Raw genomic sequence first — 57337 nt, forward strand, 5'->3', positions numbered from 1 at the left:
TTTCGGGTGTTCGGAGGGTCAGCCTGCGCTGCAGGAGACCGTCGGCCAGGTCCAGTTGCCGTTGTGCTGGATCGTCACACCCCAGTTGTTGCCGTTGCCGTTGGGCCCGGCGGTCAGCACCTGGGCGCTGGGGTAGCTGGCGCTGATGTTCCACGTGGCGATGATCTTCGCTGGGGACGGCACGTTCATCGTCACGGTCCAGTTGCTCGAGCCGCTGACCGAGACGTTGAGGTTGTACCGGTCACTCCACTGCTCACCTGCGGACAGTGACGCGGTGCAGCTACCACCGCCGCCGCCGCCACCGCCACCGCCGCCGCCACCACCGCCGGAGCCGCCGACCGTGATATTCGAAGACCCGCTGCTTTGGTATCCCTCTGTTGCGAGGATCATGTAATCGTGACTGCCCAGATTCATTCCATACCGGGCCCAGGCGTCAAAGTGGTTGCCGGAGGTTATGGTTCCGCCGGTTTTCTTGGACTGTCGGACACTCCAGTACTGATTGAAAGTTCTGGTGCCTTCAATGGAGGGGGCGTTGTATCGCGTCGTCTGGTAGACGTCGTACGTACCGCCATCGCTGGTGACCGTGCCCTTGTACGTCCCCGTGGGCCGATAAGTGCCCCAGTTGTCAACGATGTAATACTCCACCAGTGGGTTTCTCGTCCACCCATAAAGAGTCAAGTATGCATTGCCGGACGGATTGAAGCTGCCTGAGTAGTTCACGGCCCTGCGTCCGCCGGTGCTCCAGCCCTTACCGGCAACGAAATTCCCGGTGTTGCGCCATGAGGTGCTGTAGTTGCCACCAGATCCAAGTTCCATGGAAACCGACCCGGTACTATCGGTCCAGAACGAATAGAAGTAGCCGTTATTGGTGCCGGTTTGATTGGTGGTGATGGCCGCGTTGGCGGTGCCGGGCAGCATCGTTGTTGCCGCGACCAGCACTACGGCGCAGGCACGGCCGATGAGCAGCCGGGTGCGGCCGCGTCTGCGGCTCTTCGGGAGGGCGGGGGCGTCGTTCATGTGCGTGCTTCCTCCTCGTGAAGGCTGGCGGGGCCGGCGATGGCGACAGTGTTCGTTCGACTCTGTCGAGATGTCAACGACTCTCGTAAGCCGGCGAAAACCTTCTTGGTCAACGACTTCTTGAGAAGGTATTCGGCCTGGTCACTGGCCTGCCCGGCCGATCGGGTCCGGGGTCGGCCGATGAAAGTTCCACGCACCTGGTACGCATCTCATCGCCAAGAGATACGTGACGTGCGCCGCACGGTGCATCGCCGGTCAGTCGGCGTAGACCGCCGGGTCGAGTCGCTGGAGGCGGTCGGGGTCGGCGAGCACGTCGATGGCGACGACCTTTCCGTCGCTGACGGTGAAGCCCATGACCGAGACCGGCCGTCCACGCGGCGCCACGACGACTCCCGCGGCTCCGTTGACGAGCGCCGGGCGTACGAATGGGGAGAGCCGCGCGAAGGTGAGCGCCTGTTCCGCCACAGTACGCGCGCCGTGAATGATCGCCGTGGCGTTCGACCGCGCGAGCCCGCCGTCCGACCGCAGTACGACGTCCGGGTCGAGCACTGCGACGAGCGCGGCGAAGTCGCCGTCGCGGGAGGCGGCGAAGAACGCGTCGACCACTTCTCGCTGGCGGGCGAGATCGGCGTCCGGCGTCGGAGCCGTCTGCTGCACCCGGCGGCGTGCGCGGCTGGCGAGCTGCCGTGTCGCGGACGGAGAACGTTCCACGATGAGGGCGATGTCGTCGAAGGGCACCGCGAACATGTCGTGCAGCACGAAGGCCAGCCGCTCGGCGGGAGCCAAGGAGTCGAGCACCACGAGCAACGCGAGCCCGACCGAGTCGGCCAGCAATGCCTCGTGCTCAGGATCGACCCCGTCCACACGGCTCACGACCGGGTCGGGCACGTACACGCCCAACGGCTGCTCGCGGCGCGAGGTGCGTGAGCGAAGGGTGTTCAGGCACACCCTTGCGACGACGGTCGTCAGCCATCCGCCCAGATTCTCCACGTCGCCCACCTCGACCCGGCTGAGACGCAGCCAGGTCTCCTGGACGGCGTCGTCGGCCTCACTGAGCGAACCGAGCATCCGGTAGGCCACCGCCCGCAGATGAGCCCGGTGCGCCTCGAAGCGCTCGGCCAGCATCTCGATTTCGTCCATCGGTCACACTCTCTCGGCGCGGTGGGTCATAGCAGCAGTAAACCGACGGAACCCGCCTGATGTGACACGGGGGTCGACTGACCCGTGCAAGCCGTGCGGTTCCGTACAGACACCAAACCCCACTGGAGGAAAGCGATCATGCACGGGCGGACGAAAGATGAGGGCGAGCTGTGACAGCACCTGTTCTGGTCACGGGCGGCACAGGCACGCTCGGACGGCTCGTGGTACCGCGACTGCGGGACGCCGGCTGCGACGTGCGGGTTCTCAGCCGCCGCGACCACGAAGCCGCCGACGGCATCGAGTTCGTCACCGGCGACCTGGCCACCGGTGAGAGGATCGAAGCGGCGGTGGACGGGGCACGCACCATCGTGCACTGCGCCGGCAGTTCCAAGGGCGACGAGGACAAGGCCCGGAACCTGGTACGGGCGGCATCACGGGCGGGGGCGGCGCACCTGGTGTACATCTCCGTCGTCGGCGCGGACCGCATTCCCACCGGCAGCCGAGTCGACCGTGCCATGTTCGGCTACTTCGGGTCGAAGCTGGCCGCTGAACGGATCGTCGCCGACTCGGGTCTGCCGTTCACGACGCTGCGCGCCACCCAGTTCCACGACCTGCTGCTGACGGTGGCCCAGCAGATGGCGAAGCTGCCGGTGATACCGGCTCCGGCCGGCTTCCGGGTCCAGCCGATCGACACCGCCGAGGTCGCGGCCAGGCTCGTCGAACTCACCCTCGGCAAGCCGGCCGGCCTGGTGCCGGACATGGGCGGGCCGCGGGCGTACGGCATTGCCGACCTGCTCCGCGGATACCTGCGAGCCGTACACCGGCGCCGGCCCATCGCGCCGCTCCGGCTGCCGGGCAAGGGCGCCAGAGCGTTCCGGGACGGCGCCAACCTGGCACCCGAGCAGGCCGTAGGTCACCGGACCTGGGAGGACTTCCTGGCCGAACGACTCGGTACATGACTTCGCGACCCGTCCAGAAGGCCGGAGGGCCGGAGGGATGACCGTGCGGTCGTCTTCAGACGGACGCCATGAACGGCGAGCTAAGGGACGAACGGAACTCCTAGGGCAGGGCGCGCGGCTGGACGCGATCGAGACGTGCCACCCGTTGAGCCGCACTCGGGCTGATCACTCGAAAGGCGTTGAACCTCTTGAGCGGATTTCTGCGCTCGAACTCGACGGCCACATCGACGACCGGTCGGCCGAAGGCCTCCACCACCGCGCGGTCGACGGCGAAGCAGAACCAACGCATCAACAGGACCAGAACGTACAGAAATCCGACGATGACCAGGAAGAAGATCAAGGCCCCGATCTCCCGGCCGAGGAGGCCGCTTGTCGGCGAGTTGCTCTTGCGTTCCGCAACGCAGAAGGGCATGGGCGTAGGCGACGTCGTCACCTGCGGTGACGTCCAGAGACTCGATCTCGAACAAGGCGCCCTGTCGCTGCCACTCGAAGAACGACGGCCACGCCTCCCGGTAGGCATCGATGCCGCGTACGCCCTCGTACGGTGGCGGCACGTCGAACATCACGATGTCCTTGGCGTGGTCCGCGAGCACGCCGCTCATGTCGCCGCGGTGCACCGCCTCGGTCCAGTGCTCGATCAGCGTCCGGATCTCTTCCTCGTCAGCAGGCATTCTTCAGCCCTGTCCTTTCTGGGGTGATGTTCCCGTCAGGACTAGAACCCGCGGCGGCACGGGAAATCATCGGGTGCCGCCGAACGGGTCTCAGGCGGCCAGCTCCGCCGGCAGGCCGAACGTCGGAAACTCGGCCTCCAGGAACGAGACCACCTCGGCGACCCGCGTACCACGCAGGACGAGCAGGTCCAGGCCCGATGCGACGTAGACGCCCTTGTCCTCCCGCCACAGGTAGGTGCCGAAGGCGAGCTGCCCGTTCGCCCGCGCCGGCAGGAAGCGCCAGCGCCAGGCCCGCGCTGCCTCGTCCAGGAAGGCCCGGATGCCGTCGTGGCCCTCGTACCAGGCGGTCAACGGCGGCATCGAGTACTTCGCGTCGTCGGTCAGCATCGCCACGATGGCATCGACGTCGCCGGCCTCCCATGCGGCCACGCGCCACCTCGCGCCGTGTCGCCTCGCCCATCGCATGCAGGGTCGCCTGCTGGGTGGTCGGCGGGAGCAGGCCGTCGAGGACCTTCCGGGCCCTCTGCAGCGCGCTGTTGACCGCCGCGACCGTGGTCTCCAGCAGGTCGGCGACCTCACGCGTCGCGAACCCGAGGACGTCGCGCAGCAGCAGGACGGCCCGCTGCAGAGCCGACAGGTGCTGTAGCGAGGCGACGAAGGCGAGCTCCACGCTCTCGAGCGCCACGACGCGAGCCTCGGGGCTCAGTTCCGCCGTCCAGTGCAGCCGGTCGCCGGGGTACGGCTCGAGCCACACCGTCTCGGTCAGCGGTGCGACCTCAGGGCTCAGATCAGTGGGGAGCTCGCGACGGCCTCTGCGCTCGATCAGTGTCAGGCATCTGTTGGTCGCGATCTTGTACAGCCATGGGCCGATCGAACCGCGGTACTCGAACCGGTCCAGACCGCGCCAGGCCCGAACCAGCGTCTCTTGTACGGCGTCGTCGGCATCATGGACGGACCCCAGCATCCGGTAGCAGTGCGCGTGCAACTCGCCCCGCAATGGCCCGACCAGACGTCCGAACGCATCGTCGTCACCCGCCCTGGCGGCCACCAGCAGTTCCGCCGAAGCGGATTCGTCCGTCCGGTCCGAATCGATCCGCACCTGCAGTTCCCATCCCGGCCGTTGCCGGTTCGGCTCACCCGGGTCAGCGTACGTCAGGTCATCCGAACCCCCGGGAGGCCAGGTAGAGGCCGTCGCTCCATCGCCCGCGGCCGAACACGAAATGGGAGATCGGTCGCCCGAAGTCGGCGAAGGCGACTGCCGCCCAGAGCCGCTCAGCCGTCGCCTCTTTACCACCGTTGACTGCTGTCGCATCGTATGGCCACACTGACTGGATGGCGGTCAATGAGCAGTCGTTGCTCGCGGACGTACAAGATCTTCAATGTTCGTTCTGCGGTGTCGCCCGGCCTGCAGTGAAATGGATGATCAGATGCCCTGACCACCTGTTCATCTGCAACGTCTGCGTCGGCCTCGCCCAGGTCGCGATCGAGCAGGGGGAGGCTTCCAACGAGTTCGTCAGGCTGTATCGGGACAACTCTCGCATCAAGAAGATGGAAGAGCTGGAGCGGGTACAGAATGAGCTGAGTCGCATTCTGGACGAGCTCAACACCTTGGGTGAGAGTGAGGATTGCAAATTCTGCGGCGCCAAGTCCACACTCGTACGCCGAGCCGGATCGGACGTCAATATCTGCGACGAATGTCTTCAGGCCTGCCGTGAGCTCGCTCTCGAACAGGACATCGGCGGCCCCGGATAGGCGCCGCCCCCGGCCTGCCTTCCGCACGCTCAAGAGTCGCAGGCGATCCGCAGCTTCTCCCAGGACCTGCTCAGCGAGTGCCGCCTGGGGGCGACGCTGAGGCCCGCCGCGAGTCGTCGCAAGCTGTCGGCCATCTCGTTCAGGGCATCCGAGATCTCGTCGGCCGCCGCTCCGATGTCGCCGCCCGCCTTCTGACCCTTGACCGCGATCGACGCTGAGGCCTTCTCGTAGATCTCGACCGCCGCGGCCGTGCCGCGCGGGTTGGCCTCGCGCCTGTCGGAGATGGCCTCCAGCTCTGAATTGATGTCGTCGCACGCCTTGGTGTCAGCGTCGCGGAAGCCGGAGATGCAGGCGCTCGTCGAGGCCATCACCGCGCCCAGGGCAAGGATGCCGAGAACGCGGGCAGGTCTTCCACGCATTGAAGTCTTCTCCCTTTTTCGATGTCACGGTACCCCTGGGCGTCTTGGTGACCATGCGGTTTTCCTCGATCGAGGACCTATGCCTCTGCTCCAAGATGGCAGGGGTCCGCGCCTGCGATGCGCTGATAATGCGGATATCGATAAATGCCCGAATACTGCGATTACGGCAGACCACCCGCAGGTGGGCATCGAACCGCCACAACCCGTGTGGAAGCGCTCACATCGCCTGTTCTTGGTATTCCTGGCCGCAGATCGACACGTGGACGAGGTCGGCCCACGAAAGGGTGCCTGGCCGCCCCTTCCCGGGTCCGGCTTCGGGCGTCGCGGGAGTGACCGGCCCGGGTACGTCGGAGCACGACCCGACGGCGTCCCCCCGGCGCAGGAGCGACCCCGCCATCCCGGACGCCAGGTACGCCCGCGGGTCGAGGTTGTACCAGCGGACACCGGTGGCCCGTACGCTGCCGGACGGGCGAGGCGCGTCCATGTCGGCGGCCGGTGCGCCCGTGCCGACCGTGCCGACCGCCGTGCCGACCGTGCGGAGCAGGTCCGCCTCGGCGAAGTCGGCGAGATCGGCGATCTGGGAGAGTACGACCTGTTCCCAGTCGGCATGCACGGCGGGCGCGTCAGCGAGGGCGTACGAGGTCGTCCGCCATGCCGGACGCAACGCCGCGGTGACCATGGCGGCGACCGTGTCCGCGTCGAGACGTACGCGGGCCGCCATCGGCCGGCTCACCAGCCACCAAGCCCGCAGGAACTCGTCGAGGGAACGACCGGCGGTCGTCATTTCCCGGCCGGCCCCGACCAGTCGCAGGTACAGATCACGATCGGTCGCGCAGACGGGACCGGGCGGGCCGTCCACCCAGTACATCTGCTTGTGCACCGGCCCCGCCGAGCGCGAGCACCCGGGCCAGAGCCTCGATCCGATCGTGGTGGACGTCCATCCGATATCGGTTGCCGCCGTCATCCTGCCGCCAGATCTCCCAGTCCGCCACGAAAGGGACAGTAGCCGAGGGCTGCGTTCAGCAAGGATCAGAAAAGACCGGTCATCTGATGGAATGGCGGCACGTTAGGTGGCGATTCTCGACCCCTGGAGGAATGAGCCGATGGCGGCGGGACGGAAGACGCAACGGCTTCGGCAGGATGCCGACCGGCGATCCGCCCCACCCGATGACAGCCCCTCACCGGACGGTGCGAGGCGGATTCGGTCGCACGGTGAGCCCGACCTCCGGATCAACCTGCGGAGGCGGGCGAACTATGCCAGAGCCGCCCCGTCCATTCCCGACGAGATACTTCTCGGGAAGGAGAGGTCGCAGAAGGCAGGCGGCTTCGCCGCGCTCGACACGCTGCTGCGCGAGCTCACCTCTGTCGGCGCGGCCGTCGAGGCGGTGACGGGTTTCCGTGCCATCTCGGTGCCGATCACCTCGGCCGACCAGTTCTGGGCGCTCTTCATCGCGGATCTGGTCCTTCTCCAGAGCAAGGACGGACCACGGAAGTGGCTCATCAGGGAGACCAGCAAGGGGCTGAGAAGCCGTGACCCGGAACGTGTGGACCGGTTGCGGCTCGTCTGGAAGCAGATCTTCGACGTACTCCTGCAGGCCGACGGGCTGGGATCGGGTGAGGATCTGGCCAGGTTGGTCATGGAGTTCGCGGGCCACCGGGCGAGCCATCTCTTCGAGGTCATGGACCTTCTCTTCGCGGTCGCTCAGGGCAACCCGCCGATGCTGGACCGCCTCACCCGCGTGCTCGAGTCGTACGAGAGGTCCCTGCCCGTCCTCGCGCCCCCCGAGTTGCGAGTCAGGATCAAACAACTGCTCGGCCGGACGACCGGGCTGATCGGCCCGCGGTCGCCCTTCCCCCCGGAGCTGATCAGAGTCCCGGTGGCCTCCCTCTGCTCCTATGAGTTCGAGGTGATGCGCTTTCCGCTGACGGTCGGCGACGTCGCCTTCCTTCTGGGCACGTCGCACCCGGCGTACCGCAAGACGCACGATCCCTACGTCTTCGACATCGCCGGCCGGGGTCTCGACCATTTCGTGTCCAGATTCCTGCCCGATCTGCTGGCACGCTGCGTGGACGTCGACCCGGACGTGCACATGTCATGGGCGGTTCCCACCGCCAACGAGTGGCCGGCGCTCGCCGGATGTGAGGAGAACGACTATCCGTGGGGTCGCGACGCGCCGTCGCCCGAGCGGGCGAACCTGCGCTACGGCGGTACGCCGGGCAGGATCCGCCCGGTGGGCGTCCACCCGGCCGGGGAGTCGCCCCTCGGCGTCGCGGACTGCTGCGGCAACGTCCACGAGATCGTAGAGTGGCGGCCTCGCGGGTCCGCACCGGAGGACTACCGGCTCGCGGGCGGTTGCTTCCAGACCTGGCACGACGAGACCTCGTGCCGGAGGTTCCGGCGGTTCATCCCGAAGGAATCCGAGGACCGGCAGAACGTCGGGCTTCGGCTCATCAGGTATCACAGCGGCGACGCGGACCTTCGCGCACGAGACCTCGACGACTACACGGAGGGACGCCACACGGGGCGACGCCCGCTCGGCGCCGGTCGCCGAGGCTGAGAAACCCGGCGATGGCGGGGCGGAGCGGCTCAGCGCGGGCCGAAGAACGGCGGCAGCTCCTTGAATCGCGGGTCGAACCGGATGGTGGGGGCCAGTGCGAGCTGGGCCCGGCGGGCGCGTGAGAGCGGATGACCGGGGAATCGGGCGTCCCACTCCGGGTCGTCGGCGGCGTTGCGCGGCAGGCCGCCCTGAACGCCGGGGTCGTACGGGTGCCGTGTCCACTCCGCCATCAGCTCCGGCACCGGCAGCCCGCGCTGCGAACGTTCCGCCATGAACTGGTTGAACACCGTGGAGTCGCGCATGCCCGTGATGCCGTGCTCGACGCACTGCACGCGGAGCACGACGCTACAGCCGGCGCGCGGCACGATGAACGAGGCGATGTAGGCGACTCCCGACTGCTGGTCCGGCATCGGCAGCTTGGCGATCTGGCGGACGGCGGCCAGCCCATCGAGGCCGATCACGTCGAGTTCCACCAGGCCGCCGCCGCGCGAGGCGGTATGGGCCGCGGTGCGTCCGCGCAGTGCGTCCAGATCTTCCAGCGCGGCCGGCAGGTCGGGTGGGAGGTCGAAGAAGTCCATGATGGCCGGGTCACCGTCGGCGTTGACCCAGACGTTGTCCTGGACCTGCTTCCAGTTTTGGGTATCGAAGATCAAAGGACCCATGTACGGAGACTCTAGGGCAGACGGGCGACACCCCATCGTGGATATCGTTCGGTCGGTCGCGGTCCATCCGCTGAACCGCCGCCATGTCTCCGTACGAGGCGAGCGCGGCGCGAGCGGACATTCGACCGGTGGAACCCCGTACGTGCCGATCTGCGAGGACAGTGACGAATAACAGTCAGTGTCGTCATTAATGGTAGAGCCGGACGTACCTCATCTTTGCGGCGGTAAATCGCGGTTTGCGAGCTAGGCCGCATCGGAATGCGGCCATTGAGGACCTGCCTCTGAAGTTATTTTGATCTTTCTTCCAGGACTGAGCGGTGTACGATTTGTCGGAGTTAATCTGCTCCTTTTCAGCGGACGGTAATCGCTCTGATGCGAGCTGTGACGCCGTTGAATTCGATGATCCGCCGCGTGCCGTCGCATGGCATTCTTCGCCTGTGCAAGGGGTACTCTGACAACAGGAACGCTCAAGTGATCTCGCAGCGGGGGCGGTCGGATGATCCGTCGTGGTCACGGCTGCGGCAGGCCGCACCGGCTCCGCGCAGAGATCACTTGAGCAGCGTGTTCCCCTGAACGGAGCAGGTGTCGAATACGGCACCGAATGATGATCGAACGGAGACAAGGGCCACGGGATTACCGCCATACCGGTCCTCGGAAGGGTCGGATGCCTGGGCATTCTGAGCCAAGACATGGTTGTTGCACAAAGCTCGTCACAAGTTGAGGGCCGTCCCCCTACCGCCGGTTGTTGGTGACAGTTGACCGGTAGCGGGACGGCCCTCTTCCATAGAAACTCAAGTCCGGCGTCCGCTCGCCTGCGCGAGCCCGGTAAAGCCCTATGGGTGGTGCTGATGAAACGCTTGATGATCTGTGCTGGATCAGCTCCGGCGCAAACTGCTTACGAATATATCCCCGCCCTTCGCTGCGGCAAGGTTCTGTCTGCTGAACGCCGTCGTGTCTTTACCTTCCGGCTTTCTCCGGCGGCGTGCGACGACGCCCGAGACGATGAACGGGAGCACTGACATGGCCCGGTTGCGGACTACGGCGGCCGCGCTCGTCGCCGCCCCGTCGTCAGTGGCGGCCGTGACGGCGATCACGGTGCACTCGGCCATGGGCGTCCCCGCGCTGGCGTTCCGCCTCGCCATGCTCGCCGGAGCGCTGACGCTGCTCGCGCTGGTCGCGGCACTGTCTCAGGAGACGATTCGCAGCTGGATCGCCCACCGTGCCGAGCAGCGCCGCGCCGCGGCCGAGGCGCACGCCATCAAGACGCTGTTCATGGCCGCGACCGGCGGACCGGACCGTACTCCCGAGGACGCGCGTCAAAAGCGCAGAGACGCCCGCGCGTTCGCCGAGGCCATCGGCCTGACCAGCATCGGGCAGACCAGCCTGGGCGACGCCATGCAGATCACCCGCGGCCGGGGCATCGAAGGCGGCTCACGGCATGCGGGCACGGGAACGGACGGCCGCACAGGTGCGCAGGGTGTCGGGGGCCGCGCCGGTGGCCTTGCCGCCGGCGACCCGAGATCGCGAGGGGTGGCGTCCGCAGGCCTGGAGCTGCCCATGGCCGCCACTGAGCGGCCGGTCCGGTCCGTTCCGCCTGTGACCGGCGAGGCATGACCCGTGATGCGTGACCGGCCGGGCGCGACCGGCCGGGCGTGAGCGGCATCCGGCCACGCCCGCCCGTGGCCGGGAATCACCGATCAGTCGGTGGGATCAGCGGCAGGTCGGCGTGCCGCACCGTGTATCCGCCCTTCGTCACCGGGGCGTACGGCGCCGGAGCCATGCAGGTACCTGCCCTGCCCTCTACCCACTCACCCGCCTCGTTCTGGTCGGCGTTCACGACGGACCAGGAGAAGCCCACCCGGCCCTCGCCCCGGTGGCCGTCTCCGTCGTACACGCTGAAGCCGAGCCGCTTGCCGAGCATGTGCTTTACCGTAGGGTCGGCTCTGGTGACGACCGCCGTGAGCGTCGCGGTCCCGGGACTGGTCACCAGGCAGTCCACGCGGCCCTCGAACCGTACGGTCACGTTGTCGCGGGCCACCCAATGCGAGACCTTCATGGTGCCCTTCGCGTCGGTGGGCAGGCCGCTGTACTCGCCCACCGGCCTGGTGAAGGGCGCGGCGTGCGCGTCGAAGGTGAACGTGCGGACATCGTCGTCCGGCGAGTAGGTGAGGCGCACCTGCGCCGAGCCGGTCACGCTCGCCTTCGTCTGCGAAGGTTTCGCCGGCGTAGGCGTGGCGGCCATGGCGGTCGGAACCGCGAGGGTCACCGCAGCGGTCACCGCCACGGCCGATGTCGCGATCATGGTGCGGCTGGTTGCCGATTTCATCGTGTCCTCCTGAAGGGGCGAATGGCTTGCCGCCATGGTCCGGCTCGGGCCGCGCCGGCCGCTTCCCCCACCGGCGCGAGATCGCGCAGTGCCGGTCCCCCGCGCGGGTGCAGGCGCGTTCACCCGGGAGGCGGGGTTCCGCGCGTCCAGGAAAGCGCCCGCCGACCCGTCGACAGGACTCGGTGAAGCCGACGAACCGTCCTATGGACTCTTGGCGGCGCCGCCGGCGTCCCGCGTGCCGCTGAGCTCGGGCCGCGCGCCGGGCCAGTCCGGCATCAGCGGCGGCCCCTCGGCCTCCAGGGCGTTGGCGACGCGACGCAACAACTCGTCGAGCACCGCTCTGTCCTGCCGGCCGAGCACGCCGAGCAGTTCCTGTTCCGCCCGGTCCTGCTCCCCGATGGCGGCCTGCCAGAGCGCGTGCCCGGAATCGGTGAGGGCCACGAGCAACCGCCGGCGATCGGCGGGGTCATGGACGCGGGTGACGTATCCGGCCTGCTCCATCCGGTCCAGCCGGCTCGTCAGCGTCGCGGGATGCGTTCCGAGCCACTCGGCGAGCAGCGAAGGGGCGGCCTGGTACGGCGGCCCGGTCGCGCGGACGTAGTGCAGGATGGCGTACTCCCACTCCTTCAGCCCGTGCGCCGCCAGCCCGTTCTCCCGGTTGCGGCGCAGGTGCGACACCAGCTTCTGCATGCGGGTGACGATCCCCTCGATCTGGGGGTCGAGGTCGGGCAACTCCTCCGCCCAGTGCGCGATGTGCCGGTCGATCGAGTCGGGTGTCGAGTCGCGCTTCGCCATGGCGGCAGTATCCCAAGGTCCAGGTTCTCTGGACAGTAATACCAATTGATATATTTTGAAATCGTACTAAACTCGCCGCCCATGCACCCCCTTCGAGACCGTCGCTTCCGGCTGCTGTGGGCCGGTCAGACGCTGTCGCACATCGGCGACGCGGTGACACCGGTCGCGCTGACCCTCGCCGTCGTCACCACCACAGGCTCCGCGACCCAGCTCGGACTGGTGCTCGCGGCGCAGGCGATCGCCCAGGTGGCGCTGATCCTGCCCGGAGGGGTCTGGGCCGACCGGCTCTCCCGGCGACGGCTGATGCTCACCGCCGATCTGGTCCGGACGCTCACCCATGTCCTCATGGGGGCCGAACTGATCGGCGGCAGCGTGAACGTCACGCACCTCGCCGTCCTCGCGGCCGTCTCGGGCGGCGCCTCGGCCTTCTTTCTGCCCGCCTCCACCGGGCTGGTGCCGGCCACCGTCGACCCGGCCGGCCTCCAGCGGGCGAACGGACTCATGGCGGTCGCCAAGCACGGGTCGAGGCTGCTCGGCCCGGCGATCGCCACGATCCTGGCTCTCACCATCGGTCCCGGTTGGGCGATCGTGCTCGACGCGGCGACCTTCGCGGTCAGCGCGCTGACGCTTAGCCGGCTGCGGGTCGCTCAGCCCCCACCGCGAGCCCGCGCCCGCTTCCACGCCCAGCTCGCGGAGGGATGGGCGGAGCTGCGCCGATACCGCTGGTACTGGACGAACCTCATCGGGCACTGCGCGTGGAACCTCGGCCGGTGCGTGTTCCTCACCGTCGGGCCGCTGATCGCGATCAACGCCATGGGCGGTGAGCTGGCCTGGGGGACCATCGCGCAGGGCGGCCCGGTCGGTGCTCTGGTAGGCGCGCTGATCGGCCTGCGGGTCCGTCCGCGGCGACCCCTGCTCGCCGCCAATCTGGCCCTGGCGCTCGGAGCGCTGCCGTTCCTCGTCCTCGCGGCGCGGGCGCCTGCGCTTCTGGTCGCGGTGGCGTACGGCCTCATGGCGGGCGGGCTGGCGTTCATGGCACCGCTGTGGGAGACGGTCATGCAACGGCACATCCCCGAGGAGACGATCTCGCGCGTCTCGGCGTACGACTGGCTGGTGTCACTGGCGCTCACGCCGGTGGGCATGGCCGTGGCGGGTCCGCTGGCCGCCTCACTCGGTGCCACCACCGTGCTGTACGGGTCCGCGGCGCTGATCTTGATCTCCTGCGTCGGAGTGCTGGCGCTGCCGGACGTACGCGATCTGCGGTCCGCCGACGGTACGCCCGAGCCCGATTCCGGCAGCGCCGAGCGCGACGTGCCGGCCGCGGTGTGAAGCGGCCGCCGGCGGTCTCATCGGCGCCGGCGGGCCCGCCGGATCAGCGGAACCTCTCTGTGGCGCACTCACGTGCGGGCGCCATTTCGGTCAAGATCTGACCGCAATGGTCTGTAGCGTTGTGGCATGAAGAGCAGGGCATCGGGCGATGTGCTCGGTCGGCGGGCGCTCAGCCGCGCCACGCTGCATCGGCAGCTGATCGTGCGCCGGGCGGAGATGCCGGCGCTCGAGGCGGTGCGGCATCTCGTCGGGCTCCAGGCTCAGCTCCCCGACCCGCCCTATATCGGGCTGTGGACGCGGCTGGCGGGCTTTCGGCAGGACGCGCTGACCCGGCTGCTCTTCGACCGGCAGGTCGTGCGTTCGTCGGTGCTGCGGGGAACCCAGCACCTGGTCGCCGCTCAGGACTTCCCGTGGCTCCGCCCGTTGATGCAGCCGGCCCTGGACCGTGGACGGCAGGCCGCCTTCGGGCGGTCCACCGCCGGGCTCGACCTCGCCGAGCTGACCGCCGTCGGCCGGGCGCTGCTCGCAGGCCGTACGCTCACCCGACCGCGCCTGGGCGAACTGCTGGCCGAGCACGGTCGCGCGGCCGGCTGGGGTGAGCGCGACCCGCAGGCGCTCGCGTGGTCGGTTCAGTGCCTGGTGCCGTTGATTCACGCCCCGCCGAACGGCACCTGGGGCAAGGGCGGCGCCACTCCGTTCATGCTCGCCGAGGACTGGCTGGGCCGTCCGGTCAGGTCCGCCGACCAGCTCGTGCGCCGGCCGCAGAGCCCGCCCGAGAGCCCGCTCGACGGCTCGGACGGCTCGCCCGACGGCGGCCCGGACGGCGGAGCGGACGGCGGGCCGGCCGACTCGACGGAGCGGATGATCCGCCGCTACCTGGCCGCCTTCGGCCCCGCGAGCGTCAAGGACATGCAGGTCTGGTCGGGGCTGACTCGGCTGAACGCCACCGTCGAGCGGCTCCGGCCGCATCTGCGGGTCTTCCGTGCCGAGACCGGCATGGAGCTGTTCGACCTTCCCGGCGCCCCGCTGCCCGATCCCGAGACCCCGGTGCCCGTGCGGTTCCTGCCGGCGTTCGACAACCTGATGGTGGCGCATCACGAGCGGGACCGCGTGATGACCGAAGAGCATCGCAGGCGGGTCATCAGCGGGAGCCTCGTGCGGGCCACCGTTCTCGTCGACGGCTTCGTCCGGGGCGTATGGGCGCTCGAGCGCGGCAGGCGCACCGCCACCCTCGTCATTGAGCCGTTCGAGCCGCTGTCCCACGGCGATCTGGCCGCTGTGGCCGACGAGGGCACCAGATTGCTCGCCTTCGCCGCCGCGGACACCGCCGCCCACGACGTGCGGTTCACCTGACGTCGACCCGCGCCGCGGTTGACGCCGCAGCCCGCGGATGCGGCCGGAGCCCTGCCCGATCATGACCCCCAGGTCAGGGCCGCGGCGGGTCACCCGGCTTCGCGGGCGGCCGGCGGCCGGGGATGTGATCTGGCGGCCTGAGCCCCCGAACCGCTCCGGCCGCCGGATCGCTCGTCCGACCGGTCGGCGCCGGCGTGCCGCTCCGGACCGGCGGCGCGGTACGTGGCCACTCGTTCGTGGTTTCCACGGCTGCCCGATCGCCTGCCGGACCGGACACCGCACACCTTCGGGCCGGACCGATCGTCTCCATGATGATCGGTGTTCGTCAGCCGCCGATGAAGGCACGGTTAACTCTCGTTATCGGGGGACCGGCGGTGCCCGCTCTGAGCGACCGGCCGGTGCAGTACGCCCGGCCGCGCGTCGATTCACGGTCCGGTTGATCAAATGAGGCCGACCGTTTGTAGTACTACGATTCGTAGTATTAAACTGAGCGGGCCGAACTCAAGCGCGAGGAGGCGCTGTGAGATACGAGACGTTCTGGGTGGAAGGCCGCCCGGTCAATCTTCGTCGCACCGATCGTGACCAGGATGAACACTGGACCGACGATGCGGCCTGCCGTGGCGCCGACCCCGAGATCTTCTACCCGGTCGGTTTCGCCGGACCGGCTCTGGAGCAGGAGACCGTCGCCAAGGCGATCTGTGCCGGTTGCGTCGTGCGGTCGGACTGCCTGACGTGGGCCCTGCGTGCGGGGGAGCCCGATGGAGTGTGGGGCGGCACGACGCCCGAGGAGCGGAGGCTCCTGCGCAGAATGTCGGCCTGATCGGCGATCCGGCGTCCGATGTTTCTTGACATTGGTGTTATAGGCTGACGCGGATACTGGTGGTCATAAGAGGCCGTTCCTCCGATGCGGTCCGAACATACGGTGACGGTTATGAGCGACGACCTGGTCCCGCGGAGAGCCCTTAGCGAAGGGTTCACCACCCACGCGACGCGAGCGGTGTCCGCGCTCGGCGTCACCGTCCTCATGCTGACGGGCATGTGGGTGCTCGAGGTCGCCGACTACCTGGTCGACAACCGCCTCGACCAGTACGGCATCCGGTCACACGAGGTCGCTGATCTGCCCCAGATCTTCAGTGCGCCATTCCTGCACGTGGGTTTCGCCCATCTGATCGCCAACTCGGTTCCCTTTCTCGTGCTCGGGTTCTTCGCCGCGGTGCGCGGGCTGACCAAGTTCGTCCTGATGAATCTGCTGGTCATCGTGGTCGGTGGCGCGGGAGTCTGGCTGACCGGCCCCAGCGATACCGAGACCCTCGGCGCGAGCATCCTGGTGTTCGGCTACTTCGGCTACCTGCTGGGGCGTGGGATCTTCGAACGGCACTTGGCCGATGTCGCCATCGCCGTCGTCGTGGTCCTGCTGTACGGAACGATGATCTTCGGCGTACTGCCGAGCAACCCCGGCATCTCATGGCAGGGTCACCTGTTCGGCCTGCTCGGCGGCGTGCTCGCCGCCTGGACCCTCCGCCGTCGGGCCGCGACGGCCGTCTGAGGGATTCGTCAGACGGCGGACTGGCGGCGGAGGGTGAGGTCGGTCACGACGGCGTCCCGCGGGGTCTCGAGCGCGTTGACCACCACCCGTGCGACCGTGGCCGGTTCGATGTAGGAGCCCGGCTCGTACGCCGCGTTCTCCTGTGCCCGCACCTTGCGCTGCATGTCGGTGCCCGTGCGCCCGGGGTAGACGCTGATCACCCGCAGGTCGGGCTCCTCGGCCCGCAGTGAGTCGGCCAGCGCGCGCAGACCGTGTTTGCTCGCCGCGTACGCCGACCACCCGGGGTTGGCGTGCAGCCCCGAGCCGGAGTTGATGAAGACCACCTGCCCTCGGGCGGCGCGCAGCGCCGGCAGCAGCAGCCGGGTCAGTTCGGCCGGCGCGACCAGGTTGACCATGAGCTGCTCGGCCCACTCGTCGGCCTCCATCTCGGCGACCCGGCCGAGTTCGACGACGCCCGCGCTGTGCACGACGCCGTCGAGCCGATCGGGCAGACCGGCCTCGACCAGCGCCGCCTCGATGCGCGGCGGCTCGCTCAGGTCGAGCACGAGGGTCCGGATCCGTGGCGCGGGCGCCACGGAGGCGGGGGCGGCCGGATCGAAGGTCTGTGTCTTGGCGGCGGCGCCGGAACCGAGGTCGGTGGCCGTCTTGGCGAGCCGGTCGGCCGAACGGCCGACGAGGAGCAGATCGTGCCCGCGCGCGGCGAGCGACTCCGCGATCGAGGCGCCGATACCCCCCGTTGCGCCAGTGATCATGTACGTGCCCACGTCTTCATCCTCTCCAGCGAGACGAACAACTGCAAGATCACCACTTTGCCGTGGCCGGCGACGGGTTCAGTTGGGGCGCAGGACTCGGGTGGCGCCGGCGATCAGCGCGGTGGCGAGGATCCAGCCGGCGGCGATCAGGACGTAGGCGAGCCACTGCGTCCAACCGACCGGTTCCCAGGCGTCCCGCTGGCCGAAGGTCCCGATCGGAATGAGCAGGTCCAGGGTGTAGATGAAGGTGTGCAGGTGCGGCCGCTCGTCCGGCGGCTTGATCGCACGCGGCCGCTCCGCGGAGAACACCGTGGTGCCGACGGCCACCAGCAGCGACAGCCACATCGCCGCCAGCCATGGCCGGAAGCCGTAGCCCACCGTCCAGTCGAGCAGGTGGTTCCAGACCCGCCCGGTCAACGGCAGCGTCCGCCTGCGTGCCCGCAGTTTGGCCAGCTGGGTCTTGCGCGCGAGGTCGTCCAGGCCCGAGCCGCGAAACCAGGTCGCGAGCTGTTCGTACACCTGCGGGTGGAACTGCTCGTCGTGACGGATCCAGTCCAGGCGCTCCTTGGGCTCGCCGCCGTGCAGGGAGTCGTAGACCAGGCCGTCCAGCTGCAGTCGCTCCGGCCAGGTCGGCGGCCGGTCCCGGATCACCCCGATCCGGGAGTAGGACAGCGACACCCACCCCACCACGGGTTCCGCCGGGGCGAAGATGAGCTCGTCGATCTGCGCATGGCTGGCGTGCAGTGCCCCGCGTCCGGGTGACCGCAGGATCGCCTGGTCGAACGACAGCGTGCCGTTCACCCGGACGCCGCGCAGCCGAGCGGTGCCCTCGCAGGTGAAGCCCTTGCTGAACTCGGCGGCGTCCTCGACGACCATGTTCTGCGCGTCCAGGGCCAGCCGGCCCTGGTTGCGCAGCGTCGTGCCCTCGAAGAACACCCCGCCGTTCATCCGGGCGCCCACGAGCCGGACCCCGCCGGTCAGCTCGGCGTCGCGGATGAACGCGCCGACCTCGACCACCATGCCACCGGTGAACATCGCCCACTTGTCGGGATCCGTCACTGTGACCTTGGTGCCGTTCATCCGCAGGCCCCCCATCAGGTGGGCCCGCGTCAGCCGTACCTCGCCCTCGATCACCGAGCCGGACAGGCTCAGATAGCCGTTGGCGCGCAGCCCCCCGCCGTCGAAACCGGGCAGCCGGCAGTGGGCGATGCGGAGCTGGCGCGCCTCGGCGTTGGAGAAGGTCGGCCGCTCGGCGAGATGGCACCGTTCCAGCCGCAGTTCACTGCCGACCGTGCCGCCGGAAACGTCGAGGCGCCCGGTGATGTACGCGCCCCGCAACCGCACCGCCGGCACGAAGCCGGGCCGCTGCTCGCACCGGCCGAGCAGCAGCTGCGCGATCACCTCGGCGCGTACGGTGCGGTCCGGGGTCTCCTCATGCGGCAGGGCCTCGCCCAGCTGCACCTGTGTCCCGGTGGGATAGGCGTCCCACAGCCGCTGCTCGGGCTCGGTCAGATCCTCCGGCCGATCGTCGGCGCGGTCAGCCACAGACGTCCTCTCCGCTGAGGTCATTCAGGTCCACTCGGGTCGACTCATGCCCCGCCGGGTCGTGCCCCTGCCGTCCGGTTCGGGCGGCCCGGTCCGGGCCGCCCGGTGTAGGAGGATCCGCTCAGAAGAACCCGCGGCGCCGGCCGGCCTGCTGGAGGTAGCCGTCGAGTTGCTGCTCCCAGTTGGTCTGCTCCACGGTCGCGTAGTCGACGGTGAACCGGCCGAAGGAGTCATGGCCCTCGGTGAAGACACCGCCGCGCTTGTCCAGCTCGAGCACGACCTCCATGGAGTGCGGGCCGGAGACGAAGGTGACCTCGATCTGCTTGATCCCGCCGGCGTACTGCGGCGGGGGGTAGAACTCGATCTCCTGGTAGAAGGGCAGTTCTTGGTGCACGCCCCAGATCCGGCCCTTCTCGCAGTCGGCGTTGCGGAACTGGAAGCCGAGGTTGGCGAAGGCGGCCAGGACCCGCTCCTGCGCGGGCAGCGGGTGGACGGCCACGGGGTCGAGGTCGGTCGCGTCGACCGCGCGGGCGACCTCGAGCTCGGTGGCCACACCGACCGTCGTGCCGTGGAGTTGCCGCCCGTACATGTGCGTAAGCGGGGCCTCCCACGGCACCGTCAGCGAGAACGGAATGCCGTGCCGCACCCCCGGGCCGAGCTGGAACGAGCCCGCGACACGGGCCTTGGCGTACTCGAGGTTCGTGTTGTACTCGTTGTCGCCCGACTCGACCTCGACCCGGCTCTTCAGCGCCAAGTTGACACCGATGATGTCGGTTGGATGATCGCCTCCGAGGATGGTCACATCCCCCGTGATCACACCGCCCGGGCGCACATTGGGATTGTGCAGAACCGTCTCGACCGACGGACCGCCGACCCCCATCGCGCTGAGCAGCTTCCTGAAGACCATCTGTCACCCTCCTCGGGATCGCGGCGCAGATAGACGCCATCGTCCATTAGTCGCTGCATTGGAGCGATAAGTTCCTGGAGATCTTCCGGCATTCGACCAGATCGTGCCAGATGGCGCCGTCCGGACCTGGCCGAGATAGCCGATTTCACCCCGGGGTGGGGGTTGTCACCGGTTACCGGCTGGTAGCATCATGAGGGTTACCGACCAGTACGTAATCCCAGTAGGTAAACAGGGCGCAAACCGTTCGCCGGCGGACCCGGGTGGCGGGGTGTAGCCGGTGGGGGCGAAAGGGAGCAATCCATGGGTCACTACAAGAGCAACCTCCGTGACCTCGAGTTCAACCTCTTCGAGGTGTTCGACCGCCAGAAGGTCCTCGGCACCGGCCCGTACGCGGACCTGGACGAGCAGACCGCGCGGAGCATCCTCGAAGAGGTCGACCGGCTGGCGACCGGCGTGGTCGCGGACTCGTTCGAGGAGGGTGACCGCAACCCACCGGTGTTCGACCCGGCGACCGGCCAGGTCACGATGCCCGAGGGCATCAAGAAGTCCTACAAGGCGTGGATGGACGCCGAGTGGTTCCGGCTGGACCTGCCCGAGGAGCTGGGCGGCACCAACGCGCCCCGCACGCTGGCCTGGGCGGTCGGCGAGCTGGTCCTCGGCGCCAACCCGGCGGTCTGGATGTTCAGCGGTGGTCCCAACTTCGCCGTCGTACTGCACACCATCGGCACCCCCGAGCAGAAGCGCTTCGCCGAGATCGCCATCGAGCGCCACTACGGCGCGACGATGGTGCTGACCGAGCCGGACGCCGGCTCCGACGTCGGAGCCGGCCGGGCCAAGGCGGTCCAGCAGCCCGACGGCACCTGGCACATCGAGGGCGTCAAGCGCTTCATCACGAGCGCCGAGCACGACATGTCGGAGAACATCTTCCACCTCGTGCTCGCCCGCCCGGAGGGCCATGGCCCGGGCACCAAGGGCCTGTCGATGTTCCTCGTTCCCAAGTACCACGTGGACCTGGAGACCGGCGCGCTCGGCGAGCGCAACGGCGTGTACGTCACGAACGTCGAGCACAAGATGGGCCTGAAGTCCTCGACCACGTGCGAGCTCACCTTCGGCGAGAAGCACCCCGCGGTCGGCACCCTGATCGGGGACGTGCACGAGGGCATCAAGCAGATGTTCCTGATCATCGAGAACGCCCGCATGATGGTGGGTACCAAGGCGATCTCCACGCTGTCGACGGGCTACCTCAACGCGCGCGACTACGCCAAGGAGCGGGTGCAGGGAGCCGACCTCACCCAGATCACCGACAAGACCGCGCCGCGTGTCACCATCACCCACCACCCGGACGTACGACGCAGCCTCATGACCCAGAAGTCCTACGCCGAGGGCATGCGGGCGCTGGTGCACCTGACCGCGACCTACCAGGACGCGGTGCAGATCGCCGGGCACGAGGGCCGCAGGGACGAACTGGCGGAGAAGCTCAACGACCTGCTGCTGCCGGTCGTGAAGGGCTTCGGCTCCGAGCGGGCGTACGCGCTGCTCGCCGAGTCGCTCCAGACGCTCGGCGGCTCGGGCTTCCTGCAGGACTACCCGATAGAGCAGTACATCCGGGACGCCAAGATCGACACCCTGTACGAGGGGACGACGGCGATCCAGGGCCAGGACCTGTTCTTCCGCAAGGTCCTACGGGACAACGGCGACGCGCTCAACCACCTCACCGCCGAGATCAGGGCGTTCGCCGACAGCGAGGCCGGCAATGGCCGCCTCAAGAACGAGCGCGTACTGCTCGCCGAGGCGCTGCGGGATGTCGAGGGCATGCTCGGGTCGATGGCCGGATGGGCTCTCGGCTCGCTGGAGCAGCCGGCGGAGATCTACAAGGTGGGTCTCAACAGCACCCGCTTCCTACTCGCCCTGGGCGACCTGATCGTCGGCTGGCTGCTGTGCCGGCAGGCCGAGATCGCCCTGGCCAGGCTGGGCGACGTGGGCGTCTCCGCCGCGGACAAGGCGTTCTACAGCGGGAAGGTCGCGGCGGCTCAGTTCTTCTGCGTCAATGTGCTGCCGAGGCTGGCCGCCGAGCGCAAATCGACCGAGGCCACCACACTCGACCTGATGGAACTCCCCGAAGAGGCCTTCTAACCCAAGAGGCCTCCGAGGCGACCACAAGACGATCAAGGCCCGGCCGGCCACGAACCGGCCGGGCCTTTCGCGTCTCCCCCTCCCCCCGTCGTGATCATGCACTTATTCGCTCCCGCGCGCCCTGAGGCGGGCGAGTCAACGAGACCAACTGCATGATCACGGCGGTGGGATGGTGCGGGGGGCGATGAGGGAGGGCGGCGGAGGGCGGCGGCGGCCCTCCCGGGCGTGCGTGGGAACCTCCCGTGATCATGCAGTTGTTCGCTGTCGCGGTGCCTTCGGGTGGGGGGTCGGCGCGATTAAGTGCATGATCACGGCGGGGTGGGCGGTCGCTGTTCGGTTGCCACGGTGCTGAGGCCGGTCCTGGTGGCGTCGAACGGATCGGGCCGCCGAGGGCGGCTGTCGGTCTTCTGGGAGTGGGGGTGGGGGCTGGCGGGGTCAGCAGCCGCTCAACAGCAGCTGGCCTTGGGGTCGGTGTCGCGGGCGTCGATGTGGCGGCGCCAGAACTCCCGCTCGCTCATCACCGGCTCACCGGGGTGGGTGCGCTGATGGTGCTCCACGTAGATCTCGTACGCTCGCTCGCCGGAGAACTCTCGGAAGAGCTGCCACGCCGTGCGCAGTTTTCCACGCGTGTCCATTTCGCCTCCGCTCCTCCTCCGTGGGGTCCTATCGGTGTGTCATTGGTCGGTGCCCGCACCCGCACCCGCGCCGACCTTTTCGGCTTCCCGGGCTCGCATGATCTCGCGCTCCTCGGGCGTGGCGATGAGGCCCGACGGCGCCCAGATCTTCGATTCGAGGTGCGGCTGCTCGGTGGTGGTCAGTGCCCTGTCCCCGGACCTCAGCGCCTTGATCCAGACTCGGATCGAGTCCACCAGGATGATCACGACGAGGATGGCGAAGAACGCCGCCAGGATGCCGTCGACCGTGGTGTTGACGACCACCTGTTGCATCTGGTCGGTGGTCTTGGCCGTGCCCAGGGAGGTCTTCCCCGCGTCGAGCGCGTCCTGGTAGAGGTTGCGCTGGGCGAAGAAGCCGACCTTGGTATCGGCGGAGAAGACCTTCTGCCACGACGCGGTGAGCGTGACCGTCGCGTCCCAGGCCAGCGGCACGAGGGTGACCCAGGCGTACTTCGCCCGGCCCGACTTGATCAGTAGCGTCGTGCACACGGCGAGCGCGATGGCGGCGAGCAGCTGGTTGGCGATGCCGAACAGCGGGAAGAGCTGGTTGATGCCGCCCAGCGGGTCGTTGACGCCGGCCCACAGGAAGTAGCCCCAGGCCCCGACGACCACGGCACTGGAGACGTACAGCCCGGGCTTCCAGCTGACGTCGCCGGCCTTCTTCCAGACGTTTCCGACGGTGTCCTGCAGCATGAAACGGCCGACCCGGGTGCCCGCGTCGACGGTGGTCAGGATGAACAGCGCCTCGAACATGATCGCGAAGTGGTACCAGAACGCGCGGAGCGAGTCGCCGCCGAAGATGTCGGAGAAGATCTGGCTGATCCCCACCGCCAGCGTCGGTGCGCCGCCGCTGCGGCCCACCAGCGTGGCCTCCTCGACCGACTTGGCAGCCGCGGCCAGCTGGTCCGGTGTGATCGAGAAGCCGATGCCCGCGACCGCCTGGGAGGCGGACTCGAGTGTCGGGCCGAGCGCCGGAGTCGGCATGTTCATCGCGTAGTAGAGACCGGGGTCGATGATGGACGCCGCGATCAGCGCCATGATGGCGACGAACGACTCGACGAGCATGGCGCCGTAGCCGATGACCCGGATCTGCGATTCCTTCTCGATCAGCTTCGGCGTGGTGCCGGAGGCGATCAGAGCGTGGAAGCCCGAGAGCGCGCCGCAGGCGATGGTGATGAACACGAAGGGGAACAGCGAGCCGGCGAAGACCGGGCCCTGGCCGTTGGTCGCGAAGTCGGTGACCGCCTCGTTCCGCATCACGGGCAGCGCGAGGATGATCGCCACCGCGAGCATGACCACCACGCCGACCTTCATGAAGGCGCTGAGGTAGTCACGTGGCGCGAGCAGCATCCAGACGGGCAGTACGGACGCGACGAAGCCGTACCCGATCAAGGCGAGCGTCAGCGTCTGCGGCGACCACGTGAAGGCGTCGGCGAGCCCCGACTCGGCCACCCAGCCGCCGCTCACGATGGCGAGCAGCAGCAGCACGACGCCGATCGCCGAGGTCTCCATTACGCGTCCCGGCCGCAGGTAGCGCATGTAGTAGCCCATGAACAGGGCGATCGGGATGGTCATCGCGATGGAGAACGTGCCCCAGGGCGAGCCCTTCAACGCGTTGACGACCACCAGGGCCAGCACCGCCAGAAGGATGGTCATGATGGCGAGTACGGCGATCAGCGCGGCGATGCCGCCGACCGGGCCGATCTCGTCGCGCGCCATCTGCCCCAGGCTGCGCCCGCCGCGGCGCATGGAGAAGAACAGCGTCACCATGTCCTGCACGGCGCCCGCGAAGATGACGCCGAGGATGATCCAGATGGTGCCGGGCAGGTAGCCCATCTGCGCGGCGAGCACCGGGCCGACGAGCGGCCCGGCGCCGGCGATCGCGGCGAAGTGGTGGCCGAAGAGCACCCGACGGTCGGTCGGGTGGTAGTCGATGCCGTTGTTCACCCGCTCGGCCGGTGTCGCCCGGGTGTCGTCGGTCCGCAGCACCCGGCGGACGATGAACCGTGCGTAGAAGCGATAGGCGATCGCATAAGAGGCTAGTGCGGCGAAGACCAGCCAGACGGCGGAGATCTCCTCACCGCGTGACAGCGCGATGATCCCCCAGGCGACCGCGCCTACGAGACTGACCGCGCCCCAGATGACGATTTGCTTGAGTGATGGTCTCCGTCTGCTCGCGACATCCGTCACGGATACCTCCAGCCACCGTATGCGTCGTCACATGGTGACAGTGACGTAGCTCGCAATCAAGTAAACGAAGTGACAAACCGGCAACAGAGAGTTCATATATTCGCGGGCGTTTCCCGCGTCCTGCGAGCCTCGTCCAGATGGCCTCTGACCTGCCAAGACGCCAGATGCCCGGCCTGACGGACAGGCCGGGCATCTGGCGTCGTTCAGCGGGCGGCGTCAGGTCCAGGCGAGCATGCGGAGCGGGTCCTCGAGAAGGGACCCGACATCGCGAAGGACCATGGAACCGAGCTCTCCGTCGACGACCCGATGGTCGAACGACAGGGCGAGCGTCGTCACCTTACGGATCTTGATCTCGCCTTCGTGGACCCACGGCATGTCCCGCACCTGACCGAAGGCGAGGATCGCGACCTCGCCGGGGGTCAGGATCGGGGTTCCGGTGTCGACGCCGAACACGCCCACGTTGGTGATGGTGATCGTGCCGTCGGACATGTCCGCGAGCGGCGTCCGCCCCGACCGGGCGACCTCGGTGAGCCGGGTCAGCGCCGCGGCCAGCCCGGCCAGCGTCAGGTCCTGGGCGTTTTTGACGTTGGGGACGATCAAGCCGCGTTCGGTGGCGGCCGCGATGCCCAGGTTGACGTAGTGCTTGACCACGACCTCCTGGTCGCCCCAGCTCGCGTTGATCCTCGGGTGCCGCCGTGCCGCGAGCACCAGGGCACGGGCGACGAGCAGCAGCGGCGAGACCTTCACGTCCTCGAACTCCGGCAGGTCGCGCAGCCGCTTCACGGCGGCCATCGTCTCGGTGACGTCGACCTGGAGGAACTCGGTGACATGCGGGGCCTCGAACGCCGATCGGGTCATCGCGGCGGCCATGTTCTTGAGGACGCCCCTGACCGGGATGCGTTCCTCCCGCCGTTCCCCCGGTGCGGGGGTGACCGTCGGAACCGAGGGAACACCCTGAAGGGCCGTCCGCTCCGCCGATGAACTCGCGGCGTGGACGTCCTCTCGGGTGATCGAACCCTGCGGGCCCGACCCGGTGATCGTGGTCATGTCGACCCCGAGGTCCCTCGCGAGCTTCCGTACGGGCGGTTTCGCCAGTACGGACACTCGCTCGGGCGCCGCCGAGGCCGCCGGCCTCGCCGGAGCGGCCGGTGCCACCGAGGTCACCGGTGTCGCCGGGGCCGGCACGGCGGTCGCGGCGACCGCCGACGGTGTGGACGACGGTGCGGAGGGGGGTGTCGGCCGCTTGCGCGGACGCCGGCTGGTCGCACCGGCCTTGACGCCGTATCCCACCAGAACGGGCTGACGCTTCGGCGCGCTCGCGGCCGACGGGTCGGCCTTGGGCGCGAGGCTGCCGTGCATGCCCGGTTCGACGGCGCCCTCGGCCGGCGGCGACGGCACGAGGTCCTCCTTGAGCGCGTCGGTCCGTACGGCCGGTTCCGCCTCGGGTTCCGCGGTGCCCGCCGCGTCACCGGAGACGTCCACCGAGATGATGGGGACGCCGACGTCGACGGTCTGGCCCTCGTTCACATGCAGCGCGGCGACGATCCCCTCGTAGGGACAGGGAAGCTCGACGATCGCCTTAGCGGTCTCGATCTCGACGATGGTCTGGTTGACCTCGACCCGGTCGCCCGGCTGCACGTGCCACTTGACGATGTCGGCCTCGGTGAGCCCCTCACCGACGTCGGGCAGCTTGAACTGTTTCAACTCGGCCATGCTCACCACTCCATGGCGCGGTCGACGGCGTCGAGCACACGATCGAGGTCGGGCAGGTAGTAGTCCTCCAGCTTCGAGGGCGGGTAGGGCGTCGATGGCCCGCCGACCCGGAGCACCGGCGCCTCCAGGTGGTAGAAGCACTTCTCGGTGATCCGGGCGGCCAGTTCCGCGCCGTACCCGCTGAACACCGGCGCCTCGTGCACCACCATGCAGCGCCCGGTCTTGCGCACCGACTCGACGACGGTGCCGACGTCGAGCGGATTCAGGGACCGCAGGTCGATGACCTCCAGAGACCGGCCCTCCTCCGCGGCGGCCATGGCCGCCTCCATGCAGGTCTTCACCATCGGACCGTACGCCAGCACGGTCACATCCGTGCCGGGACGCGCCACACGAGCGTCATACAGAGGTGTCCAATCCGTGCCGTCGACCGCGACCGGGGCCTTCTCCCAGTACCGGCGCTTGGGCTCGAAGAAGATCACTGGATCCGGTGAGTCGATCGCCTGCTGGATCATCGCGAAGGCGTCGGCGGGGTTGGAGCAGGCCACCACCCGCAGGCCGGCGGTGTGCGTGAAGTACGCCTCCGGCGACTCACTGTGGTGTTCGACCGCGCCGATGCCGCCACCGCACGGAATGCGGATCACCACGGGCAGCGATACGGTGCCGAGCGAGCGCATGCGCATCTTCGCCAGCTGGGTGATGATCTGGTCGGCCGCCGGGAACACGAAGCCGTCGAACTGGATCTCGCACACGGGCCGGTAGCCGCGCAGGGCCAGCCCGATGGCGGTGCCGATGATGCCCGACTCCGCGAGGGGCGTGTCGATGACCCGTTCCTCGCCGAAGTCCTTCTGCAGCCCGTCGGTCACCCGGAACACGCCGCCGAGCTTGCCGACGTCCTCACCCATGATGAGGACCTTGGGGTCGTTCTCCATGGCCTTGCGCATGCCCTCGTTGAGGGCCTTCGCCAGGGTCAAGGTCGGGGTGCCGGCGCCTTCGCCGGTCACGTTCTCGCTCATGACGACGCCTCCTCGAAGGACGCGAGGTAGGCGGCGAACTGTTCCTGTTCCTCGGTGATCAGCGGGTGCGGTTCGGCGTACACGTTCTCGAACATCGCCAGCGGCTGCGGGTCGGGCAGCTCCAGACAGGCCTTACGCAGGTCCTTGCCGATCTGCTTGGCCTCCGTGTCGATCTCCTCGAAGTAATCGGTGGAGGCCAACTGGTTCTTCACGAGATAGGCCTTGACCCGCTCGATCGGATCCTTCAGCTTCCAGGCCTCGAGCTCGGCCGCCAGCCGGTAGCGGGTGGGGTCGTCGGTCGTGGTGTGCGCCCCCATCCGATAGGTGTAGGCCTCGATCAGCGTCGGCCCCTGTCCGCTGCGAGCGGCCTCCAGGGCCTTGCGCGTGACCGCCATACAGGCGAACACGTCGTTGCCGTCGACCCGGACGCCGGGAAAGCCGAAGCCGTTGGCGCGCTGGTACAGCGGGACACGGCTCTGCCGCTCCAGCGGCTCGGAGATGGCCCACTGGTTGTTCTGGCAGAAGAACACGATGGGTGCGTTGAACACCGACGCGTACACGAAGGCCTCGTTCACATCGCCCTGGGAGGTCGCGCCGTCGCCGAAGTAGGCGATCGTCGCGGCCGCGTTCGGCGTCCCGAGCACGCCATCGCGCTGGATGCCCATGGCATAGCCGGTGGCGTGCAGCGTCTGGCTGCCGATCACGATGGTGTAGAGGTGGAAGTTGTGCTCGGCGGGGTCCCAGCCGGAGTGGTTGACGCCGCGGAACAGACCGAGCAGCCGGACGGCCTCGACCTGACGGCACCAGGCGACGGCATGCTCCCGATAGGTCGGGAAGACCATGTCGTTGTCGGACAGCGCCCGGCCGGAGCCGATCTGGGCCGCCTCCTGGCCGAGCAGGGAGGCCCAGATCCCGAGCTCGCCCTGGCGGGTCAGCGCGACCGCCTCCAGGTCGATGCGGCGGACGATGACCAGATCGCGGTATAGGTCGCGAATCTCCTGGTCGCCGAGGTCGAGTGGGTAGTCGGGATGTTCCACGCGCTCGCCCTCGGGGGTGAGCAGTTGGACCAACTCGGGGGAGGCATCCTGGCCGACGCCGGGTGGTGCACCGCGCGCGGAGTCGATGGTCACGTGCCGCTCCTCTTGCAACTCGGGGCCGGCGAACGGGATCGCCGTGAGCCGGCCGACGTAAGGCCACTGCCCCTGGTAAGAGGCGTGAGGCTCTCTCGCCATGGTGTCAGACGTCACTTAAGGGGGCGCAAGCCCCAACTTGTCGGATGTCTACCCCACATCCAGGTGCGCGGCACCACACTGCCGCGGAAGGCATAGTTTTCGGCACAGCGGCAATCTCAGCAGGATCCGATGTCCCCATGGGGACGAGGGAGGACCACGAACATGAGAGCCGCCGAGACGAACACGGCTGAACCGCAGTTCAGTCTGCCGGGCATGCTGATCGGCGGGGAGTGGGTGCCGGCCGGTGAGAACGGGCTGGCGGAGGTACGGGCGCCCTACGACGGACGGCTGGTGGCCCGCGTCCCCGCGGGCGGAACGGGAGACGTGGACCGGGCCGTCGAAAGTGCGGTGGCGGCCCTGAACCGGGACGACTTCGCCCGGGTGGACCGGATCCGGGTGCTCGAACAGACCGCCGCCGCCCTGAGCGATCGGCGGGACCATTTCGCCCGGGCCATCGCGATGGAGTCGGCCAAGCCGCTCAAGACCGCGAGGGTGGAGGCCGCGCGGGCCGTGGACACCTTCGCCTTCGCGGCCGCCGAGGCACGCCGGTACGCCGGTGAGATGGTGCCGATGGACGCGTCGGCCGCCGGAGCCGGCAAGACCGCGTTCACGCTACGGGTGCCGGTCGGGGTGGTGGCGGCGATCTCGCCGTTCAACTTCCCGCTGAACCTCGTCGCCCACAAGATCGCGCCCGCGCTGGCCGCCGGCTGCCCGGTCGTGCTGAAGCCCGCGTCGCAGACGCCGGTCAGCGCGCTGCTGCTGGCCGAGCTGCTGGACGGCCTCGGCACGCCGGCGGGCTGGCTCAACGTGGTGACCGGTGGCGGGTCGACCGTCGGGGAGGCCCTGGTCACTCACGAGGACATCGCGTACGTGACCTTCACCGGATCGTCGGAGGTCGGCTGGGCGATGGCGGCCAAGGCCCCGCGCAAGAAGGTGCGGCTGGAACTCGGCTCGAACTCACCGCTGATCGTCGACGATCCGGCGGACTGGAGGAAGGCGGCCTCCAAGGCCGTCACCGCGGGGTTCTCCCATGCCGGGCAGTCCTGCATCTCGACCCAGCGGATCTACGTGCACGCGGGCGTCGCCGAGGACTTCGTCGAGACTCTGGTCCGCCGCGTGGAGGATCTGGTCTCGGGTGACCCGCTCGCCGAGGTCACCGACGTCTCCTCGCTCATCTCCGAGAACGACACCGAACGGGTCAGGGAGTGGATCGACGAGGCCGTCGCGGCCGGCGCCAAGGTGCTCACCGGTGGCGACGTGGTCGACGGAGTGCTGCGGCCCACGGTGATCGAGGGCGCCCCGCCGACCACCAGGCTGCAGCGCGAGGAGGTGTTCGGGCCGGTCGTGACGATCACCCGTTACGAGTCCTTCGACGAGGCCCTCGGGCTGGCAAACGACACACGGTACGGCCTGCAGGCCGGCGTCTACACCTCCGATCTCGGCAAGGCGCTGCGCGCGGCCAAGGTCCTGCGGTTCGGCGGCGTGCTGATTAACGACGTGCCCACCACTCGCGCCGACCAGCAGCCGTACGGCGGGGTGAAGGACTCGGGCAACACCCGCGAGGGCCCGGCGTACGCCATCGAGGAGATGACCGAACTGCGGCTGATCTCTCTCCAGCCCTGATCCGGCATGCGCCGACCTCGACCCCTTGGTCGCTTTGCCATGCGTCCCTATCCGCGGCCTGTAAGTACAGGCTGCGGATAGGGACGCATGGGGGGCGGGGTCACGTCACGCGAGATCTGTGGCGGGCCGGTGGGAATCCGCAGGCCGGTTCTTTCTTCGTGCCTTTTGCCGATGCCGGCGGTTTCGATGCCGATGAAGCCGGGTGTTTCAGCATCCGGAAGTGCCGCACAATGCGGCGCCTGCCGCTCTGGTGACGTCCACGAGATCAAAGTGGCGTTTTGTACGCGCAATGGTGAATAGTCGGATTAATGCATCCTTGCTGACGAATCATGGAGCCGTTGCTCAGACCCTGTGTTCTCCGTTAACGGGCGGTCAGCTCGCTAGAGCGCTCAGCAGGAAGAGGAAGAAGAGCAGCCCGAAGGGGATCAACGTCGCGGCGATGGTGATCCCCATGCCGTTCCACGGCTGCGGCGCCGGACCGATCGCACCGCGGGAGAAGGCCCACATCGGCGCCCGGTACTCGACCTCGAGCACCTGGCCCGGCTGCAGCGGCAGTTGCAGATCCGCGGGCCCCACCTGGGAGGGGATGATGTACGGCACGTGGACATGCACATGGTGCTGGCCGGCCGGCATCGGGATGACGTTGCGCCCCCACTGGCCGGACATGAGATGACCATTGATAATGATCTTCGGCTTGATCAGCATGAAGATCCAGGCCAGCGGGAAGTACTTGAGGTTGAGCACGAGCTGCGACTGCCCGCCGCCCTGCTGCGGGTACTGCTGGTGTGCGGGGGCCTGGCCGCCGTGCTGCGGGTACTGCTGCTGCGGGGCCGGGTGACCGCCCTGCTGAGGGTAGTGCTGCTGCTGGGGGTAGCCGCCCTGCTGGTAAGGGTTGGGGGCGGGAGGGTAGCCGCCTTGTTGCGGGCCGCCCGGCCCACCCGGATATGGCGGCTGGTGTCCCTGCTGACCCCAGGGATTCGGCGCCTGAGGCTGCGGGGGGTATGGATTGCTCAACGGGGGGTCCTTCCTGGCTGCGCCGGGCTCACGATACCGGTCTGTAGTCAGTTAGATGCGCAAATAACAGCATCAATCGCGTGAAAGCACGCGGGTAACGCCCGCGGCCACCGTGAGGCCGAGGACCAGGCCCGCCGCCACCAGCAGATTGGCGACCCATTGATAGCCGCCCGCCGGGCTGTATGCGACCTCCTGGCCGAGTGAGCCTATCGGCAGCAGCAGATCGAGCGTATAGAAGAACGCGTTGAAATGCGGGTGCTGACCATCGTCGAGAACCGGAGGTTGCCGGAGCGAGAACACCACCGTGCCGATGGCCAGCAGCACGAGCAGCCACGTCGCGGCACGGAACGGCCGGTAGCCGTAGCCGACCGTCACGTCCTGGATGAATCCCCACACCTTGCTGGGCGTGGTGAGGCCCACGCGTCGGTCCCGCTGCTTGGCCAGCAGGACCGTACGCCCCTCGGCGTCCAGCCCGATCGAGCGGTAGGTCTCGGCGAGCCGCTCGTAGGGCTGGGGCTGGTAACCGTCGGTGTCCCGGCGCAGCCAGTTCAGCCTCTCCTGCGCCCGGAGCGGCGGGTCGATGGCGTCATAGGACAGCCCGTCGAGCTGCAGCCCGGCCGGCCACGTCGCCGGATCGTCCCGGAGCCGGCTGATCTTGGCGTAGGAGTAGTCCACGAGCCCGTCGATCGGCTCGGCGGGCCGCAGCAGCACGTCCTCGGCCTGCAGCCGCTGGCAGCTCAGCGCGACGCCGCCGGGGTTGGTGATCCGGCCGCCCCGCAGACTGAGCTGCCCGCCGATCCGGGCGCCGGCGAAACTCACCGCGCCGTGGGCGTTGAAGCCGTCGGAACAGTAGACATCGGTCTCGACGGCCAGATCGTCGGCGTTGAGCGCCGTACGGTCCGGATGGCTCAGTACCGCCCCCACCAGGGAGAGGTAGCCGCCCACGCGGGCGCCGCGCAACCGTACGGCACCGTTGGCGGAGAAGCCGCCGTCGCAGAACACGTTCGCGGCGACGTCCAGCCGACTGGCGTAGAGCGCGGAGCCCGACGGGTTGCGCAGCCGGGCGCCCCGGAAGATCAGCTGGCCGCCGATCCGGGCGCCCGGCAGCCGTACCTCGCCGTCGGCGGTGAAGCCCTGGTCGCAGTAGAGGTTGGCATCGACGGTCAGCCGGTCGCCGAGCAGCGCGTCACCCCCGGAATTGACCAGGTGGACGCCGCTCAGGTTGAGGATCCCGGTGATGTGCGCGCCGTCCAGCCACAGCCCGCCGGAGATGTGGCTGCCCTCCAGCCACAGGTGCCCGTCCACCCGGGTGCCGGACGCGACGAATCCGGGCAGCCGGCAGCGCAGGATGTGCATGCTGCGCATGCTCGCCCAGTAGAGATGCGGGGAATCGTCGAACGAACACCCGGTGAGCGCCAGCGGCACGGTCACCTCGGCGTGCCCCAGATTGAGCGCGCCGGTGATCCGCGCACCGGTGAGCCGTACGGCCGCGATCTCACCGGGCTCGGCCTCCTGGGCGCCCAGCAGGAGGGCGACGATCACCTCGGCTCTGACGACCCGATCGAGGGTCCACCGGTCGGCGTCGGCCGGATCGTCGAAGACCGGATTGCCGGTGGTCAGATCCACGGACTCGCCACGGGGGAACGCCTCCCAGAGGGCACGCTCCGGTGGTGAAAGGTCCTCGATGCGCATGGACTGCTCCCAGGGGGTGAACGCTCTGTGCCATGTATATCGGGGTGCCGCGAACTCGCACGAGTGTGATGTGGAACGGCTCACCGTACTACCACGGCCCGCTGTGCCGTACGCTTCGGAGCCGTACGAGAATCCGCAGCTCAGACAGTGAGTGGCGGGGCGCGGGAGCGTGAGCGGCGGCTGCGGGGCATCGGCGATTGTCGAGCCCGGCGAATAGACCGCGTGAACCGCTCCCCGGGCCCGCCCAGAAGGGAGCCGACCGTGGCGCGCGTCATCGTGGACGTCATGCTGAAGCCGGAAATTCTCGATCCCCAGGGCCAGGCGATCGCCAGGAAGTTGCCGCAGATGGGGTTCGAAGGCGTCACCGGGGTACGTCAAGGAAAGCGCTTCGAGGTAGAGCTCGAAGGGCCGGCGGATGAGGCGGCGCTGGAGCAGGTTCGGAAGATCGCCGAGACTCTGCTGGCCAATCCGGTCATCGAGAACTTCGAAGTGTTCGTCGAATAACCGGTTGCGCCGGCAGTGACGGACCCCTTCCATAAGCCCCCGGTCGATTGCCGGACCCGTAATCGTCGCTGGTCTCATGGGGTGTGCCAACACCCCGGCCGTCGAAAGAAGGACCTTGTGGCGATTAGGAAGTGCCCGCCGGGGAAGCCTTAGCCTCGTTGAGAGTTTTTATGACCGAGATCGGGGGCGGGCCCCGGTAAGGGGGTCGGCTAACAATGAGGTGGCCGGTGGAAATGAGGTTCTCTCTAGCGCTACCGCGTGAAGCGCTCAGCATCCCGGTGATACGCCGGGCACTTGGGGACGCACTGTACGGTCTGGGGGTCGCCCAGGAGTGCATCGCGGACATCCTCCTCGCGACTTCGGAGGCGTGCACCAACGTCATCGAGCACGCCCAGACTTCAAGGGATTTCGAAGTCGACGCGTGCATCGACGAGAGCAACTGTGTGTTGAAGATCGTCGATCAGGGTCGTGGATTCCGTGATGTTCCGACGCGCCGGCCGCACCCGGACGATGAGTCCGGACGCGGAATCAACATCATGCGCGCCCTGGTGGACGACGTCGACTTCGACAGCACTCCGGGCCAGGGCACGGTGGTCTCCCTGCACAAGCGGCTGACCTGGCAGGACGAGGCGCTGATCCGGCGCTTGGAGCGCGAACTGGTGCACAGCGGCAGGTAGGTTAGATACCGACGCGGGGGGACCCTTGACCTGATACTGGCCTGCGATTGCGTCTGCCACCCGCCGCTGCGACGAGGAGACGGACAGTAATGAGCACGGCCCGGGTGGGCGTCATCACATTCCCCGGTTCGCTGGACGACCGGGACGCCGTACGAGCCGTACGGCTGGCCGGAGGCGAACCGGTCGCACTGTGGCACGCGGACAAGGACCTACGAGGCGTCGACGCGGTGGTCCTGCCGGGGGGCTTCTCCTACGGCGACTACCTGAGGGCGGGCGCGATCGCCCGCTTCGCACCGCTCATGGAAGAACTGGTCCCCGCCGCGAGGGCGGGGCTGCCCGTGCTCGGCGTGTGCAACGGCTTCCAGATCCTGTGCGAGTCGCATCTGCTGCCCGGGGCGCTGCGGCCCAACGCGAGCCTGCACTTCGTGTGCCGGGACCAGCGGCTGCGCGTCGAGAACGCCGGCACGGCCTGGACCCAGGCTTACACCGAGGGCCAGGAACTCGTCATCCCGATCAAGAACCAGGACGGCTGCTACGTGGCCGATGAGGCCACTCTGGCCGAGCTCGAGGAGGGCGGCCGGGTCGTCGCGCGCTACCTCGACCTGAACCCCAACGGCTCCCTGAACGACATCGCCGCCATCTCCAACGAGGCCGGCAACGTCGTCGGGTTGATGCCGCATCCGGAGCACGCCGTGGAGACACTGACCGGTCCGACGACCGACGGGCTGGGCTTCTTCACCTCGATCATCAAGGGATTGGTCAACGCTTGAACAGCGATCCGTCGGACGGGGTGCCCCAGCGGCCCCTGCCTGAGCAGCCCGCCGCGCAGCAGCCCGACCCCCAGCAGCCTCCGGTCGAGCAGCCCGAGCAGCCCCAGGCCGAGGAGCTTCAGCCGGCACAGGCTCCGTCCGAGCAGCCCGCCGCCCAGGGTCCGGTCGAGCCGGTTTCGTCGGTCGTCGACGACCAGGCGCCTCTAGAGCAGCCCGCCCGCCGGGACACGGTCGACGAGCCTGCCGTCGACCCGGTCACCGACCCGGTCGCCGACGAGGTCATCTCGCCGGTGGCCGAGCCTGCGGTCGACCCGGTCACCGACCCGGTGATCACGCCGGTCGCCGACGCGGTCGCCGATGCCGAGAGGTCGCCCGACCAGGCCCAGCCGTACGAGGAACTCGGGCTGAAGACCGAGGAGTACGAGCGGATCCGGCAGATTCTCGGCCGCCGCCCCACCGCCGCCGAGCTGGCGATCTACTCGGTCATGTGGAGCGAGCACTGCTCGTACAAGAGCTCCAAGGTGCACCTGCGGCAGTTCGGCGAGAAGTCGCCCGACAACACCTCCGAGGTGCTGCTGGTCGGTATGGGCGAGAACGCCGGGGTCGTCGACGTCGGACAGGGCTGGGCGGTCACCTTCAAGGTCGAGTCACACAACCACCCGTCGTACGTCGAGCCGTTCCAGGGAGCGGCCACCGGGGTCGGCGGCATCGTGCGCGACATCATCTCGATGGGCGCCCGGCCGGTCGCGGTGATGGACTCGCTGCGCTTCGGCCAGGCCGACGCGCCCGACACGCGCCGCGTGCTCCCGGGCGTCGTCGCGGGGATCGGCGGCTACGGCAACTCCCTCGGCCTGCCGAACATCGGCGGCGAGGTCGTCTTCGACCCGTGCTACCTCGCCAACCCGCTGGTCAACGCCCTGTGCGTCGGCGTCATGAAGCACGACGACATCAAGCGGGCGGCCGCGCCCGGTCCCGGCAACAAGGTCATCCTGTTCGGCTCCCGCACCGGGCCGGACGGCATCGGCGGTGCCTCGGTGCTGGCGTCGGCGACCTTCGACGAGAAGTCCGCGGCCAAGCGCCCGGCGGTCCAGGTCGGCGACCCCTTCATGGAGAAGCTGCTCATCGAGTGCTGCCTCGAGCTGTTCCGCGAGGACCTCGTCGTCGGCATTCAGGACCTCGGCGCGGCCGGCGTCTCCTGTGCCACGACCGAGCTGGCGGCGGCCGGTACCGGTGGCATGATCGTCGACCTGGACCTGGTTCCGCTGCGCGACCCCACCCTGCGCCCTGAGGAGATCCTCATGAGCGAGTCGCAGGAGCGCATGATGGCGGTCGTCGCGCCGGACAAGGTCGATCAGTTCCTGGCGATCTGCGCCAAGTGGGACGTGCCGGCGACCACGATCGGCGAGGTCACCGACGGTGGCCGCCTGGTGATGACGTGGCGCGGCGAGGTCATCGTCGACATTCCGCCGGGCACCGCCGCCGACGAGGGTCCGGTCTACGACCGCCCGGCCGAGCCGCCGGCCGACCTCGAGTCGCTCCAGTCGGACACGCCCGGCCACCTGAACCGGCCGTCCAACGCCGACGAGATCCGCAGGACCGTGCTGTGGCTGGCGGGTGCCCCCAACCTCGCGGACAAGAGCTGGGTGACGTCGCAGTACGACAAGTACGTACTCGGCAACACGGTGCTCGCCATGCCCGAGGACGCCGGAGTGATCCGCCTCGACGAGTCGATGCTGGCAGCGCCTGAAGCGTCCGCCGAGAGGGAGCCCGGGGCGGGCTCGGACCCGGCCGAGGGCCGCCTGGGCATCGCGCTGTCGCTGGACGGCAACGGCCGTTACACGCGCCTCGACCCGTACGCGGGTGCCCAGCTGGCGCTGTCGGAGGCCTACCGCAACGTCGCGGCCACTGGTGCGCGGCCGCTCGCGGTCACCAACTGCCTCAACTTCGGCTCACCCGAGGACCCCGGCGTCATGTGGCAGTTCGCCCGCGCGACCGAGGGCCTCGCGGACGGCTGCCAGGTCCTCCGTACGCCTGTCACCGGCGGGAACGTCAGCTTCTACAACCAGACCGGCTCGACGCCGATCAACCCCACGCCGGTCGTGGGCGTGCTGGGCGTTCACGACGACGTCCGCCGCCGGGTCCCCATGGCGTTCGCCGCCGACGGGGCCACGTTGGTGCTGCTCGGCCAGACCCGCGAGGAGTTCGGCGGATCCGAGTGGGCCCATGTCGTCTACGGCCATCTGGGCGGTCTGCCGCCGCTGGTCGACCTGGCGGCCGAGGTCGCGCTGGCCTCCGTGCTCATCGCCGGTGCCCGCGACGGGCTCTTCGCAGCGGCGCACGATCTCTCCGACGGCGGACTTTCCCAGACGCTCGTCGAGTCGTGCCTGCGCGGCGGGCTCGGCTGCCGGGTGACGCTGCCCGGTGATCCATTCGTGTCGCTGTTCAGCGAGTCGGTGGCCCGCGCCGTCGTGGCGGTGCGACCCGGGCATGAGGCCAGGGTCGCGGCGCTGTGCGAGGCGGCCGGAGTGCCGGTGACCCGGCTCGGTGTGGTCGGCGGCGACGCCCTCACGGTGGAGGGCGTGTTCTCCATCCCGCTCCCCGAACTCCGCGAGGCCCACGAACGCCTGCTCCCGACCTACGCGAGCTGACCCGGCCGGGAGCGGAGTCTCCGGCCGATGTACGGGGAGCCCGGCACAGAACGCGCACCCTGACCGGAGGAGGATCCCGGCGGCCCGCAGACGCGCCCCCCGGGATCCTCTGCGCGGATGTCAGGCGCCGATGTCCTTGCCCTTGGTGTGCCAGACCGAGACCACGGACGGGCGCGGCTGGTCCCCGTCCGGCCAGCGGCTGAACCGGTTGTCCGGGCTCGCGCCGGTGGCCTCGCCCGGGTGCTGCACCGCCACGAAGACCGTCTTCTGGTCCTTGGTGATCAGCGGACCACAGGTCTCGCCGCCGAACGGCACCGTGAGGAACGCGCGCAGGTAGCCGCGCTCCGAACCTTCGAGCGGCATGGCGTACAGGCCGTCGTTTGCGATCAGTGCCCGCGAGCTGTCGGTGGCGATCCAGAGGTTGCCGTCAGAGTCGAACGCCAGGTTGTCCGGGCTCGTGATCGGGCTGACCTTGGACTTGTCGAACCCGGCGAAGTACGTCGACGGGTCGGCGGGGTCTCCACAGACCAGGGGGATGCTCCACGAGAACTTGGTCGCGCCGGCGTCATTGTGCCGCTCGACGATCTCCAGCACGTGGCCGTGCTTGTTCGACGCGCGCGGGTTGGCCTCGTCGGCCTGCGCCGCCGTGCGGTTGGCGTTGTTGGTGAGCGCGACGTAGATCGCGCCGGTCTTGGGGTTGCGCTCGATGTCCTCGGGCCGGTCCATCTTCGTGGCGCCGACCTTGTCCGCCGCGAGCCTGGTGTTGATGAGGACCTCGGCCGCGCTGAATCCGGGCACGAAGCTCTTGTTGCCGCGGACCAGCGGGATCCACTCGCCGGCTCCGTCGAACTCCTTGTCGGAGGGCAGTTTTCCGCTGCCGTCGATCTCAGCCGCTGGACTGTCGCCGGTGAACTTCGCGACGTAGAGCGTGCCGTCGTCGAGGAGGCTCAGGTTGTGCCGGTGCGAGCCCTTCTTGTAGCGCTCGGCCGACACGAACTTGTAGATGTAGTCGAAGCGCTCGTCGTCGCCGAGGTAAACGACCGCCCGGCCGTCTCGCGACAGTGAGCTGTTGGCCGCCTCGTGCTTGAACCGGCCGAGGTGGGTGCGCTTGCGCGGCACGAACTCCGGGTCGTACGGGTCGATCTCGACGACCCAGCCGAAGCGGTTGGCCTCGTGGGGATGCTTGGTGAGGTCGAAGCGCTCCTCGACCCGGTCCCATCGCCGGCTGCCGGACGGGATGGCCGTGGTCGTGCTGATGCCGTAGCGCTCGAGAGCCGGCTTGTCCGCCTCGGGTACGCCGTTGGCGTTGACGAAGTACTGGTTGAAGTTCTCTTCACCGGTGAGGATCGTGTCCCAGGGCGTGATCCCGCCGGAGCAGTTGTTCAGCATGCCCTTGACGCTGCGGCCGGTGGGGTCGGCGGCGGTGCGTAGCAGCGCGTGGCCGGCGGCCGGGCCGGTGAAGGCCATCTTGGTGCTCGCTGTGATCCGCCGGTTGTAGCGGCGGCGGCCCTTGGTGACCAGCTTCCAGCCGCCGGTGTGACCGGCCCGCTCGATCTCGACGATCGAGCCGCCGTGCGCCGCCAGCGCGATCTTGATCTGCTCCTCGGTGGCGGTGTCACCGCCCTTGTAGCCGCGGAACATCAGCTCTTCGTTGGTGTACTCGTGGTTGACCCACAGCAGCCCGCGGTCGCGCGTGAGGGGCAGGAACATCACGTAGTCGCAGTTGTAGCCGAACTGCCGCTCCTGTGCGGCGGCGGTCTGGCCATCGAAGGAGAACGCCGGAGCGCCGGGCACCACGGGATCGCCCCAGCGCACCACGACGGACGACTGGTACCCCGGAGGCACCTTCACGGCGTCTTCGCTGTTCGGGGCGATCGGGGTGAACCGCAGACGGGCGCCCGGACCGGCCCACCTGCTCCCACCGGCGGTCGAGGCCTGAGTGCGGGCGGCGGTGGCCGCCGACGCCGGTACGGCCATCGTCGCGCCGATCGCGAGCGCGCCGATCGCCCCGGTGCGGAGCATCCCCCGGCGGCTCACCTCAGCGGCGACCAGGTCACCGAAGTAGGGGTTGTCGCTGGTGTTCGGCACAGGATGCGAGCATGCGTTGCCGCACCGATACTGGCACGTCATCGCACTCCGGCCGCCCGTGCGGGGCGCTGACAACAGCGGCAGCAGACGCTTCGAAGGGGGCTTGGCCACCGGGCTCCTCCTGGTACGTGGTCATTCGCCGTGAAGCTAGTGAAGCCATCAGATCACAGGACGAACACCAGGTGAACGGAGCGCGACACCTCCGATTTGTCCGCCCTTGGCCCGCTTAGAACATCGAGATGTGCACGTGGTCGAAGTGATTCGCGGTGATTCCGCCGCGGTTCTCCATCATCTTCCAGCCGGGACTGCGCATGTCGTAGATCCGCTGCTTCCAGATGACGTACATGATCCCGAGCCGGGAGGCGTTGGCGATGGCGTACGCGGCGACCTGGTCACCGTGCGCCTGCCGCGCGGCGGACGGCATGCTGCCGCCGGTGCTCTCCATGAAGTCGCACGCCCGGCCGCTGCCGTGCTCACCGGGGTCGCCGGGGCGCAGACAACCGATCGTGGGGAACGGCCCGAACTCCCGGTCGATCGTCGTGCGCATGTTGACCGTACGGGCGGTGAGGCCGGACGCGCCGACCAGCGGGGACTCCGGCTTGTACTTGTTGATCAGCTTCTGGACGTTGGCCCGCTGCCGGTTCAGGTTCCCGATGGTGCGCTCGAGCTTCGCGATCTTCTCCTTGGCCTCCTTGCGCGACTGCTGCTCCTGCTGGATGAGCGTCTCGATCTGCTTCACCCGGGTGGAGTAGTTGTTGGACAGGTGGTTGGCCATGGTCGCGCCGTCGAGCACGTTCGACGGGTCGTCGGTGGTCAGGATGACCACGGACGGCTCGATGCCGCTGGTCATGTACTGTGCCGCCGCGATCTGGGCGACCAGCGAGCGGGCTCCGATCAGTTCGCGCTTGAGCCCGTCTGACTTGCTGAGGGCCCGCTTCGCGGCCAGACGTGAGTCGCGGAGCTCCTGGAGTTCGCCGCGGTACTGCTTCTCCAGCTTCTTGATCTGGGAGGTCAGTTTGTCGACCTTGGCGGTGTCACCCGGGCTGGCCGCGGTCGGGAGGGTGGCTCCCGCCGTGGACGGCAGCAGGAGAAGTGTCCCGGTGATCGCGGCCAGGACCAGACCGGCCCGGCGCCGAAGGGCCTGCCTGGCGGTGCGGACACGGGGATCCGTACCCGCACGAGACATGCGTCGCGGCATGGTGGAGCTGGGGGCCTCCACACGTTCTCCTCTCCTCGGACGCCTACCGGGTTAGCTGACGGGTTCGGGCCGGAGTCGCCCTATCGCGGTCGCCCGCGAATTCACCCCGGGTGTTGTGGGTCCCCGGTCCCCGCCGCGACCGTCCTGGCCCGCGTCGGGATTCGGCGGTCCGGCCGGTCTCGCTCCCGGCTGGGTGCGTATCACCGACCGAATCTCCATGAACTGTAAGGAAACATCCTGCACTTGGCCAAGAGTAGCCCCGTACGCCACAAAGCTGTGTCGAAAGACCCCGCTTCACTGGCGGCACGGTGGTGATCCGGAACAACGTGAGCCGGGTCAAAGGGTGCTCTTGTAGATGAGCCGGTTGGGTGTGCCGGTCGGCAGCTTCTTGACCCTGTTCTTGGTGGCGTTGTCGCTCATCCACTTCTGGATGGTGGGGAAGGACGCCTCGCCCTTGGCGGACTTGTAGAGCGCCGCGACGCCGGCCACGTACGGCGACGCCATGGACGTCCCGCTCATCGACTGGTGCGCCGTGGGACCGCCGATGTAGGTCGACCAGATGCTGGAGCCGGGCGCCTGCATGTCGACGCACGAGCCGTAGTTCGAGAAGGACGCGCGGGTGTCGTTGGAGATGGTCGCGCCGACCGCCTCGACCCAGCCCGCGCTGGCGGGGGACCCGTTGCAGGCCTTGGTGTTGTCGTTGCCGGCCGCGACCGCGAGGAACACGCCGGACTTCGACAGGTTGGTGACCGCCGTGTTCAACGCGGTGGACTTGGAGCCGCCGAGGGACATGTTGGCGACCGCCGGCTTCTCGGCGTTCCGCTGCACCCAGTTCACCGCAGTGATGATCTTGGAGTAGGGCGCGGTGCCGTCGCAGTCGAGCGCCCGCACGCCCCAGAGCTTCACGGTCTTGGCCACGCCGTAGGTCTTCGAGCCGATGATGCCCGCCACGTGCGTGCCGTGCCCATTGCAGTCCTGGCCGTCGCCGCCGAGCGCGTCGTAGGCAACCTTGGCCCGCCCGCCGAAATCGGCGTGGCCGGGGTAGATGCCGGTGTCGATGACGTACGCGTTGACCCCGGTGCCGCTGGCCTTGTAGGTGTACGACTTCGACAGCGGCAGGGGGCCCTCGTCGATGCGGTCGAGCCCCCACGGCAGCGGGCTGCGCTGCGTCGTGCTGATCTTGGCGATCTGGTCCTGCTCGATGGCGGCGACGGCGGGGTCGCGGCGCAGCCGGTTCAACTGCTCCGAGTTGAGCTTGGCGGCGAAGCCGTTGAGGACCTTGTCGAAGCGCTGCAGGGTCGCGATCCGGCCTTGGCTCGCCGTGGTCGGCACCGAGGCTCCGCGCTTGAGGGTGACGATGTACTGCCCTGGGATCGCAGCCTCATCGTCAGCGGCCGCCACCTGGACCAGCCGGGGCCCCTGAGAGGCGACGAAGACGGTCGTCGCCACCCCTACGGACGCCGCGACCGCACTGGCGATGAGAAGCCTTCGGGATGCTGCCCTCAACAGGTCATCTCTCCTTGGCTCGGGGGGAGGACGCCGCTGAAGGGCGACCGCCCGCTCACACTCGCAAAGGAGAAGGTTAGTGGACCTTTTACCTATATGAGGGGAAATCTTGGACAGAGCAGGCCAAATTGCTTTGCGTCAGGAGCCGCTCGCCGGGCTAACCGGCATTGAGCGTGGCCCGGTAGGACAGGGTCGTCCCGCGCTTCGACCACACGAAGCCCAGCGTCCCGTCGGCGCCCCTCGTCACGGTGACGGTTCCCCCGTCGGTGCAGGGACGGTCGATCGCCAGCGTCATGATGAGGCGGCTCTGGGTGCCCCTGGTCAGCGTCAGGGTGCCGTCGCAGCCGGTCGGCGGTGGATAGACGGCCTGCGCGGTGGTCTGCCCGGTCGTGAAGGTCACTTCGATCGGGAAGCGGGCGCCGCGCTGGTTCGTGGCCGTCCCCCGCCAGGTGCCGTTGAACCCGGCGGGCACGCTGTCGACCGGTTCGTCGCTCGGTGCGGACGGCGTCCGGCTCGCCGAGGTCCGCTCTCCGGCATCGCCGCCCAGTTGCGGGCGCAGCACCAGGACGATCAGGGCCACGCCGACCAGCACGCCGACGACCACGGCGGCGATGACGCCGAGCATGCGGTTGTCGCGGCCCCCGGGAGTCGTGGTGGCGGCCGGCTCGGTGGTGAACTGCGGCCACGGCTCGTCGGCGTTCCCGGGCGCGGTGCCCGGCAGGTCCCCGGCCGGGAACTCCGCGGGCGACATGGGCAGGAAGGCGGTGTCGGAGTGCGAGGGAGCCATATCGGCGGCGTACGAGGGCGCGGGAACCTCCGCCGCCTGTTCCAAGGCCGTCGCCGCCATGGCCGCCATCGAGCCGGGGAGCCCCGGCAGGTCGAGCAGGTGATCGACGATCTGCAGGGCGTCCGGCCGGCGCGCCATGTCCTTGGAGAGCGCCTGGGCGGCGATGTCCCGGAGCGACTCGGGCAGCGCCTGCAGATCGGGCTCCTCGTGGAGCATCCGCTGCATCACGTCCGAGGCGGCGCCCTCGCCGAAGGCGGCGCGACCGGTCGCCGCGAAGAGCAGGGTCATGGCCCATGCGAACACGTCGGCCGATGGCCCCACCTCCGCCCCGGTGAGCTGTTCGGGCGCCATGAAGGCAGGCGTGCCGATCATGTGCCCGGTGGCCGTGGTGGTGGAGTCGAGCGCGCGGGCGAGACCGAAGTCGGTCACGTACGATCCGTCGGGGCTGAGCAGCACGTTGGCGGGCTTCAGATCCCGATGGACGACACCGGACCGGTGGATCGCGGTCAGCGCGATCGCGGTGCCCATCGCGAGCCGTTCGAGGACGTGCCCGCCCCGTGGGCCCTCGTCGATGACGAGCCGGCGCAGTGAGGGCCCGTCGACGTACGCGCTCACCACGAACGGCCGGTCCCCCGCCACGCCGGCGTCCAGGACCTGGGCCGTGCACAGGCCGGCGACCCGCCGGACGGGTTCCAGCTCACCGATGAAGCGGAGCCGCGCGGTCGGCTCGTTCATCAGCTGGGCGTGCAGCAGCTTGACCGCGACGGACCCGCCCGCCCCATCGCCGCCCAGGAAGACCACGCCCTGGTCGCCCTGGCCGAGCCGTCCCTGGAGCCCGTATTCGCCGAGCCGGTAGGGGTCATCTGGGTTGAGGGGCCGGGCGCCGGTCATCCGAAACCTCCTCGGGGGCGGTGATCTTCGCGGCCTGTTCGGCTGACACCCTACTTTTAACCGGGCCTGGTGCAGGTAACGTCGGTGCGGATGTCTCGATCTCAGCTGACTCGCGCCGTGCTCGACGCGCAGTTCGCCGCGCTCGGCCGGCCGCCGTACGCCGGACCGGACGATCCCGTGGCACTGCGCCGCGGCTGCCTCGACGCCGTGCTGGCCGCCCGCGAGTCCGGTGCCGAGCCGCAGCGCGCCGTGCTCAAGGGCGCCGTACGGTTCCTGCTGGACCTTCTGGTCGCGATCGCACCGGGCAGGTCGGTGGAGGTACGGGTCCCTCCCTACGCCGCCGTGCAGTGCGTCGAGGGACCGCGCCACACCCGGGGCACGCCGCCCAATGTGGTGGAGATGGACGCGACCACGTGGATCGGGCTCGCCACGGGCGGTGTGGACTGGACGGACGCCGTCGAGAACGGCGCGGTGCGGGCCAGCGGCGCACGCGCCGACCTGCGGGAGTACCTCCCCCTCCGCCCCTGATCCCGATCGGCGACCGGTCGGCGATCAGGTTCCCGGTTACACCCCTGGCCTCGCGCTGCTCTGCACGAACGGGAACTCCCGCTCGATGCAGCGGTCACGCGACAGCGCGTCCGGGTAATCGGCGGCGTCACCGCACTTGGCGGCCTGGCTGACCAGCCAGACGATCACCGTTGTGCCGAGGATGAGGGCCACCGCCGAGGCCACGATGCCCGCGATGGCGAGGTCGCGTTCGGCGCCCCGGAGCAGGGCGGTGATGCCCAGGGCCAGGCCGGCGACACCGAGGAGCAGGCCGAGGCCGCAGATCGCGAGTGCAGGAATCCCGGCCAGCCCCAGGACCAGTGAGGCCACGGCCAGCCCACGCCACCGCGTGGGCGCGGCCCCATGGGTCCGGTAGCCGGGCAACGTCATGCGGGTCCTCCTGCGGGGCGCGTCCTCGAGCGTGGCCATCCCAAGGTTTTCGCGCCCGTGGCACGGCGTACGGCACCCGCAGGCAAAAGTCGGTTAATGAAGCACCAGGTAGTGCGCCTAGACTGGGGTAGTGCTTCACGGAGATGGACGCCTGAGCCAGGACATCGACCCCACCGACCGCAGCCCACAGGACGCGTGTGGGGTCTTCGGCGTATGGGTTCCGGCCAGTGAGACAGGTGCGGCCGAGGTCAGCAAGCTGACCTACTACGGCCTCTACGCCCTGCAGCACCGGGGCCAGGAGTCCGCGGGCATCGCGGTGAGCGACGGCGCCCGCATCGTGGTCTTCAAGGACATGGGCCTCGTCGCACAGGTGTTCGACGAGTCGGTGCTGAACACGCTGCGCGGTCACATCGCCGTCGGGCACTGCCGCTACTCGACGACCGGCTCTCCGACCTGGGAGAACGCCCAGCCCACCTTCCGGTCCACCGAGGACGGCGGCCTCGCGCTCACGCACAACGGCAACTTGATCAACACCCTCGAGCTCGCCGCCCGGCTCGAGCCGGGACAGCTCACGGCGACGACGGACACCGAGGTGCTCACCGCCCTGCTGGCCGGTGCCCGCCGCTCCGGCGGCGACTCCTCCGCCCTCGGCCGGACGTCGCCGGACGACGCCGCGATGGAGATCCTCCCGGCCGCGCGCGGTGCGTACTCCCTGGTCTTCATGGACGAGCGGACCCTCTACGCGGCCCGTGATCCCGAGGGCGTCCGGCCGCTGGTGCTCGGCCGGCTGGAGCGCGGCTGGGTGGTCGCCTCCGAGACCGCCGCACTCGACATCGTGGGCGCCGCGTTCGTCCGCGAGGTCGAGCCCGGAGAACTGCTCGCGATCGACGAGAACGGTGTGCGCTCCAAGCGGTTCGCCCAGCCCAGGCCCAAGGGCTGCCTGTTCGAGTACGTCTACCTCGCCCGGCCCGACACCACGATCTCGGGCCGTAGCGTGCACGCCACCCGGGTCGAGGTGGGCCGCCGCCTCGCCCGCGAGCACCCGGTCGAGGCCGATCTGGTGATCCCCACCCCTGAATCCGGCACGCCGGCCGCGATCGGCTACGCGGAGGCCGCCGGCATCCCCTACGGGCAGGGACTGGTCAAGAACTCCTACGTGGGGCGCACGTTCATCCAGCCTTCGCAGACGATCCGGCAGCTCGGCATCAGGCTCAAACTGAACCCGCTGCGCGAGGTCATCGAGGGCAAACGACTGATCGTCGTGGACGACTCGATCGTCCGCGGCAACACGCAGCGCGCGATCGTACGGATGCTGCGCGAGGCCGGCGCCGCCGAGGTGCACGTACGGATCTCCAGCCCGCCCGTGGCCTGGCCGTGCTTCTACGGCATCGACTTCGCCACCCGCGCCGAGCTGATCGCCGGGAACCTGTCCGTCGAAGAGATCCGCACCTCGCTCGGGGCCGACTCGCTCGGCTTCATCTCGCTGGACGAGCTCATCGCGGCCAGCCAGATCGGCAAGGACCGGCTGTGCCGGGCCTGTTTCGACGGCGAGTACCCCATCCCGGTCGACGAGGGCTCCCGCGGCAAACACCTGCTCGAAGTGGCCAACACGCGGTCATGAGCACCGCGAGGGGCGCGGTGCCGTCTGGACTGAACAGCGGCGGGAGCTTGCGACCAGAGCGACGAGGGAAGGCGGCGCCTCAGGGCGCCCCGAGCCGCGGAGCGGAGCGGAGTCGATGAGTACGTACGAGGCGGCCGGGGTCGATATCGCGGCCGGAGAACGCGCGGTCGAACTCATGAAGTCGCGGGTGGCGGTGTCGCGCCGGCCCGAGGTGGTCGACGACGCGAGCGGTTTCGCCGGGCTCTTCGACATGTCCGCGTTCGCCCGCTACCGGCGCCCGCTGCTGGCCACCTCCACCGACGGCGTGGGCACCAAGGTCGACCTCGCCCGCCGCCTCGGCGTCTACGACACGATCGGGCACGACCTCGTCGGCATGGTGATCGACGATCTGGTGGTGTGCGGGGCCGAGCCGCTGTTCATGACCGACTACATCGCCTGCGGCAAGGTCGTCCCGGAGCGGATCGCCGCCGTCGTCGGCGGTGTCGCCGAGGCGTGCGCGCTGGCCGGCTGTGCGCTGGTGGGCGGCGAGACCGCGGAGCACCCCGGCCTGCTGGCCCCGGACGAGTTCGACCTCGCCGGCGCCGGTACCGGGGTGGTCGAGGCCGCCGAACTGCTCGGGCCCGACCGCGTGGTCGCCGGTGACGTCGTCATCGCGATGGCGTCGTCGGGGATTCACGCCAACGGATACTCACTGGTCCGCCATGTGCTGAAGGAGTCCGGCCTCGATCTCGACGCCGAGCCGCCGGAGCTCTCCCGGTCGCTGGGCGCGGAACTCCTCACGCCGACCCGGATCTACGCACTCGACTGCCTGGCACTGGCCCGTTCCGGTGCGGTGCACGCCTTCGCGCACATCACGGGCGGCGGGCTCACCGCCAACCTGGCCCGCTCGCTGCCGCCCACCGTTGACGCCGCGCTCGACCGCTCCTCCTGGACGCCGCCCGCCATCTTCGAGCTGCTGCAGAGGCACGGAGACGTGCCGCAGGCCGAGATGGACAAGACCTTCAACCTCGGGGTCGGAATGGCGGCCATCGCGCCGGCCGACCGCGCGGACGACGCGCTGCGGCTGCTGGCCGGCCGCGACGTGCCGGCATGGGTCCTCGGTGAGGTGGTCGAGGGGACGGGCGTCGCCGAGTACGTCTGAGGGCGACGGATACACCTGAGTCGCCTGAGACGTTACGTTCGGCCGGTCCTCATGCCGTCCTGGAACCTTGCCGTTCCCGGAACACCGTCTGACGGCGGCCGTGAACATGGTCACCGGCGGTGCAAGAGGGCAGAAACGCCACAGCCCTGGCCGCGGGGCCAGGGCAGCGGCGATCAGCCGGACGAGTTAACGACCGGACGTACCGTCTTTGCGGTCGTCCTCGCTGCCGTACTCGTCTGAGTAGTCGGAGTACTTATCGGCCACTTCATCATAGGAGTCGTCATAGGGGTCATTGGGTGACTCAGCGACTCCCAGCTCCTCCTTAAGGCGGTCGAGATCCGTGCCGCCGCTGTTGTACTTCAGCTGGCGGGCAACCTTCACCTGCTTGGCCTTGGCTCGGCCGCGCCCCATTGGCTCGACCCCCTCGATGGTCAGGGCTTCATGACCCCATCAACGCTCGCGTACGCTACATGAACTGACGCCTACCGAGCCGCACGTCAGTTCCGGATACAACCGTACCCGTTTTGCGCCTGGCTCGGTACGCCGTCTGTGTGGTGGCGCCTCGCTTGCAGCAGAGAACCTGATTCTATCCACTACTTCGAGCCGTTGCCCACCAGCGATCAACCCCGCAGCCAGAAACCCCGCAATCGTCCTACCTCGGACATCCGCTGCTCGGCGAGCCGGTCCGCCGCCGCGGCGGGCGGCACGCCCTCGGCGGCCGCCATGGCGAAGATTCGCCGGGTGGTCTCGAAGATTCCGGCCGCGCGGGCCTTGGCGCGGTCGAAGTCGAAGCCCTCGATCTCGTCGGCCACCTGGATGACGCCGCCGGAATTGACCACGTAGTCGGGGGCGTACAAGATCCCGCGGTCGGCCAGCTGCTTCTCGATGCCGACGTGGGCGAGCTGGTTGTTGGCCCCGCCGCACACGATCTTGGCGCCCAGGACGGGGACCATCTCGTCGTCGAGCGAGCCGCCGAGCGCGCACGGGGCGTAGACGTCGATGCCGGCGGCGACGAGGGCGTCGCGATCCGCCACGACGTCCACTTCAGGGTGCTCGGCCCGCATTCGCGCGATCGCGGTGTCGTCAACGTCACAGACGACGACCTGGGCGCCGTCCTCCAGCAGATGCTCGACCAGACGGCGACCGACCTTGCCGATGCCCTCGACGCCGACCCGGCGGCCGCGGAGGGTCGGTTCGCCCCAGGCCGCCTCGGCGGACGCGCGCATGCCCTGGAACACGCCGTAGGCGGTGAGGATCGAGGAGTCGCCCGCCCCGCCGTGCGCGACCGTACGCCCGGTCACGTAGGAGCACTCGCGGGCGATGAGGTCCATGTCCTCGCTGTAGGTGCCGACATCGCAGGCCGTGTAGTACCGGCCGTTCAGCGACTGGACGAACCGCCCGTACGCCCGCAGCAGGGCCTCGGACTTCTCGATCGCGGGATCGCCGATGATCACGGCCTTGCCGCCGCCGAGGTCCAGCCCGGCCAGGGCGTTCTTGTACGCCATGGCTCGGGAGAGGTTGAGGACGTCGGCGAGCGCCGCTTCCTCGGAGTCGTAGGGGTAGAAGCGGGTTCCGCCCAGTGCGGGGCCTAGTGCGGTGGAGTAGATCGCGATGATCGCGCGCAGCCCCGTCGCCTCGTCTTGGCAGAAGACGACCTGCTCATGCCGGGGTCCTGTGCCCTTGTGAGGCGACCCGAAGACATTGGTCACGGTAGTGACTCCTCTCAGTCTCGGCACAAGCCTAGGGCCGTCTGCCAAGGTCGCGACAGGACCACGCTGATCTGGTGAGATTTCCCCGTCCGTCCCAGGTAACACAGGCATCTCGGCGGTGCCGACCTCATGTCATCACGGTCAGCCGCATGTCACCATGCGAATGTGTTGCCTTACGCCGCGTACCTACGGGTATACGAGCCGCTGACCGCGTTTGCGGAACCGGAGCGGTCCGCGTGGGCCGAGTACGCCGACTCCACGGACCGGCCGCGCAGGGCGACAGCGCTCCAGGCCGAGCACGCCGAGGCGCTGCGCCGGCTGCTGGCCGCACCGCCGGTGGTGGCCCCCGGGCAGGAGAGCCGGCACGCCTATGTCAGGCGGTCCGATGGGATGATCTACGTGAGCCCCTGGCAGACCCGCCTGCGGTCCTGGATGGCGTTCACAAGGTTCCGCGAGAGCCTGCCCGCCGCGGTGACGGACGCGTTCGTGCCGGCGCCGCTCGCCGACCAGATCACCGGCGAGTTCGAACGCTGGAAGCAGCAGAGCCACACCGTGCGGTCGCACATCCTGTCGAGCACCTGGCACATCCCCATCGCCTGGTTCGTGCCGTTCGTCGCCGCCGAACGCTGGCTCGTGCTGACCCCGCGATCAGAGATCCACGATCACGGTGACCGGGCCGGCGATGACGGTGTGCATGCTGAGCAGGAAGGTGACAGTCGGGTCACCCCAGCACCAGTACGCACACTCGTTTACGTGACATCCATGGCCGAGGCGAGGCGCAGGGTGGAGCGGGCGGTCACCGTCGTACGGAGCGGTCTCGGCGAGGACCGGACCTGGAGCGGGGTCCAGGCGGTGGGCTGGTGGCTGTCGGAGTTCCATGCCGAGGCGCTCGTGGAGCTCGACTACGGCGGGCTCGTACAGCTCTTCGACGACCAGGCTCTCAACGCGGACCAGTCGGTCGCCGAGGCCTCCGTGGCGCTCACCGGCATGGAGCAGGGGAAGGCCGAACTCACCCTGGCGATGTACCGGCGTCTGCTGACCAGATGGCGTTTCGTGCGTGCCCTCGAAGCCGCGAACTGAACAAACTTCCCGAATCTGCGCGCGATGCGACCATACGTGTCGCTAGAATCACGCAGCGTGATTCAGTCATCGCGAAACACGCAGTTACAGCCAGGGACTTGCTTGTTGCGTTGAGTGGTGGCATGGTTACACCTTGTGATGTCATAGTGGCTCTTTCGGGCCATAGGGGACATCGGGAACCGCGCGAGGATCAATCGCAGGATCGCTGTCATCGGTCCATGGAGGAGAGGCCGCACACATGTCAGCACGTACGCCAGAGGCCGAGCCCCTGCTGACACCGGCAGAGGTGGCGACGATGTTCCGCGTCGACCCCAAGACCGTCACGCGGTGGGCGAAAGCCGGCAAGCTGACGTCCATCCGCACCCTGGGGGGACATCGACGCTACCGCGAAGCTGAGGTGCGGGCGCTGCTGGCGGGTATCCCGCAGCAGCGTTCGGAGTAATCCGTCAACGCCTCGCCTGATGTGGTGTCCACGGTCGGACTCGACCGGGGGCGAGCGGGCGGGGCTTGCGGAGCACACACCGAGTTTTGGGGGGCGTCAAGCCACAGGGTTCGGGGTCACGGCCTCAGGGCCGGGCCTGGGCTCACACGGGTGTCTCGTCCGTGCCGGTCGCCAAGACGGCACGGACGAGACGTCGCACCCGATGCGTGACTTGGTGCTTGTCGACCGTCGAGTACCCAGGGGGCCCGGTGGTCAGCAGGCCCGGTGGTCGAGACCTCGTGCGCGAGCTGATCGACCTGTGCGCGAGTTGATCGACCCGTGTGCGAGCTAATCGACCTCGTGCGCGAGCTGATCGAACAGTGCGGCGACCGACGGATCATGCCGGCCCGCGACGCGCAGCAGCACCACGTACTGATCCACGAGCAGCCGCTCCATCTGCGAGCGGGACAGATCCCGCCGCTCCAGCCAGTCCAGACCGGCTGTCTCCACCAGCGCCATCCAGGAGCGCAGCGTGATGCGCAGGATCGGGCTGGACTCATCGCTGCCGAGCGCGTGCAGAATCCGGTCGAGCAGAAGCCGGCGGAATCCATCGACTATCTCGCCGACGTCGCCGGACCGGTCTGCCGGCCCACCCCGCAGCAGTGCGGTGTAGCCCGCCGCATGATCTTCGACGAAGTCGAAATAGCGGCTGAGGGAGACGCGCAACCGGTCGATCGGCCGGCCCTCGGTCGGTGGCTCGAGCAGGTCGGACAGCTGCCTGGCGGCGCTCTTGAGCGCGGCGACGTACAGCTCGTGCTTGCCGCCGAAGTAGTGATAGACGAGCGCCCGCGAAGCCCCGGCGGCCGCGGCGACATCGTCGATGGAGACGTTCTCGGGCGAGCGGTGGCTGAACAGCTGCAATGAGGCTTCGAGCAGTTCGTCCCGCCGTTCGGCCACGCTGAGCCGGCGCCTGCCTTGTCCGTCACGCTGCGCACGCGGGACGGGGGCGGCCCGATGACCGGCCGGGTTCGTACCGGCCACTCCCCGTTCTCTCACGCAGGCAGGGTATCCGAGGGCCGCCTGACCGACGTGTGGGGCCGCGAATGCGCGGTCAGATCATGGGCGGGTGGAAAGTACCGGTCCGAATCACCTTGAGGACCTGGCCGTTACCCGGTGTTGCGGCGGTTTGGGGCAAGAACGGGGCATCATGGCATCTTCTCCCTTAGGCGGCACGTCCTGCAGTCCCCCGACAGGAGCGCCATGTCAGTTGGTGAAGGCACAGTCCCGCGTCCAGACGGTGATGGCACGCCGCCTGCAGTCGGAAGATCGGATGCGGTGCCCGGGCCGTCGACGCCGAAACCGACGATTCGGAACGTGGCCGAACGCGCGGGGGTGTCCAAGTCGCTGGTGTCGCTGGTGATGCGGGGATCACCGCACGTCAGCGAACGCCGGCGCAAGGCCGTGCTCAAGGCGGCCCGAGAACTCGGCTACCGGCCCAACGCCGTCGCCCGCAGCCTGGTGGAGGGCCGCACCCGGCTCATCGGGGCGCTGGTGGCCGACCTGCACAACCCGTTCTTCGCCGAATTCCTCGACGGTCTCCAGGAGACGCTGCACGGCGAGGGGCTGCGCATGCTGGTCGGCAGCGGCCGCTGGGACCCCCTCTTCGAGGCGGAGGCGGTCGAGGCGTTCCTGGAGATGCGGGTCGACGGCCTCGTCCTGCTCAGCGTCGTTCCCGACTCGCTCAAGGAGGCGGCCGCGAGCGTCCCGGTCGTCGTGGTCGGCGAACGCGACGTCGAGGGCGTCGACATCGTCGTCGACGATGACGAGCTGGGCGCCAGCCTGGCCGTGGACCACCTGGTCGAGCACGGTCACCGGCGGATCGCCCACATCGAGGGGGCGCGTTCCACCACCGCGCGTTACCGCCGTGCGGGCTACGAGGCCGCTATGGCCCGCTACGGCCTGTCCGACGAGGTCATCGTCGAAACGGGCGACTTCACCGAGGAGGGCGGCTACCGCTCGGCCCGGGCCCTGTTGTCCCGGGAACGCCGTCCGACCGCGATCTTCGCACCGAACGACCTGGTCGCCACCGGTGCGCTCTCGGCCGCCGACGAGCTGGAACTGCGCGTCCCAGGCGACGTCTCGATCGTCGGCTACGACAACACCCACCTCGCCGCGATCAGGCACATCTCGCTGACCAGCGTCGACCAACCCCGGCGCGACATGGGCCGCGTCGCCGCCGAACTGCTGTGCGCCCGCATCGAGGATCCGGGCCGTGAGCCACGCCAGACCCTCGTCGTGCCGCACCTCGTGGTGCGTTCGACCACCGGCCCCGCGCGGGCTCTCTGAGGTGAGCTCGTCGAGGCTTTGAACCGGATCCGGTCGAGCCCGGGTCGATCGTCTTTCCGGCCGGTATGGGACTCGCCAAGCCTTGCGCAATTGCCCGGCAGCGAGGGGGCCGCAGGGCCTTAATGGGTGCACTGAACCAGCCGTTCGGCCGGTCGGCGAAAGGATCATGTTCACCCAGGGGGTAAATCGTGCGTGATCCGGAGATGGTGTCGTGCGCTCAGCGCGCGGCGAGTGAGTTGGAGCGCGCGTGGACGGAGTGGCGCCACGCGCGTGGACTGACCGAACAACTGGCGGAGTCCGTCGCCAGCTACGTGGCCCATTCGATTGATCACCCATGGGGGCGACCCCGCGTGGTCCTGGGTCTTGACGCGGATGAAGCGCGAGCCCTCGCCGCCCTGCTGGGCGAGGACGACACCGTTCGCTCGGTCTGATCGCAGGCGTGGCCGTCGCCGTGGATCTCCGCAGGGGGGCGGCGGCCACTTGATCATGCCTTTTTCGTGCAGCGATTTGACGTATGGCCGCCTGTGTGCAAACTGACAGGGTTGGTCACGGCCATATTACGAAGGGCTGCGTTTCTTGAGGACCCCGCGTCAGAGATCCCTTGCGGCAGCTGTGCTGATCACATTCATGCCCGCACTCGCCGCGTGCGGTTTCGCGTCCGGCTCGTCCGTCGGCTCGGGCGAGGCGGCCGCCGCGTCCTCCGGTGGTGGCCCGGCCGCGTCGACCGGCGGTGGTCCGGCGGTGTCCGCAGAGGGCCCGGCCGGCAGCGTTCCGCGGAGGTCCCTGGACGGCAAGGTCATCGTCATCGACCCGGGGCACAACGGGGGCAACGCCGCACACGCCTCCGAGGTGAACCGGCTGGTCAATGTGATCACAGAGCGCAAGGCGTGTGACACGACCGGCACCGAGACCAGGAGCGGTTACGCGGAGCATGCCTTCACCTGGGACGTCTCCAACCGGACGGCCAAGATCTTGAAGTCCCAGGGCGCCAAGGTCGTACTGACCCGCGGCAACGACACCGGCGTCGGTCCCTGCGTCACCGAGCGCGCCGCCATCGGCAACAAGAACAAGGCCGACGCGGCCCTGTCCGTGCACGCCGACGGCGCGCCGAAGGGCGACCGGGGCTTCCACATCATCGAGCCCGGCCTGGTCAAGGGCCATAACGACAAGATCATCTCGGACTCCCGCAAGCTCGGCCTGGCGCTTCGCGACGCCTACCACACGGGGACCGGCATGCCGTTCTCCAACTACCGCGGCACGAAGGCCCTCGACGTGCGCGACGACCTCGGCGGGTTGAACCTGTCCACGCGGCCCAAGGTCTTCATCGAATGCGGCAACATGCAGGACCCGGGCGACGCGGCCAAGCTGTCCGACCCCGAGTTCCGCCAGAAGATCGCCGAGGCCCTGGCGGACGGTCTCACCGACTACCTCACCTGAGTGCCCCGAGCCGCTCCGGCCACATCCCTCATCCCTCATCGCGCTCATTTGTCGGCTGGAGGCTTGGGAGGATGGGCTGGTGATCGATGCGCTGGGTCGCGTACGCGACCATTTCCACCAGGCCGGATACACCGTGGCCGGAGTACGGGAGTTGCTCGGGCCCGTGGCCGGAGGCGCCCTCGCGCGCGATGAGATCGTTCCCGCGCTGAGGGCCACTCGTGGCGGCTCGCCGCTCGAGGCGATCACCAGGCTCTTCTGGCTGCAGGTGGGCATACCGGAGGCCGGCCCTCTGACCGATGATCTGGTCGCCGCCGGGCTGGCCGAGCGGTCGGCCGGCGAGGTCCGAGCGACCGTGCACGTCGAGCCGCTCGAATCGGTCGGCGGCGATCCCGGAATCGGTTATGTCGTCTCCGATCTCAAGGTCCGGCCCGGAGGCGAGGCGCCCTTGCGGCTCGACCATGTGGTGGGCGCGGGAGGCGCTTCGGCCAACCTCGCGCAGCTGGTTGTCCACAGGCCTGTGGAAAACGCGCTCGATCTGGGAACCGGCTCGGGGGTGCAGGCTCTGCATCTGGCGGATCGGGCCCGGAAGATCAGTGCGACCGACGTGAACCCCCGCGCGCTGGCGCTCGCCCAGATGAGTTTCGCGCTCTCAGGGCTGCGCGACGTCGAGTTGCTGAAGGGCTCGCTGCTCGACCCGGTTCGCGATCGGACGTTCGATCTGATCGTTTCCAATCCACCCTTCGTGATCTCTCCGGATGGCCGCTTTTCCTACCGCGAGTCCGGGCTGCCCGGCGACGAGGTCTGCCGGCGGCTGGTGACCGAGGCGCCGTCCTACCTGGTGGACGGCGGATGGTGCCATCTGCTCGCCAACTGGCTGCACATCGGCGGGCGGTCCTGGGAGGAGCGCGTCGGCGGGTGGTTCACCGCCGGCGGGTGTGACGCGTGGGTCGTACAGCGAGATGTCCAGGACCCGGCCGAGTACGCCGAGTTGTGGTTGCGCGACTCCTGCGAGACCGGCACCGCGGAGTACCGGCGCCGCTACGACGCCTGGCTCGACCACTTCGAGCGCGAGAACGTCACGGGCATCGGGTTCGGCTGGATCTCCCTCCGCAAGGGCGGCACGACCGTACGGGTGGAGGAGCTGCGGCAGGGAGTCGAGCAGCCGGTCGGCGCGTATGTGGAAAAGATTTTCGATGGGATGGCCGGTGGCGAGAGGTTTTCCACAGGCGCGCTGCGCACTGCGGCCGGGGTCGTCCAGGAGCAGATCGGACCACCGGGAGCCGAGGATCCGGAGCGGATCGTGCTCCGCCAGACGCGCGGGCTGCGACGCGCGGCCGGCGTGGGGACGGTCGAGGCCGCCCTGGCGGGCGTCTGTGACGGGACGCTGCCCATGGAGCCGTTGCTCGAGGCGATCGCCGAACTCATGGGGCTGCCGGCGGACGACGTTCGGGCCCACGCTCAGGCCGTGCTGCCGGAGCTGATCGCGGACGGGTTCTTCGAGATCGCCGGCCGGTGAGGCGGTGTGACGGGTCCTACTCCGCGGCGGTTCCCCGCGCGTCGGCGATGGTCGTGAAGCCGCTCTGGCGCAGGCGTTCGCCGAGCCCCTCGTGAACGCCGTGCGGCCAGAACGGGCCGCCATAGATCAGCGCGGTGTAGCCCTGGACGAGCGTCGCGCCCGCACGGATCCGCTCCCAGGCGTCGTCCGCCGTCTCGATGCCACCGACCGAGATCAGTACGAGCCGATCCCCGGCCCGCCGCCGCAGGCGCCGCAGTACCTCCAGCGAACGCTCCTTGAGCGGCGCGCCCGACAGTCCTCCGGTCTCCTTGACCAGCCGCTCGTCGCTGACCAGCCCGCTCCGGCCGATGGTGGTGTTGGTGGCGATGATGCCGTCCAGCCCCAGTTCGAGCGCGAGGTCGGCGATGGCGTCGATGTCCGCGTCGGCCAGGTCTGGCGCGATCTTGACGAGCAGCGGGACCCTGCGGGCGGACGCTCGGTCCGCGGCCTCGCGCACGGCCGTCAGCAGGGGCCTGAGGTGCTCCACGGCCTGCAGGTTCCGTAGCCCGGGCGTGTTGGGCGAGCTGACGTTGACCACCAGGTAGTCGGCCAGGGCGGCGAGCCGCTCGGTGCTCTCGACGTAGTCGGCGACGGCGTCCTGCTCGGGCACGACCTTGGTCTTGCCGATGTTGACCCCGACGATCACTTTCGAGGTCCGGCGGCGGAGCCGGCGCGCGGCGGCCTCGGCCCCGTGGTTGTTGAAGCCCATCCGGTTGACGATCGCCCGGTCGGCGGAGAGCCGGAAGAGCCGTGGTCTCGGGTTGCCGGGCTGGGCTCGCGCGGTGATCGTGCCGACCTCGATGAAGCCGAAACCGAAACCCGCCAGGGCGGCGCAGGCCTCCGCGTCCTTGTCGAAGCCCGCCGCGAGCCCGAGCGGACCCGGGAAGGCGAGGCCGAGCGCCGTGACCGCGAGCGCGGGATCCCTGGGGCCGAGTCGGCGACGGACGAGGCCGGCGAGGCCGGGTACCGCGCCGATCAGGCGCAGGCCGGTCATCGTCAGGCGGTGG

Annotated in this window: 51 protein-coding genes, 1 pseudogene and 1 riboswitch (1 of these 53 cut by a window edge); of the genes and pseudogenes, 23 read left to right on the forward strand and 29 right to left on the reverse strand. The window is 68.9% G+C overall.

The genetic code is table 11. The features are described from left to right. Positions 1–18 precede the first annotated feature (18 nt). Positions 19–1017, reverse strand: coding sequence for a glycoside hydrolase family 11 protein (locus HKK72_RS05720; protein WP_187233183.1), 999 nt, complete (start codon positions 1015–1017; stop codon positions 19–21). Positions 1018–1272: 255 nt separating this feature from the next. Then, entirely contained in the window at positions 1273–2157 is an 885-nt protein-coding gene (gene sigJ, locus HKK72_RS05725) for an RNA polymerase sigma factor SigJ (protein ID WP_187233184.1), read from the reverse strand. A 170-nt stretch (positions 2158–2327) separates the two neighbouring features. Between sigJ and HKK72_RS05730 the strand changes: the two genes are divergently transcribed. Beyond that, positions 2328–3116: an SDR family oxidoreductase gene (locus HKK72_RS05730; RefSeq protein WP_187233185.1), complete on the forward strand. Its 789-nt coding sequence runs from the start codon at positions 2328–2330 to the stop codon at positions 3114–3116. An 80-nt stretch (positions 3117–3196) separates the two neighbouring features. Here the strand turns inward: HKK72_RS05730 and HKK72_RS42665 are convergent, their stop codons facing one another. From HKK72_RS42665 to HKK72_RS40665, 3 genes and pseudogenes are all read right to left on the reverse strand, one after another. Then, complete coding sequence (locus HKK72_RS42665) at positions 3197–3787, reverse strand: nuclear transport factor 2 family protein (protein WP_187233186.1); 591 nt, start codon at positions 3785–3787, stop codon at positions 3197–3199. Positions 3788–3877: 90 nt separating this feature from the next. Then, on the reverse strand, positions 3878–4216 hold the full coding sequence (locus HKK72_RS40660) for a nuclear transport factor 2 family protein (protein WP_315987095.1): 339 nt from the start codon (positions 4214–4216) through the stop codon (positions 3878–3880). A 58-nt stretch (positions 4217–4274) separates the two neighbouring features. Beyond that, a pseudogene (locus HKK72_RS40665) lies at positions 4275–5099 on the reverse strand (RNA polymerase subunit sigma-70); the annotation flags it as partial. 20 nt (positions 5100–5119) lie between these two features. On the opposite strand from HKK72_RS40665, the gene HKK72_RS05745 reads away from it, so the two are divergent. After that, positions 5120–5539, forward strand: a complete 420-nt coding sequence (locus HKK72_RS05745; protein ID WP_187233187.1) for a ClpX C4-type zinc finger protein — start codon at positions 5120–5122, stop codon at positions 5537–5539. Between the two features lie 29 nt (positions 5540–5568). Here HKK72_RS05745 and HKK72_RS05750 read toward each other — a convergent pair whose 3' ends face one another. Continuing rightward, positions 5569–5958 (reverse strand): hypothetical protein, encoded by a 390-nt coding sequence (locus HKK72_RS05750; protein WP_187233188.1) that lies wholly within the window; start codon positions 5956–5958, stop codon positions 5569–5571. Positions 5959–6175: 217 nt separating this feature from the next. Beyond that, the gene (locus HKK72_RS05755; protein WP_187233189.1) at positions 6176–6838 is read right to left on the reverse strand and encodes a hypothetical protein; all 663 of its coding nucleotides are present in this window, start codon (positions 6836–6838) and stop codon (positions 6176–6178) included. 223 nt (positions 6839–7061) lie between these two features. Here HKK72_RS05755 and HKK72_RS05760 point away from each other — a divergent pair, with 223 nt between their 5' ends. Beyond that, complete coding sequence (locus HKK72_RS05760; RefSeq protein WP_187233190.1) at positions 7062–8516, forward strand: hypothetical protein; 1455 nt, start codon at positions 7062–7064, stop codon at positions 8514–8516. A gap of 29 nt (positions 8517–8545) precedes the next feature. Here the strand turns inward: HKK72_RS05760 and HKK72_RS05765 are convergent, their stop codons facing one another. Then, positions 8546–9178, reverse strand: coding sequence for a hypothetical protein (locus tag HKK72_RS05765; RefSeq protein WP_187233191.1), 633 nt, complete (start codon positions 9176–9178; stop codon positions 8546–8548). A 1020-nt stretch (positions 9179–10198) separates the two neighbouring features. Between HKK72_RS05765 and HKK72_RS05770 the strand changes: the two genes are divergently transcribed. After that, positions 10199–10792: a hypothetical protein gene (locus HKK72_RS05770; protein WP_187233192.1), complete on the forward strand. Its 594-nt coding sequence runs from the start codon at positions 10199–10201 to the stop codon at positions 10790–10792. 76 nt (positions 10793–10868) lie between these two features. On the opposite strand, the gene HKK72_RS05775 is transcribed toward HKK72_RS05770, so the two are convergent. Together HKK72_RS05775 and HKK72_RS05780 are read right to left on the reverse strand one after the other, a co-directional pair. Continuing rightward, positions 10869–11504, reverse strand: a complete 636-nt coding sequence (locus tag HKK72_RS05775) for a hypothetical protein (RefSeq protein WP_222720378.1) — start codon at positions 11502–11504, stop codon at positions 10869–10871. 201 nt (positions 11505–11705) lie between these two features. Then, positions 11706–12299 (reverse strand): MarR family winged helix-turn-helix transcriptional regulator, encoded by a 594-nt coding sequence (locus tag HKK72_RS05780; RefSeq protein ID WP_222720379.1) that lies wholly within the window; start codon positions 12297–12299, stop codon positions 11706–11708. A gap of 81 nt (positions 12300–12380) precedes the next feature. Between HKK72_RS05780 and HKK72_RS05785 the strand changes: the two genes are divergently transcribed. The 4 genes from HKK72_RS05785 (at position 12381) to HKK72_RS05800 (ending at position 16527) form a co-directional block, all read left to right on the forward strand. Continuing rightward, positions 12381–13628 (forward strand): MFS transporter, encoded by a 1248-nt coding sequence (locus tag HKK72_RS05785; RefSeq protein WP_187233193.1) that lies wholly within the window; start codon positions 12381–12383, stop codon positions 13626–13628. Positions 13629–13754: 126 nt separating this feature from the next. Continuing rightward, positions 13755–14981: a winged helix DNA-binding domain-containing protein gene (locus tag HKK72_RS05790; RefSeq protein ID WP_222720380.1), complete on the forward strand. Its 1227-nt coding sequence runs from the start codon at positions 13755–13757 to the stop codon at positions 14979–14981. A gap of 541 nt (positions 14982–15522) precedes the next feature. Beyond that, the gene (locus HKK72_RS05795; RefSeq protein WP_187233267.1) at positions 15523–15801 is read left to right on the forward strand and encodes a WhiB family transcriptional regulator; all 279 of its coding nucleotides are present in this window, start codon (positions 15523–15525) and stop codon (positions 15799–15801) included. 111 nt (positions 15802–15912) lie between these two features. Then, positions 15913–16527 (forward strand): rhomboid family intramembrane serine protease, encoded by a 615-nt coding sequence (locus HKK72_RS05800; RefSeq protein ID WP_187233194.1) that lies wholly within the window; start codon positions 15913–15915, stop codon positions 16525–16527. Positions 16528–16535: 8 nt separating this feature from the next. Here HKK72_RS05800 and HKK72_RS05805 read toward each other — a convergent pair whose 3' ends face one another. The 3 genes from HKK72_RS05805 to HKK72_RS05815 form a co-directional block, all read right to left on the reverse strand. Then, entirely contained in the window at positions 16536–17291 is a 756-nt protein-coding gene (locus HKK72_RS05805) for an SDR family oxidoreductase (protein WP_187233195.1), read from the reverse strand. A gap of 66 nt (positions 17292–17357) precedes the next feature. Next, positions 17358–18824 (reverse strand): hypothetical protein, encoded by a 1467-nt coding sequence (locus HKK72_RS05810; protein ID WP_315987096.1) that lies wholly within the window; start codon positions 18822–18824, stop codon positions 17358–17360. Between the two features lie 121 nt (positions 18825–18945). Next, positions 18946–19731: a sporulation protein gene (locus HKK72_RS05815; protein WP_187233196.1), complete on the reverse strand. Its 786-nt coding sequence runs from the start codon at positions 19729–19731 to the stop codon at positions 18946–18948. 300 nt (positions 19732–20031) lie between these two features. On the opposite strand from HKK72_RS05815, the gene HKK72_RS05820 reads away from it, so the two are divergent. After that, positions 20032–21864, forward strand: coding sequence for an acyl-CoA dehydrogenase (locus HKK72_RS05820; RefSeq protein WP_187233197.1), 1833 nt, complete (start codon positions 20032–20034; stop codon positions 21862–21864). 446 nt (positions 21865–22310) lie between these two features. On the opposite strand, the gene HKK72_RS05825 is transcribed toward HKK72_RS05820, so the two are convergent. The 5 genes from HKK72_RS05825 to pdhA form a co-directional block, all read right to left on the reverse strand. Further along, the gene (locus HKK72_RS05825; RefSeq protein ID WP_187233198.1) at positions 22311–22499 is read right to left on the reverse strand and encodes a YbdD/YjiX family protein; all 189 of its coding nucleotides are present in this window, start codon (positions 22497–22499) and stop codon (positions 22311–22313) included. Positions 22500–22538: 39 nt separating this feature from the next. Beyond that, positions 22539–24728, reverse strand: coding sequence for a carbon starvation CstA family protein (locus HKK72_RS05830; protein ID WP_315987097.1), 2190 nt, complete (start codon positions 24726–24728; stop codon positions 22539–22541). A gap of 216 nt (positions 24729–24944) precedes the next feature. Beyond that, a complete protein-coding gene (locus tag HKK72_RS05835; RefSeq protein ID WP_187233199.1) occupies positions 24945–26441 on the reverse strand; it encodes a dihydrolipoamide acetyltransferase family protein in 1497 nt (498 codons plus the stop codon). 2 nt (positions 26442–26443) lie between these two features. Further along, entirely contained in the window at positions 26444–27454 is a 1011-nt protein-coding gene (locus tag HKK72_RS05840; protein ID WP_187233200.1) for an alpha-ketoacid dehydrogenase subunit beta, read from the reverse strand. Continuing rightward, positions 27451–28584: a pyruvate dehydrogenase (acetyl-transferring) E1 component subunit alpha gene (pdhA, locus tag HKK72_RS05845; RefSeq protein ID WP_315987105.1), complete on the reverse strand. Its 1134-nt coding sequence runs from the start codon at positions 28582–28584 to the stop codon at positions 27451–27453. The genes HKK72_RS05840 and pdhA overlap by 4 nt, the downstream gene beginning before the upstream one ends. A 264-nt stretch (positions 28585–28848) precedes the next feature. On the opposite strand from pdhA, the gene HKK72_RS05850 reads away from it, so the two are divergent. Continuing rightward, on the forward strand, positions 28849–30309 hold the full coding sequence (locus HKK72_RS05850; protein ID WP_222720381.1) for an aldehyde dehydrogenase family protein: 1461 nt from the start codon (positions 28849–28851) through the stop codon (positions 30307–30309). 372 nt (positions 30310–30681) lie between these two features. Here HKK72_RS05850 and HKK72_RS39715 read toward each other — a convergent pair whose 3' ends face one another. Together HKK72_RS39715 and HKK72_RS05860 are read right to left on the reverse strand one after the other, a co-directional pair. Continuing rightward, on the reverse strand, positions 30682–31323 hold the full coding sequence (locus HKK72_RS39715) for a hypothetical protein (protein ID WP_222720382.1): 642 nt from the start codon (positions 31321–31323) through the stop codon (positions 30682–30684). Positions 31324–31395: 72 nt separating this feature from the next. Next, a complete protein-coding gene (locus tag HKK72_RS05860) occupies positions 31396–33015 on the reverse strand; it encodes a hypothetical protein (RefSeq protein WP_187233202.1) in 1620 nt (539 codons plus the stop codon). A 261-nt stretch (positions 33016–33276) separates the two neighbouring features. Here HKK72_RS05860 and purS point away from each other — a divergent pair, with 261 nt between their 5' ends. From purS to purL, 4 genes are all read left to right on the forward strand, one after another. Continuing rightward, positions 33277–33519, forward strand: a complete 243-nt coding sequence (gene purS / locus HKK72_RS05865) for a phosphoribosylformylglycinamidine synthase subunit PurS (protein WP_187233203.1) — start codon at positions 33277–33279, stop codon at positions 33517–33519. A gap of 233 nt (positions 33520–33752) precedes the next feature. After that, entirely contained in the window at positions 33753–34196 is a 444-nt protein-coding gene (locus HKK72_RS05870; protein ID WP_187233204.1) for an ATP-binding protein, read from the forward strand. Positions 34197–34285: 89 nt separating this feature from the next. Continuing rightward, entirely contained in the window at positions 34286–34966 is a 681-nt protein-coding gene (gene purQ / locus HKK72_RS05875) for a phosphoribosylformylglycinamidine synthase subunit PurQ (protein ID WP_187233205.1), read from the forward strand. 326 nt (positions 34967–35292) lie between these two features. Continuing rightward, positions 35293–37614, forward strand: a complete 2322-nt coding sequence (gene purL, locus HKK72_RS05880; RefSeq protein WP_187233272.1) for a phosphoribosylformylglycinamidine synthase subunit PurL — start codon at positions 35293–35295, stop codon at positions 37612–37614. A gap of 120 nt (positions 37615–37734) precedes the next feature. On the opposite strand, the gene HKK72_RS05885 is transcribed toward purL, so the two are convergent. The 4 genes from HKK72_RS05885 to HKK72_RS05900 all read right to left on the reverse strand — a co-directional run bounded on the left by HKK72_RS05885 (position 37735) and on the right by HKK72_RS05900 (position 44084). Next, positions 37735–39744, reverse strand: coding sequence for a PhoX family protein (locus HKK72_RS05885; RefSeq protein ID WP_187233273.1), 2010 nt, complete (start codon positions 39742–39744; stop codon positions 37735–37737). Between the two features lie 184 nt (positions 39745–39928). Then, positions 39929–40921, reverse strand: a complete 993-nt coding sequence (locus HKK72_RS05890) for a hypothetical protein (RefSeq protein WP_315987098.1) — start codon at positions 40919–40921, stop codon at positions 39929–39931. Between the two features lie 3 nt (positions 40922–40924). Next, a riboswitch (cyclic di-AMP (ydaO/yuaA leader) is annotated at positions 40925–41077 on the reverse strand. Between the two features lie 159 nt (positions 41078–41236). Then, a complete protein-coding gene (locus tag HKK72_RS05895; protein ID WP_187233206.1) occupies positions 41237–42406 on the reverse strand; it encodes a S8 family peptidase in 1170 nt (389 codons plus the stop codon). Between the two features lie 157 nt (positions 42407–42563). Then, entirely contained in the window at positions 42564–44084 is a 1521-nt protein-coding gene (locus HKK72_RS05900; protein ID WP_187233207.1) for a serine/threonine-protein kinase, read from the reverse strand. A 90-nt stretch (positions 44085–44174) separates the two neighbouring features. On the opposite strand from HKK72_RS05900, the gene HKK72_RS05905 reads away from it, so the two are divergent. After that, complete coding sequence (locus HKK72_RS05905) at positions 44175–44612, forward strand: sterol carrier family protein (protein ID WP_187233208.1); 438 nt, start codon at positions 44175–44177, stop codon at positions 44610–44612. A gap of 36 nt (positions 44613–44648) precedes the next feature. Here the strand turns inward: HKK72_RS05905 and HKK72_RS05910 are convergent, their stop codons facing one another. Continuing rightward, entirely contained in the window at positions 44649–45020 is a 372-nt protein-coding gene (locus tag HKK72_RS05910; protein WP_187233209.1) for a hypothetical protein, read from the reverse strand. A 130-nt stretch (positions 45021–45150) separates the two neighbouring features. Here HKK72_RS05910 and purF point away from each other — a divergent pair, with 130 nt between their 5' ends. Further along, positions 45151–46641, forward strand: a complete 1491-nt coding sequence (gene purF, locus HKK72_RS05915) for an amidophosphoribosyltransferase (RefSeq protein ID WP_187233210.1) — start codon at positions 45151–45153, stop codon at positions 46639–46641. Positions 46642–46756: 115 nt separating this feature from the next. Continuing rightward, positions 46757–47782, forward strand: coding sequence for a phosphoribosylformylglycinamidine cyclo-ligase (gene purM / locus HKK72_RS05920; RefSeq protein ID WP_187233211.1), 1026 nt, complete (start codon positions 46757–46759; stop codon positions 47780–47782). A gap of 186 nt (positions 47783–47968) precedes the next feature. Here purM and HKK72_RS05925 read toward each other — a convergent pair whose 3' ends face one another. After that, positions 47969–48193 carry a DUF3073 domain-containing protein gene (locus HKK72_RS05925; protein WP_187233212.1) on the reverse strand — a complete coding sequence of 75 codons (225 nt, stop codon included), beginning with the start codon at positions 48191–48193 and terminating at the stop codon, positions 47969–47971. Positions 48194–48402: 209 nt separating this feature from the next. Then, entirely contained in the window at positions 48403–49491 is a 1089-nt protein-coding gene (locus HKK72_RS05930; RefSeq protein ID WP_315987099.1) for a Leu/Phe/Val dehydrogenase, read from the reverse strand. A gap of 165 nt (positions 49492–49656) precedes the next feature. Between HKK72_RS05930 and HKK72_RS05935 the strand changes: the two genes are divergently transcribed. Next, positions 49657–50571 (forward strand): hypothetical protein, encoded by a 915-nt coding sequence (locus HKK72_RS05935; RefSeq protein ID WP_187233214.1) that lies wholly within the window; start codon positions 49657–49659, stop codon positions 50569–50571. 238 nt (positions 50572–50809) lie between these two features. Then, positions 50810–51013: a developmental transcriptional regulator BldC gene (gene bldC / locus HKK72_RS05940; protein WP_012850682.1), complete on the forward strand. Its 204-nt coding sequence runs from the start codon at positions 50810–50812 to the stop codon at positions 51011–51013. Between the two features lie 327 nt (positions 51014–51340). Here the strand turns inward: bldC and HKK72_RS05945 are convergent, their stop codons facing one another. Continuing rightward, complete coding sequence (locus HKK72_RS05945) at positions 51341–52048, reverse strand: TetR/AcrR family transcriptional regulator (protein ID WP_315987100.1); 708 nt, start codon at positions 52046–52048, stop codon at positions 51341–51343. Between the two features lie 318 nt (positions 52049–52366). Here HKK72_RS05945 and HKK72_RS05950 point away from each other — a divergent pair, with 318 nt between their 5' ends. The 4 genes from HKK72_RS05950 (at position 52367) to HKK72_RS05965 (ending at position 56291) form a co-directional block, all read left to right on the forward strand. Beyond that, complete coding sequence (locus tag HKK72_RS05950) at positions 52367–53338, forward strand: LacI family DNA-binding transcriptional regulator (protein WP_315987101.1); 972 nt, start codon at positions 52367–52369, stop codon at positions 53336–53338. 188 nt (positions 53339–53526) lie between these two features. Further along, positions 53527–53769, forward strand: coding sequence for a hypothetical protein (locus HKK72_RS05955; RefSeq protein ID WP_187233216.1), 243 nt, complete (start codon positions 53527–53529; stop codon positions 53767–53769). 196 nt (positions 53770–53965) lie between these two features. Next, positions 53966–54775 (forward strand): N-acetylmuramoyl-L-alanine amidase, encoded by an 810-nt coding sequence (locus HKK72_RS05960; protein WP_187233217.1) that lies wholly within the window; start codon positions 53966–53968, stop codon positions 54773–54775. A 79-nt stretch (positions 54776–54854) separates the two neighbouring features. After that, a complete protein-coding gene (locus HKK72_RS05965; protein ID WP_315987102.1) occupies positions 54855–56291 on the forward strand; it encodes a class I SAM-dependent methyltransferase in 1437 nt (478 codons plus the stop codon). 16 nt (positions 56292–56307) lie between these two features. Here the strand turns inward: HKK72_RS05965 and HKK72_RS05970 are convergent, their stop codons facing one another. Further along, positions 56308–57337 carry the 3' portion of a quinone-dependent dihydroorotate dehydrogenase gene (locus HKK72_RS05970; protein ID WP_187233218.1) on the reverse strand. The gene runs 53 nt beyond the window's last position, so 1030 of the gene's 1083 nt are visible here — the last part of the coding sequence; its start codon lies off the right edge, out of view; it ends in the stop codon at positions 56308–56310.

Origin of the sequence: Actinomadura sp. HBU206391 (assembly GCF_014323665.1) — a bacterium.
GTDB lineage: Bacteria > Actinomycetota > Actinomycetes > Streptosporangiales > Streptosporangiaceae > Actinomadura_C.

Excerpts from the sequence above, each read along its gene's own strand:
- HKK72_RS05785 (WP_187233193.1), top strand. The coding sequence starts at position 12,381 with ATGCACCCCCTTCGAGACCGTCGCTTCCGGCTGCTGTGGGCCGGTCAG.
- HKK72_RS05910 (WP_187233209.1), bottom strand. The coding sequence starts at position 45,020 with ATGACGTTGCCCGGCTACCGGACCCATGGGGCCGCGCCCACGCGGTGG.
- HKK72_RS05720 (WP_187233183.1), bottom strand. The coding sequence starts at position 1,017 with ATGAACGACGCCCCCGCCCTCCCGAAGAGCCGCAGACGCGGCCGCACC.
- HKK72_RS05925 (WP_187233212.1), bottom strand. The coding sequence starts at position 48,193 with ATGGGGCGCGGCCGAGCCAAGGCCAAGCAGGTGAAGGTTGCCCGCCAG.
- HKK72_RS05885 (WP_187233273.1), bottom strand. The coding sequence starts at position 39,744 with ATGACGTGCCAGTATCGGTGCGGCAACGCATGCTCGCATCCTGTGCCG.
- HKK72_RS05760 (WP_187233190.1), top strand. The coding sequence starts at position 7,062 with ATGGCGGCGGGACGGAAGACGCAACGGCTTCGGCAGGATGCCGACCGG.
- HKK72_RS05780 (WP_222720379.1), bottom strand. The coding sequence starts at position 12,299 with ATGGCGAAGCGCGACTCGACACCCGACTCGATCGACCGGCACATCGCG.
- HKK72_RS05860 (WP_187233202.1), bottom strand. The coding sequence starts at position 33,015 with ATGCGCATCGAGGACCTTTCACCACCGGAGCGTGCCCTCTGGGAGGCG.
- HKK72_RS05800 (WP_187233194.1), top strand. The coding sequence starts at position 15,913 with ATGAGCGACGACCTGGTCCCGCGGAGAGCCCTTAGCGAAGGGTTCACC.
- HKK72_RS05870 (WP_187233204.1), top strand. The coding sequence starts at position 33,753 with ATGAGGTTCTCTCTAGCGCTACCGCGTGAAGCGCTCAGCATCCCGGTG.
- HKK72_RS05765 (WP_187233191.1), bottom strand. The coding sequence starts at position 9,178 with ATGGGTCCTTTGATCTTCGATACCCAAAACTGGAAGCAGGTCCAGGAC.
- purQ (WP_187233205.1), top strand. The coding sequence starts at position 34,286 with ATGAGCACGGCCCGGGTGGGCGTCATCACATTCCCCGGTTCGCTGGAC.
- HKK72_RS05790 (WP_222720380.1), top strand. The coding sequence starts at position 13,755 with ATGAAGAGCAGGGCATCGGGCGATGTGCTCGGTCGGCGGGCGCTCAGC.
- purM (WP_187233211.1), top strand. The coding sequence starts at position 46,757 with ATGAGTACGTACGAGGCGGCCGGGGTCGATATCGCGGCCGGAGAACGC.
- HKK72_RS05900 (WP_187233207.1), bottom strand. The coding sequence starts at position 44,084 with ATGACCGGCGCCCGGCCCCTCAACCCAGATGACCCCTACCGGCTCGGC.
- HKK72_RS05770 (WP_187233192.1), top strand. The coding sequence starts at position 10,199 with ATGGCCCGGTTGCGGACTACGGCGGCCGCGCTCGTCGCCGCCCCGTCG.
- HKK72_RS05840 (WP_187233200.1), bottom strand. The coding sequence starts at position 27,454 with ATGAGCGAGAACGTGACCGGCGAAGGCGCCGGCACCCCGACCTTGACC.
- HKK72_RS05905 (WP_187233208.1), top strand. The coding sequence starts at position 44,175 with ATGTCTCGATCTCAGCTGACTCGCGCCGTGCTCGACGCGCAGTTCGCC.
- HKK72_RS05820 (WP_187233197.1), top strand. The coding sequence starts at position 20,032 with ATGGGTCACTACAAGAGCAACCTCCGTGACCTCGAGTTCAACCTCTTC.
- HKK72_RS05745 (WP_187233187.1), top strand. The coding sequence starts at position 5,120 with ATGGCGGTCAATGAGCAGTCGTTGCTCGCGGACGTACAAGATCTTCAA.
- HKK72_RS05850 (WP_222720381.1), top strand. The coding sequence starts at position 28,849 with ATGAGAGCCGCCGAGACGAACACGGCTGAACCGCAGTTCAGTCTGCCG.
- HKK72_RS05960 (WP_187233217.1), top strand. The coding sequence starts at position 53,966 with ATGCCCGCACTCGCCGCGTGCGGTTTCGCGTCCGGCTCGTCCGTCGGC.
- HKK72_RS05775 (WP_222720378.1), bottom strand. The coding sequence starts at position 11,504 with ATGAAATCGGCAACCAGCCGCACCATGATCGCGACATCGGCCGTGGCG.
- HKK72_RS05750 (WP_187233188.1), bottom strand. The coding sequence starts at position 5,958 with ATGCGTGGAAGACCTGCCCGCGTTCTCGGCATCCTTGCCCTGGGCGCG.
- HKK72_RS05835 (WP_187233199.1), bottom strand. The coding sequence starts at position 26,441 with ATGGCCGAGTTGAAACAGTTCAAGCTGCCCGACGTCGGTGAGGGGCTC.
- HKK72_RS05815 (WP_187233196.1), bottom strand. The coding sequence starts at position 19,731 with ATGGTCTTCAGGAAGCTGCTCAGCGCGATGGGGGTCGGCGGTCCGTCG.
- sigJ (WP_187233184.1), bottom strand. The coding sequence starts at position 2,157 with ATGGACGAAATCGAGATGCTGGCCGAGCGCTTCGAGGCGCACCGGGCT.
- bldC (WP_012850682.1), top strand. The coding sequence starts at position 50,810 with ATGTCAGCACGTACGCCAGAGGCCGAGCCCCTGCTGACACCGGCAGAG.
- HKK72_RS05825 (WP_187233198.1), bottom strand. The coding sequence starts at position 22,499 with ATGGACACGCGTGGAAAACTGCGCACGGCGTGGCAGCTCTTCCGAGAG.
- HKK72_RS42665 (WP_187233186.1), bottom strand. The coding sequence starts at position 3,787 with ATGCCTGCTGACGAGGAAGAGATCCGGACGCTGATCGAGCACTGGACC.